At 65.6% G+C, this 55,574-nt stretch carries 53 protein-coding genes and 1 pseudogene; 16 read left to right on the forward strand and 38 right to left on the reverse strand.

Going from position 1 to position 55,574, the window contains the following annotated elements; all coding sequences use genetic code 11:
- The 7 genes from DNK59_RS18620 to DNK59_RS18650 form a co-directional block, all read right to left on the reverse strand.
- Window positions 1-601, reverse strand: a 601-nt coding sequence (locus tag DNK59_RS18620) for a branched-chain amino acid ABC transporter permease (RefSeq protein ID WP_110724115.1), incomplete at its 3' end; no start/stop codon positions are given.
- On the reverse strand, window positions 598-1,377 hold the full coding sequence (locus DNK59_RS18625; protein ID WP_092315303.1) for an ABC transporter ATP-binding protein: 780 nt from the start codon (window positions 1,375-1,377) through the stop codon (window positions 598-600). The genes DNK59_RS18625 and DNK59_RS18620, both read right to left, overlap by 4 nt.
- Window positions 1,374-2,363 (reverse strand): AMP-binding protein, encoded by a 990-nt coding sequence (locus DNK59_RS18630; RefSeq protein WP_110724116.1) that lies wholly within the window; start codon window positions 2,361-2,363, stop codon window positions 1,374-1,376. The genes DNK59_RS18625 and DNK59_RS18630 overlap by 4 nt, the downstream gene beginning before the upstream one ends.
- A gap of 173 nt (window positions 2,364-2,536) precedes the next feature.
- Complete coding sequence (locus DNK59_RS18635; RefSeq protein ID WP_110724117.1) at window positions 2,537-3,934, reverse strand: LLM class flavin-dependent oxidoreductase; 1,398 nt, start codon at window positions 3,932-3,934, stop codon at window positions 2,537-2,539.
- A complete protein-coding gene (locus DNK59_RS18640) occupies window positions 3,934-4,398 on the reverse strand; it encodes an acyl-CoA dehydrogenase (RefSeq protein ID WP_110724118.1) in 465 nt (154 codons plus the stop codon). Before DNK59_RS18640 ends, DNK59_RS18635 begins: the two co-directional genes overlap by 1 nt.
- Before the next feature lie 12 nt (window positions 4,399-4,410).
- On the reverse strand, window positions 4,411-5,613 hold the full coding sequence (locus tag DNK59_RS18645; RefSeq protein ID WP_110724119.1) for an SfnB family sulfur acquisition oxidoreductase: 1,203 nt from the start codon (window positions 5,611-5,613) through the stop codon (window positions 4,411-4,413).
- A gap of 201 nt (window positions 5,614-5,814) precedes the next feature.
- On the reverse strand, window positions 5,815-6,378 hold the full coding sequence (locus DNK59_RS18650) for a helix-turn-helix domain-containing protein (RefSeq protein WP_110724120.1): 564 nt from the start codon (window positions 6,376-6,378) through the stop codon (window positions 5,815-5,817).
- Between DNK59_RS18650 and DNK59_RS18655 the strand changes: the two are divergent.
- Window positions 6,373-7,399 (forward strand): annotated as a pseudogene (locus tag DNK59_RS18655) (DMT family transporter). The gene DNK59_RS18650 and the pseudogene DNK59_RS18655 sit on opposite strands and share 6 nt — an antisense overlap.
- A 56-nt stretch (window positions 7,400-7,455) precedes the next feature.
- Here DNK59_RS18655 and DNK59_RS18660 read toward each other — a convergent pair.
- Window positions 7,456-7,788, reverse strand: coding sequence for a hypothetical protein (locus DNK59_RS18660; RefSeq protein ID WP_177431268.1), 333 nt, complete (start codon window positions 7,786-7,788; stop codon window positions 7,456-7,458).
- A gap of 232 nt (window positions 7,789-8,020) precedes the next feature.
- On the opposite strand from DNK59_RS18660, the gene DNK59_RS18665 reads away from it, so the two are divergent.
- Genes DNK59_RS18665 through DNK59_RS18690 form a run of 6 tightly spaced genes read left to right on the forward strand, consistent with a single transcriptional unit; the run spans window position 8,021 to window position 14,093 of the window.
- The gene (locus DNK59_RS18665; RefSeq protein WP_110724122.1) at window positions 8,021-10,939 is read left to right on the forward strand and encodes a monovalent cation/H+ antiporter subunit A; all 2,919 of its coding nucleotides are present in this window, start codon (window positions 8,021-8,023) and stop codon (window positions 10,937-10,939) included.
- Entirely contained in the window at window positions 10,939-11,283 is a 345-nt protein-coding gene (locus DNK59_RS18670) for a Na+/H+ antiporter subunit C (protein WP_011060906.1), read from the forward strand. Before DNK59_RS18665 ends, DNK59_RS18670 begins: the two co-directional genes overlap by 1 nt.
- On the forward strand, window positions 11,280-12,968 hold the full coding sequence (locus DNK59_RS18675) for a monovalent cation/H+ antiporter subunit D (protein ID WP_110724123.1): 1,689 nt from the start codon (window positions 11,280-11,282) through the stop codon (window positions 12,966-12,968). The genes DNK59_RS18670 and DNK59_RS18675 overlap by 4 nt, the downstream gene beginning before the upstream one ends.
- Window positions 12,965-13,453, forward strand: a complete 489-nt coding sequence (locus DNK59_RS18680) for a Na+/H+ antiporter subunit E (protein ID WP_110724124.1) — start codon at window positions 12,965-12,967, stop codon at window positions 13,451-13,453. Before DNK59_RS18675 ends, DNK59_RS18680 begins: the two co-directional genes overlap by 4 nt.
- Window positions 13,450-13,728 carry a K+/H+ antiporter subunit F gene (locus DNK59_RS18685; RefSeq protein ID WP_038846025.1) on the forward strand — a complete coding sequence of 93 codons (279 nt, stop codon included), beginning with the start codon at window positions 13,450-13,452 and terminating at the stop codon, window positions 13,726-13,728. The genes DNK59_RS18680 and DNK59_RS18685 overlap by 4 nt, the downstream gene beginning before the upstream one ends.
- The gene (locus DNK59_RS18690) at window positions 13,725-14,093 is read left to right on the forward strand and encodes a Na+/H+ antiporter subunit G (protein WP_092315325.1); all 369 of its coding nucleotides are present in this window, start codon (window positions 13,725-13,727) and stop codon (window positions 14,091-14,093) included. Before DNK59_RS18685 ends, DNK59_RS18690 begins: the two co-directional genes overlap by 4 nt.
- A 175-nt stretch (window positions 14,094-14,268) precedes the next feature.
- Here the strand turns inward: DNK59_RS18690 and DNK59_RS18695 are convergent, their stop codons facing one another.
- Window positions 14,269-14,706 (reverse strand): DUF3995 domain-containing protein, encoded by a 438-nt coding sequence (locus DNK59_RS18695; protein WP_092315327.1) that lies wholly within the window; start codon window positions 14,704-14,706, stop codon window positions 14,269-14,271.
- Window positions 14,707-14,802: 96 nt separating this feature from the next.
- On the opposite strand from DNK59_RS18695, the gene DNK59_RS18700 reads away from it, so the two are divergent.
- Both DNK59_RS18700 and DNK59_RS18705 read left to right on the forward strand, forming a co-directional pair.
- A complete protein-coding gene (locus tag DNK59_RS18700; protein ID WP_177431269.1) occupies window positions 14,803-15,189 on the forward strand; it encodes a DUF2946 domain-containing protein in 387 nt (128 codons plus the stop codon).
- 87 nt (window positions 15,190-15,276) lie between these two features.
- A complete protein-coding gene (locus DNK59_RS18705) occupies window positions 15,277-17,412 on the forward strand; it encodes a TonB-dependent siderophore receptor (protein WP_110724126.1) in 2,136 nt (711 codons plus the stop codon).
- Between the two features lie 91 nt (window positions 17,413-17,503).
- On the opposite strand, the gene DNK59_RS18710 is transcribed toward DNK59_RS18705, so the two are convergent.
- The 3 genes from DNK59_RS18710 to DNK59_RS18720 form a co-directional block, all read right to left on the reverse strand.
- Window positions 17,504-18,517: an ABC transporter substrate-binding protein gene (locus tag DNK59_RS18710; RefSeq protein WP_110724127.1), complete on the reverse strand. Its 1,014-nt coding sequence runs from the start codon at window positions 18,515-18,517 to the stop codon at window positions 17,504-17,506.
- Between the two features lie 137 nt (window positions 18,518-18,654).
- Window positions 18,655-18,858 carry a hypothetical protein gene (locus DNK59_RS18715; protein WP_016962864.1) on the reverse strand — a complete coding sequence of 68 codons (204 nt, stop codon included), beginning with the start codon at window positions 18,856-18,858 and terminating at the stop codon, window positions 18,655-18,657.
- Window positions 18,858-19,328, reverse strand: coding sequence for a hypothetical protein (locus DNK59_RS18720; protein ID WP_082729236.1), 471 nt, complete (start codon window positions 19,326-19,328; stop codon window positions 18,858-18,860). Before DNK59_RS18720 ends, DNK59_RS18715 begins: the two co-directional genes overlap by 1 nt.
- Window positions 19,329-20,001: 673 nt before the next feature.
- Here DNK59_RS18720 and DNK59_RS18725 point away from each other — a divergent pair.
- A complete protein-coding gene (locus DNK59_RS18725) occupies window positions 20,002-20,232 on the forward strand; it encodes a hypothetical protein (protein WP_060838906.1) in 231 nt (76 codons plus the stop codon).
- Window positions 20,233-20,336: 104 nt separating this feature from the next.
- On the opposite strand, the gene DNK59_RS18730 is transcribed toward DNK59_RS18725, so the two are convergent.
- The 14 genes from DNK59_RS18730 to iolC all read right to left on the reverse strand — a co-directional run bounded on the left by DNK59_RS18730 (window position 20,337) and on the right by iolC (window position 37,012).
- Window positions 20,337-20,555: a hypothetical protein gene (locus DNK59_RS18730; RefSeq protein ID WP_110724128.1), complete on the reverse strand. Its 219-nt coding sequence runs from the start codon at window positions 20,553-20,555 to the stop codon at window positions 20,337-20,339.
- 118 nt (window positions 20,556-20,673) lie between these two features.
- Window positions 20,674-22,296 (reverse strand): methyl-accepting chemotaxis protein, encoded by a 1,623-nt coding sequence (locus DNK59_RS18735; protein ID WP_110724129.1) that lies wholly within the window; start codon window positions 22,294-22,296, stop codon window positions 20,674-20,676.
- A gap of 293 nt (window positions 22,297-22,589) precedes the next feature.
- The gene (locus DNK59_RS18740) at window positions 22,590-22,994 is read right to left on the reverse strand and encodes a TraR/DksA family transcriptional regulator (protein ID WP_016962869.1); all 405 of its coding nucleotides are present in this window, start codon (window positions 22,992-22,994) and stop codon (window positions 22,590-22,592) included.
- Between the two features lie 423 nt (window positions 22,995-23,417).
- The gene (locus tag DNK59_RS18745) at window positions 23,418-24,440 is read right to left on the reverse strand and encodes an ABC transporter permease (RefSeq protein WP_110724130.1); all 1,023 of its coding nucleotides are present in this window, start codon (window positions 24,438-24,440) and stop codon (window positions 23,418-23,420) included.
- Window positions 24,441-24,510: 70 nt separating this feature from the next.
- Complete coding sequence (locus DNK59_RS18750) at window positions 24,511-26,076, reverse strand: sugar ABC transporter ATP-binding protein (protein WP_110724131.1); 1,566 nt, start codon at window positions 26,074-26,076, stop codon at window positions 24,511-24,513.
- Between the two features lie 85 nt (window positions 26,077-26,161).
- Complete coding sequence (locus DNK59_RS18755; RefSeq protein WP_110724132.1) at window positions 26,162-27,088, reverse strand: sugar ABC transporter substrate-binding protein; 927 nt, start codon at window positions 27,086-27,088, stop codon at window positions 26,162-26,164.
- A gap of 53 nt (window positions 27,089-27,141) precedes the next feature.
- Window positions 27,142-27,333 (reverse strand): hypothetical protein, encoded by a 192-nt coding sequence (locus tag DNK59_RS18760; protein WP_110724133.1) that lies wholly within the window; start codon window positions 27,331-27,333, stop codon window positions 27,142-27,144.
- Window positions 27,334-27,648: 315 nt separating this feature from the next.
- A complete protein-coding gene (locus DNK59_RS18765; RefSeq protein ID WP_110724134.1) occupies window positions 27,649-28,659 on the reverse strand; it encodes a Gfo/Idh/MocA family protein in 1,011 nt (336 codons plus the stop codon).
- Between the two features lie 34 nt (window positions 28,660-28,693).
- Window positions 28,694-30,631: a 3D-(3,5/4)-trihydroxycyclohexane-1,2-dione acylhydrolase (decyclizing) gene (gene iolD / locus DNK59_RS18770; protein WP_110724135.1), complete on the reverse strand. Its 1,938-nt coding sequence runs from the start codon at window positions 30,629-30,631 to the stop codon at window positions 28,694-28,696.
- 144 nt (window positions 30,632-30,775) lie between these two features.
- The gene (locus DNK59_RS18775) at window positions 30,776-31,597 is read right to left on the reverse strand and encodes a TIM barrel protein (RefSeq protein WP_110724136.1); all 822 of its coding nucleotides are present in this window, start codon (window positions 31,595-31,597) and stop codon (window positions 30,776-30,778) included.
- Between the two features lie 36 nt (window positions 31,598-31,633).
- Entirely contained in the window at window positions 31,634-33,133 is a 1,500-nt protein-coding gene (locus tag DNK59_RS18780) for a CoA-acylating methylmalonate-semialdehyde dehydrogenase (RefSeq protein ID WP_110724137.1), read from the reverse strand.
- Window positions 33,134-33,176: 43 nt separating this feature from the next.
- On the reverse strand, window positions 33,177-33,983 hold the full coding sequence (gene iolB / locus DNK59_RS18785) for a 5-deoxy-glucuronate isomerase (protein ID WP_110724138.1): 807 nt from the start codon (window positions 33,981-33,983) through the stop codon (window positions 33,177-33,179).
- Window positions 33,980-34,888: a myo-inosose-2 dehydratase gene (gene iolE, locus DNK59_RS18790; RefSeq protein WP_110724139.1), complete on the reverse strand. Its 909-nt coding sequence runs from the start codon at window positions 34,886-34,888 to the stop codon at window positions 33,980-33,982. Before iolE ends, iolB begins: the two co-directional genes overlap by 4 nt.
- Before the next feature lie 186 nt (window positions 34,889-35,074).
- Window positions 35,075-37,012, reverse strand: a complete 1,938-nt coding sequence (iolC, locus tag DNK59_RS18795) for a 5-dehydro-2-deoxygluconokinase (protein ID WP_110724140.1) — start codon at window positions 37,010-37,012, stop codon at window positions 35,075-35,077.
- A 310-nt stretch (window positions 37,013-37,322) separates the two neighbouring features.
- Between iolC and DNK59_RS18800 the strand changes: the two genes are divergently transcribed.
- On the forward strand, window positions 37,323-38,243 hold the full coding sequence (locus tag DNK59_RS18800; RefSeq protein ID WP_110724141.1) for a MurR/RpiR family transcriptional regulator: 921 nt from the start codon (window positions 37,323-37,325) through the stop codon (window positions 38,241-38,243).
- Here the strand turns inward: DNK59_RS18800 and DNK59_RS18805 are convergent.
- The 3 genes from DNK59_RS18805 to DNK59_RS18815 all read right to left on the reverse strand — a co-directional run bounded on the left by DNK59_RS18805 (window position 38,240) and on the right by DNK59_RS18815 (window position 41,808).
- On the reverse strand, window positions 38,240-39,112 hold the full coding sequence (locus DNK59_RS18805; protein WP_110724142.1) for a patatin-like phospholipase family protein: 873 nt from the start codon (window positions 39,110-39,112) through the stop codon (window positions 38,240-38,242). The two genes, DNK59_RS18800 and DNK59_RS18805, sit on opposite strands and share 4 nt — an antisense overlap.
- A gap of 127 nt (window positions 39,113-39,239) precedes the next feature.
- Window positions 39,240-40,160, reverse strand: coding sequence for a bifunctional oligoribonuclease/PAP phosphatase NrnA (locus tag DNK59_RS18810; RefSeq protein ID WP_110724143.1), 921 nt, complete (start codon window positions 40,158-40,160; stop codon window positions 39,240-39,242).
- 82 nt (window positions 40,161-40,242) lie between these two features.
- Window positions 40,243-41,808, reverse strand: a complete 1,566-nt coding sequence (locus DNK59_RS18815) for a PLP-dependent aminotransferase family protein (RefSeq protein WP_110724144.1) — start codon at window positions 41,806-41,808, stop codon at window positions 40,243-40,245.
- Window positions 41,809-41,900: 92 nt separating this feature from the next.
- Between DNK59_RS18815 and DNK59_RS18825 the strand changes: the two genes are divergently transcribed.
- A complete protein-coding gene (locus DNK59_RS18825) occupies window positions 41,901-43,160 on the forward strand; it encodes a multidrug effflux MFS transporter (protein ID WP_110724145.1) in 1,260 nt (419 codons plus the stop codon).
- 47 nt (window positions 43,161-43,207) lie between these two features.
- Window positions 43,208-43,819, forward strand: a complete 612-nt coding sequence (locus DNK59_RS18830) for a glutathione S-transferase (protein WP_110724146.1) — start codon at window positions 43,208-43,210, stop codon at window positions 43,817-43,819.
- Window positions 43,820-43,950: 131 nt separating this feature from the next.
- Here DNK59_RS18830 and hcnC read toward each other — a convergent pair whose 3' ends face one another.
- The 6 genes from hcnC to DNK59_RS18860 form a co-directional block, all read right to left on the reverse strand.
- Window positions 43,951-45,204, reverse strand: coding sequence for a cyanide-forming glycine dehydrogenase subunit HcnC (hcnC, locus tag DNK59_RS18835; protein ID WP_110724147.1), 1,254 nt, complete (start codon window positions 45,202-45,204; stop codon window positions 43,951-43,953).
- Window positions 45,197-46,606, reverse strand: a complete 1,410-nt coding sequence (gene hcnB, locus DNK59_RS18840) for a cyanide-forming glycine dehydrogenase subunit HcnB (protein WP_092315373.1) — start codon at window positions 46,604-46,606, stop codon at window positions 45,197-45,199. Before hcnB ends, hcnC begins: the two co-directional genes overlap by 8 nt.
- Window positions 46,603-46,920, reverse strand: coding sequence for a cyanide-forming glycine dehydrogenase subunit HcnA (gene hcnA / locus DNK59_RS18845; protein WP_092315375.1), 318 nt, complete (start codon window positions 46,918-46,920; stop codon window positions 46,603-46,605). The genes hcnB and hcnA overlap by 4 nt, the downstream gene beginning before the upstream one ends.
- A gap of 397 nt (window positions 46,921-47,317) precedes the next feature.
- Window positions 47,318-48,259, reverse strand: a complete 942-nt coding sequence (locus tag DNK59_RS18850; RefSeq protein ID WP_110724148.1) for a hypothetical protein — start codon at window positions 48,257-48,259, stop codon at window positions 47,318-47,320.
- Between the two features lie 185 nt (window positions 48,260-48,444).
- Complete coding sequence (locus tag DNK59_RS18855; protein WP_110724149.1) at window positions 48,445-48,831, reverse strand: hypothetical protein; 387 nt, start codon at window positions 48,829-48,831, stop codon at window positions 48,445-48,447.
- Window positions 48,832-48,869: 38 nt separating this feature from the next.
- Complete coding sequence (locus DNK59_RS18860) at window positions 48,870-49,211, reverse strand: hypothetical protein (RefSeq protein ID WP_110724150.1); 342 nt, start codon at window positions 49,209-49,211, stop codon at window positions 48,870-48,872.
- 169 nt (window positions 49,212-49,380) lie between these two features.
- Between DNK59_RS18860 and DNK59_RS18865 the strand changes: the two genes are divergently transcribed.
- Both DNK59_RS18865 and DNK59_RS18870 read left to right on the forward strand, forming a co-directional pair.
- Window positions 49,381-50,064, forward strand: coding sequence for a response regulator transcription factor (locus DNK59_RS18865; protein WP_060838882.1), 684 nt, complete (start codon window positions 49,381-49,383; stop codon window positions 50,062-50,064).
- Window positions 50,042-51,436 carry a HAMP domain-containing sensor histidine kinase gene (locus DNK59_RS18870; protein WP_092315383.1) on the forward strand — a complete coding sequence of 465 codons (1,395 nt, stop codon included), beginning with the start codon at window positions 50,042-50,044 and terminating at the stop codon, window positions 51,434-51,436. Before DNK59_RS18865 ends, DNK59_RS18870 begins: the two co-directional genes overlap by 23 nt.
- Before the next feature lie 14 nt (window positions 51,437-51,450).
- Here the strand turns inward: DNK59_RS18870 and DNK59_RS18875 are convergent, their stop codons facing one another.
- Both DNK59_RS18875 and DNK59_RS18880 read right to left on the reverse strand, forming a co-directional pair.
- Complete coding sequence (locus tag DNK59_RS18875; RefSeq protein WP_110724151.1) at window positions 51,451-51,750, reverse strand: DUF1652 domain-containing protein; 300 nt, start codon at window positions 51,748-51,750, stop codon at window positions 51,451-51,453.
- A gap of 136 nt (window positions 51,751-51,886) precedes the next feature.
- Window positions 51,887-53,386, reverse strand: a complete 1,500-nt coding sequence (locus DNK59_RS18880) for a helix-turn-helix transcriptional regulator (protein ID WP_110724152.1) — start codon at window positions 53,384-53,386, stop codon at window positions 51,887-51,889.
- A 132-nt stretch (window positions 53,387-53,518) separates the two neighbouring features.
- Here DNK59_RS18880 and DNK59_RS18885 point away from each other — a divergent pair, with 132 nt between their 5' ends.
- Entirely contained in the window at window positions 53,519-54,061 is a 543-nt protein-coding gene (locus tag DNK59_RS18885) for a GNAT family N-acetyltransferase (RefSeq protein ID WP_110724153.1), read from the forward strand.
- A 27-nt stretch (window positions 54,062-54,088) separates the two neighbouring features.
- On the opposite strand, the gene DNK59_RS18890 is transcribed toward DNK59_RS18885, so the two are convergent.
- A complete protein-coding gene (locus DNK59_RS18890) occupies window positions 54,089-55,402 on the reverse strand; it encodes a sigma-54-dependent Fis family transcriptional regulator (protein WP_110724154.1) in 1,314 nt (437 codons plus the stop codon).
- Window positions 55,403-55,574 lie beyond the last annotated feature (172 nt).

A 55,574-nucleotide genomic window follows, 5' to 3' on the forward strand; every position in this document is an offset into this window, starting at 1 on the left:
CCAGCCCCACCACCCCGGCCACGGCCCAGACGATCTGCCAGATGCGGTTGAGGTTGATGCCGATGGACAGCGCCGCCGTGGTGTCGTCGGCCACCGCCCGCAGGGAGATGCCGATGCGGGTCTTGTTGAACAGCAGCGCCAGGACCACCACCAGCACCAGGGCGGTGGCCGCGGCGATCAGATCGAACTGACTGAGCATCAGCGGCCCGAGAAACAGCGGCACGTCGTCGATGCCCAGGTCCAGGGCCCGCACCTGGGAACCCATCAGCCCCTGGGCCAGGCCCTCGATGATGAACGACAGGCCCAGGGTGGCCATGAACAGGGTGATCTGCGAACGGTTGACCAACGGCCGCAGCACCAGGCGCTCGATCAGCCAGGCAGCGATGACCATCACCAGTACCGTCAGCAGCAGCGCCAAAGCGAAGGGCACGCCCTGCTCGTGCAGGCTGACGAAAGTCAGGGCGGCGAACAGCAGCATCGCGCCCTGGGCGAAATTGAACACGCCGCTGGCCTTGTAGATCAGCACGAAGCCGATGGCCACCAGGGAATACAGGGTGCCGGCCAGCAGGCCGCCGAGCAGGGTTTCGAAGAAGAACGTCATGCGTGCACGGCTCCCAGGTAAGCGGCGATCACCTCAGGATCGGCCTGGACCTCGGCTGGCGTGCCATCGCCCACCTTGCGCCCGTAGTCCAGGACCACCAGGTGGTCGCACAGCTCCATGACCACCCCCATGTCGTGCTCGATCAACACCACGGTGGTGCCCAGGTCACGATTGATGTCGGCGATGAAGCCGGCCATTTCCTGCTTTTCCTCGGCGTTCATTCCCGCCAGGGGTTCGTCCAGCAACAGCAGGCTGGGCCCGGCAATCAGCGCCCGGCCCAGCTCCACGCGTTTTTGCAGGCCGTAGGACAGGTTGCCCACCGGGACATCGCGCAGCGCCTGCAAATCGAGAAACTGCAGGATGCCCTGGGCCAGCTGGCGGAAGGTCGCGGCCTCGCGCCGGGCCCGGGGCAAGCCCAGGGCCTGCTCGATCAGGTAGGTGCGCGCATGCCGCGACAGGCCAGTGAGCAGGTTGTCGATCACGCTCATCTTCTTGAACAGCGCATTGTTCTGGAACGTCCGGCCAATGCCACGGCGAGCGGCGCTCAGCGGGTCGATGCGCGAATAGCTCTGGCGCTCGAAGACAATCGCCCCGCTGTCGAAGCGATAGACCCCGTTGAGCAGGTTGAGCAACGAGCTCTTGCCGGCGCCGTTGGGTCCGATCAGCCCGCAGATTTCGCCACGGCGCACGTCGAACGACAGCTGGTTGATGGCCTTGACTCCCTTGAACGACAGGGACACGGCGCGCACTTGCAGGATGGGTTCGCTGGGGCTCATGCAATGTTCCGTTTGAATTCGGCGATCCAGGCCGGGGTTGAGGGTTGGGTGGTGGACGGCGCCGGCTGCCAGATGAACTGCAGGCGGGCAAAGCCCAGCAACCGGCGCACCCGCTGCTTGAGCAGCCGGGGCAAGGCCCGGTGAGGATGGGCAATGGCCCACTCGCACAGGCGCCGGCGCCAACTGCCGGGAGGCGCCAGGCGGCTTTCGATTTCATCCGCCAGCTGTTGCAGGCGCGGCGGCGACAGCAGCAGGCCGCTGGGGGCCACGTCGCGGCGGTCGCGACTGGCGGATGCGCTGGTTTCGGGGAAGGCCAGGCTGTGGCCACTGTTCAGCCAGTACTCCAGCAGCACCTGCAAGCCCGCCGCCCATTGCGTGCCCTCTTCGCTCCACATCTGCTCGGCAGTGGCCGGATGACGCCAATGGAGCTGACGCTGGGGCGTTTCGCTGGGACCCAGCAGGTCGGCGAAGGCCAGCAGCGGCTGGCGCGCCCCGGCGGGCAAGCGCGGCAAGGCTTGCCCGGCGATCAGCAGACGCGGGGCCGGGCCCTGTTCCCCGGCGGCCACCCAGGCCAGGACCTGGCGCCGCGAGTGGACGAAGGCGTGGCTCGGCTGCAGGCGCCAAAGCGTCTGGCGCAGGGCCTCGGGCGCCAGCTCCGGGTCGAGGCTGAACACCTCGGCGCCCAGGCTCCGGGCAGCCAGGGCCAGCAGCAACAGGTCCGGCTCGAACGGCCCGCTCAGGGCCAGCCGGGACTGCCGGTCAAGGCCTTGCTGACGCAAGCCGTCGGCCAGGCGCTCGACACCGCGCAGGGCATCGATCCAGCGCCAGGCATACCAGTGCCCGTGGCGCTTGTGGCGCAGGGCATTGTCCAGCGGCCGGGCCTGGGCCCAGTGCCGCAGCTGTTCCAGGGCCGCGGAGCCTTGCAGGCGGGCTTCGGCAGGCAGCGCCTCGATGCTGGGCGCGGGTTTGAGTTCGTGCACGCTCATGGGGTGACCTCTATGGCTTGGCCATGCGTGCGGTGGTCCGCTGGCTGGACATTGACGGGCTTTAGTGGCCCTTTCGCTGGCAAGCCAGCTCCTACGGGCGGATCGGCTTCTGTGCAGGTGCCGATCTGCCGGACTCTTCGCTGGCGAGCCAGCGCCTACGCGAAGCGTGGGGGTCAGGCGCTGGCGCGTTGCGGCTGAGGCCGGGCACCGAGGTCGCGCCAGGCGCTGCCAGGGTGATTGGCCGGCAGGCGCGGGCCGGCGCCGAAGAGTTTTTCCCGCAGGGTGCCGGGGGCGTACTCGGTCTTGTACACCCCGCGTTTCTGCAGCTCAGGGACCAACAGCTCAACCGCGTCGATAAAGGTTTCGTGGGTCAGGGCGTAGGCCAGGTTGAAGCCGTCGACATCGGTTTCCTCGACCCACTCCTGGAGCAGGTCGGCCACGGTTTGCGGGCTGCCGACGAACAACGGGCCAAAGCCGCCGATGCCGACCCAGTCGGCCAGTTCGTGGGGGGTCCAGACCTTGTTCGGGTCCGCCGTGGAGAAGGCTTCCACCGCCGACTGGATGGCGTTGGTGTGCACGTGCTTGAGGGGCTCGTCGGGCTTGAAGCGGCTGAAGTCGATACCGGTCCAGCCGGAAATCAGCGCCATGGCGCCCTCGTAGCTGACCCAGGACTTGTATTCCTCGAACTTGGCCTTGGCCAGGGCATCGGTTTCGCCGAGGATCACCGTCTGCAGGTTGAAGATGAGGATCTTCGACGGGTCGCGCCCGGCTTCGGCGGCGCGGCGGCGGATGTCGGCCACGGTCTTTTTCAGCAGCACCTTGGACGGCGCGGCGACGAACACGCATTCGGCGTGCTCGGCGGCGAACTGCTTGCCGCGGCTCGACGCCCCGGCCTGGTAGAGCACCGGGGTGCGTTGCGGCGACGGCTCGCACAGGTGGATACCCGGCACCTGGAAGTGTTTGCCGACGTGGCGGATCTCGTGAATCTTGCTCGGGTCGCTGAAGATCCGCCGCTCGCGGTCGCGCAGGATCGCGCCGTCCTCCCAACTGCCCTCCCAGAGCTTGTAGCAGACCTCCAGGTACTCCTCGGCGTAGTCATAGCGGGCGTCGTGTTCGGTCTGCGCCTGCTGCCCGATGTTCTTCGCGCCACTCTCCAGATAGGAGGTGACGATGTTCCAGCCGGCGCGGCCCTTGGTCAGGTGATCGAGGGTGGACAGGCGCCGGGCGAAGGGATACGGATGCTCGAACGACAGCGAGGCGGTGAGGCCGAAGCCCAGGTGCTCGGTGACCAGGGCCATGGGCGGGATCAATTGCAGCGGATCATTGACCGGCACCTGGGCCGCCTGGCGGATCGCCGCCTCGCCATTGCCGTTGTAGACGTCGTAGATGCCCAGCACATCGGCGATGAACAGTCCGTCGAACTTGCCCTTTTCGAGGATCCTGGCCAGGTCGGTCCAGTACTCCAGGTCCTTGTATTGCCAGGAGCGGTCCCGGGGGTGGGCCCAGAGGCCCGGCGACTGGTGGCCGACGCAGTTCATGTCGAAGGCATTGAGGCGGATTTCACGGGACATCAGACAGCACTCCTGAAACCTTGGGGTGGCACGCCGTTGAGGCGGTAGTTGCCGATCAGCTGGTACTTCCAGCGCAGCGGGTCGTCCAGGTTCTGCGGCTGCGGGCTGCGCTGGCCAGTGAGTTCGAACTCGGCGTCACTGGCGGCCAGCAACGCCTGGCTGGCGGCAATCGCGGCCTCGGCCAGGGCCACGCTGATCTCCGCCGGTTCCTGGTGCTCGTGCAACTGACGCTGGGCGCGTTCCTGCAGGGCGGCGGCGACTTCGATGTGGATCTGCAGGTCGCCGAAACGGCTGATCACATAGGGATCGTCACTGGCCTTGCTCAGGCCGCTGCCGGACCAGGGCCGGGCCTGCTGACGGACGAAGTCCAGGGTCTGCTGCAACAGCGCGCGGGCTCGCTGCAGGGTATCGGCGCTGTGCTCCAGGGCCACTTGCGGGGTGTCGGGGCGGGTCAATGCATTCATGGCGCAGTCCTTTCAGTTCCAGGCGTGACGGGGCGGCTTGACGCCGTTGAGCAGGAAGTTGCCGATCAGGTGGTATTTCCAGCGCGCCGGATCGTGCAGGGTGTGGGTGCGGGCGTTGCGCCAGTGGCGGTCGAGGTTGTACTTGGCCGACACCGAGCGGGTGCCGGCCAGCTCGAACAGTTTGCTGGCGGCGAGCAAGGCGCTTTGCGCCGACAGCACCTTGGCCTGGGCCACCACCAACGAGGCCTGGGCGACGCTGTCTTCGCTGGGGCTGGCCAGGGCCTGATCGACCGCCTCGGCGGCCTTGGCAAGGATTGCCTCGGTGCCGTGCACCCGCCATTCCAGGTCGCCGATGGCGGCGATGGTGAACGGGTCCTGCCAGCCGTGATCCAGGCCACTGTCGATCCATGGTCGGGACTGCCGGGCATGGTGCTTGGCGTCTTCCAGGGCGGCGACGGCGATGCCGGTGTCCACCGCGGCCTGGATGATCTGCGAAATCGGACCGTCGGCGGTGGGTTGGTCGAAGGCCTGGTGGGCCGGGATCACCGCGCTGCGCGGCACCTGCACCGCCTTGAGACTGACCCCGCCGCTGGCGGTGGTGCGCTGGCCGAAGCCGTCCCAGCTGTCGATTACCGTCAGCCCGGGGCTGTCACGCTCGATAAAGGCAATGTGCGCCTGGTTGTGCTCATCCACCGCCACGGTCGGCACGATATGGGCGAACAAGGCGCCGGTGCAGTAGAACTTTTCGCCATCGATCTGCGCCTGCTCGCCGCTGAAGCGGATCCGCGTCTCAAAGGCTCCGACGTGCTTGCTGCCGGCTTCGGAAAACGCATTGCCGAAGCGGTAGCCCTGCAACACCTTGGCGAAGTAATAGCGCTTCTGCTCTTCGCTGGCGGTCTGCAACAGGATGTCCACCACGCCGAGGTGGTTCTGCGGCAACTGGCCCAGGGATGGGTCGGCGGCGGAGATGATCTTGATCACCTCGGTCAGGGTGACGTAGGACACTCCAGCACCGCCGTACTCCCTGGGGATGGTGATGCCCCACAGGCCACTGGCCGAAAACTCGTCAAGCTCTGCGCGCGGCAGACGCCGTTCGCGGTCGCGCACTGCGGCCTCGACGGCAAAGCGCTGGGCCAGGTCGCGGGCGACGCTGATGGCCTCGGCATCGCTGCGGATCAGGTGGGCATTGGGTGAGGGTTGGGCTGGGGCTGTCATGGGCCGACTCCACGTCCTGAAGATCAAGATGAACACCGCTCGGGGGCTCGTTATCAGGACAATTGCAGGAGTCGTGCCTAAAAATAAAAACGTTTTATTTCAATGACTTGATGGTTATTCCAGAGAAAGACCCTGAATTGAAAACAGGCAAAATGTCCAACCGCTGTTGACTGGCCAACAGTGGCTGGCAGGCCTGGGCAATCAGTACACCACGTTGCGCACGAAGCGCGTGGCCAGGGGGCCGTCGTTGCGATAGCCGTGGGGCACATGACTGGCGAACACGAAGAAATCACCGCTTTCCAGGCGCCGCTCGGCGTCGCCGAAGAACAGCGTCAGGCAGCCCTCGAAGACATAGATCTGCTCGCTCCAGCCGACGGTGTCGCACTCCGAGTGATAGACCTCGCCAGGCTCCAGCTGCCACTCCCAGAGCTCCACTTCACGACTGGCCTCGGCCTTGGCCAGGAGCAGCGCCTTGCTCCCGGGAATGGCCCCGGCCCAGGCCAGCTCGTTGATGCGGCTCGGGTCACGGGCGTCCGGGGACTGGATCAGGTCGCTGAATGCCACGTTCAAGGCTTCGGCCACCCGGTCCAGGGTGCCGAGACTGACGTTTTTCTCCCCGGCCTCGATGGCCACCAGCATCCGCCGACTGACGTCGGACTTTTCGGCCAGGGCGCTCTGGCTCAAGCCTGCCGCATGGCGCAGGCGTCGCACGTTAAGGCTGACATGTTGCAGGACCGAAGCCCGTTGGACGTTATCTTTGTGCACTATATTGCTCGCTCTCCGGGCCTGCGCAGTATACTGCCCAGCTTCCGGCGCATTGTGCGTCCCCCCTCAGGTAGCACGCAAGGCCATGACTTCAACGCCCTCCCGCGCAATACGCTTCCCACTCAGCAGGGCCGAAGCGGTGCTGGTGCTGATCACCCTGATCTGGGGCGGCACCTTCCTTCTGGTGCAGCAAGCCATGAGCGTCAGCGGACCGATGTTTTTCGTCGGCCTGCGCTTTGCCGCGGCGGCGTGCATCGTCGCCCTGTTTTCCCTGCGCCATTTGCGTGGCCTGACCTTGTTCGAACTGCGGGCCGGGACCTTCATCGGTACCGCCATCATGCTCGGCTACGGTTTGCAGACCATCGGCCTGCAAAGCATTCCCAGCAGCCAGTCGGCCTTCATCACCGCCCTCTACGTGCCCTTCGTGCCCCTGCTGCAATGGCTGTTCATGGGCAAGCGCCCGGGGTTGCTGCCGAGCATCGGCATCATGCTGGCCTTTACCGGCCTGATGCTGCTGTCCGGCCCCAATGGCGCCTCACTGGACTTCAGCCCCGGCGAAATCGCCACCCTGATCAGCACCGTGGCGATTGCCGCGGAAATCATCCTCATCAGCAGCTTCGCCGGGCGGGTGGATGTGCGCCGGGTGACGGTGGTGCAACTGGCGATCACCGCGCTGCTGGCCTTTGCCATGGTGCTACCGACCGGCGAGACGCTACCGGAGTTTTCCTGGCTGCTGCTGGCCAGCGCCCTGGGACTGGGGGCGGCCAGTGCGGCGATCCAGGTGGCGATGAACTGGGCGCAGAAAAGCGTCTCGCCAACCCGTGCCACCCTGATCTATGCCGGTGAACCGGTATGGGCCGGAATTTTCGGGCGGATCGCCGGGGAACGCCTGCCCGGGCTGGCGCTGCTGGGTGGCGCCTTGATCGTGGCGGCGGTGATTATCAGTGAATGGAAGCCCAAGGGTCGGGCCACGAAAGCCGATCGACCGGCCTTGGCCGACCAGGCAGCGGACGGCCTGTAGGAGCCGGCTTGCCGGCGAAAGCGATCCGGCGGGTGCCCTCGCTGGCAAGCCAGCGCCTAGAGCGCGGGGTCGCCGGGGGCATAGAGCCAGGTCGGGGCGATCAGCGAGCCCTGGTGCTTGGGCTCAAGCCGCACCGGGTCATGCTCGGGCGTGCCGTGGAAATAGAAATAGGCGTGGTAGAGCGCATGCCCTTCGGCCAGGGAGCGGTCGTAGTAAAGCACCGTGCCCGCTGGCAACTGGTAGCGCTGGGCATCGCCCAGCGGGCCTTCGATGGTCAGCGCCTGGCGGGTCTTGAGCATCGCGGGCCGCTCCAGGTAATGCTCCAGGCCAATGCCCAGCACCGCGCCGAAAGCGCTAAATAGTAAAGCGAAACCTGTGCGTCGAATCATCCGACCCAGGGTCGATCCTTGTATGAGGTGCACCGTTATCCATCCTTGCAGCAGATTGACCTGGGCAGGGCATTGGCCTTGCAGCGCCCGGTGAACGGGCGCATCCGGCATTTGTCTCCTACCTTTGAAAGCGCATGTAACATTTCTTAGGGGGGCCGAGCCGTCCGTGGCGGTTGGTGATCGGAGGCCTGGCACGTATTATGCGTCACACTTTTCTGCAGATTAGAAACCTATGTCCCTGATAGTTCTACTGCTTCTGCCATTTATTGGCAGCTGTCTGGCGGCCCTGCTGCCGCACAACGCGCGTAACACCGAATCTCTGCTGGCTGGCCTGGTGGCACTCATTGGCACCATCCAGGTGGCTTTGCTGTATCCGCAGATCGCCGACGGCGGGATTATCCGCGAGGAATATACCTGGCTGCCAAGCCTGGGCCTGAACTTCGTGCTGCGCCTGGACGGCTTCGCCTGGCTGTTCTCGTTGCTGGTGCTGGGCATCGGCAGTCTGGTGGCGCTGTATGCGCGCTACTACATGTCGCCGGAAGATCCGGTGCCGCGCTTCTTCGCCTTCTTCCTGGCGTTCATGGGGGCCATGCTGGGCCTGGTGATCTCCGGCAACCTGATCCAGATGGTGTTCTTCTGGGAGCTCACCAGCCTGTTCTCGTTCCTTCTGATCGGCTACTGGCACCACCGCTCCGACGCCCGCCGCGGCGCCTACATGGCCCTGATGGTCACCGGCGCAGGCGGGTTATGCCTGCTGGCGGGGGTCATGCTGCTCGGCCATGTGGTCGGCAGCTACGACCTGGATCAGGTGCTAGCTGCCGGAGACAAGATCCGCGCCCATGCGCTCTACCCGATCCTGTTGCCATTGATCCTGCTGGGCGCCCTGAGCAAGAGCGCACAGTTCCCCTTCCACTTCTGGCTGCCCCACGCCATGGCCGCGCCAACGCCGGTCTCGGCCTACCTGCACTCGGCGACCATGGTCAAGGCCGGGGTGTTTCTCCTGGCCCGCCTGTGGCCGTCGTTGTCCGGCACCCAAGAATGGTTCTACATCGTCAGCGGCGCCGGGGCCTGCACCCTGGTGCTGGGCGCCTACTGCGCGATGTTCCAGAACGACCTGAAGGGCCTGCTGGCCTACTCCACCATCAGCCACCTGGGGCTGATCACCCTGCTGCTGGGCCTGAACAGCCCGCTGGCGGCGGTGGCGGCGGTGTTCCACATCCTCAACCACGCCACCTTCAAGGCCTCGCTGTTCATGGCCGCCGGGATCATCGACCACGAGAGCGGCAGCCGCGACATCCGCAAACTCAATGGCCTGATCAAGCTGATGCCCTACACCGCGACCCTGGCCATGGTGGCCAGCGCCTCCATGGCCGGGGTGCCGCTGCTCAACGGTTTCCTGTCCAAGGAGATGTTCTTCGCCGAGACGGTGTTCATCAATTCCAGCGCCTGGGTGGAAATCGCCCTGCCGGTGATCGCCACCATCGCCGGGACCTTCAGCGTCGCCTACGCCCTGCGCTTTACCGTCGATGTGTTCTTCGGCGAGCCGGCCACCGACCTGCCGCACACGCCCCACGAGCCACCGCGCTGGATGCGCGCACCGGTGGAGTTGCTGGTGTTCACCTGCCTGCTGGTGGGCATGTTCCCGGCGCAGATCATCGGTCCGCCGCTGGCCGCCGCCGCGCGGCCAGTGGTGGGCGGCACCCTGCCCGAGTACAGCCTGGCGATCTGGCACGGCCTCAATGCGCCGATGATCATGAGCCTGATCGCCATGTCCTGCGGCATTGTGCTCTACCTGCTGCTGCACAAACCGCTGGTGGCCGGGCGTTTCGCCTACCCGCCGGTGGTGGGCCGTCTCAACGGCAAGCTGTTGTTCGAACGCAGCCTGGTGGGCATGACCCGCCTGGCCCGGCGCCTGGAGCGCCGGCTGAGCACCAAGCGCCTGCAGAGCCAGCTGTTCTTGCTGATTCTGGCGGCGGTGATCACCGGCCTGATTCCCATGCTCTACAGCCAGCTGACCTGGGGCGACCGGCCGAAGATCCCCGGTTCCATCGTCTTCGTGACCTTCTGGCTGCTGGCCATCGCCTGTGCCCTGGGCGCTGCCTGGCAGGCCAAGTATCACCGTCTGGCGGCCCTGACCATGGTCAGCGTCTGCGGGCTGATGACCTGCGTGACCTTCGTCTGGTTCTCCGCGCCGGACCTGGCCCTGACCCAGCTGGTGGTGGAAGTGGTGACCACGGTGCTGATCCTCCTTGGCCTGCGCTGGCTGCCACGGCGGATCGAAGAAGTCTCGCCACTGCCCAGCAGCCTGCCCAAGGCGCGCATCCGCCGCCTGCGCGACCTCTGCCTGTCGGTGGCCGTGGGCCTGGGCATGGCGGTGCTGTCCTACGCCATGCTGACCCGCCCTACCCCCAACGACATCTCCTCGTTCTACCTCAGCCGTGCCCTGCCTGAAGGCGGCGGCACCAACGTGGTCAACGTGACCCTGGTGGACTTTCGCAGCTTCGACACCCTGGGCGAGATCACCGTGTTGGCGGCCGTGGCGCTGACTGTGTTCGCCCTGCTGCGGCGCTTCCGCCCGCCCAAGGAAAGCATGCAGTTGCCGGCGCAGCAGCGCCTGCTGGCCCCGGACGTGGTCACCGACCTGGTCAACCCGCGCCAGGCCAGCGATACCGCCCTGGGCTTCATGATGGTGCCGGCGGTGCTGGTGCGCCTGTTGCTGCCGATCGCCCTGGTGGTGTCCTTCTACCTGTTCATGCGCGGGCACAACCTGCCGGGCGGCGGTTTCGTCGCCGGGCTGGTGATGTCGGTGGCCTTCATCCTCCAGTACATGGTGGCGGGCACCCAATGGGTCGAGGCGCAGATGAGCCTGCGGCCGCTGCGCTGGATGGGCACCGGTCTGCTGTTCGCCCTGGCCACCGGCCTTGGCGCCCTGGCCTGGGGTTATCCGTTCCTCACCACCCACACGGTGCATGTGGACCTGCCGCTGTTCGGTGACATCCATATCGCCAGCGCGCTGTTCTTCGACATTGGCGTGTACGCGGTGGTGCTGGGCGCGACCCTGCTGATCCTCACCGCCCTGGCGCACCAATCGGTGCGAGCCCACAAGCCGGCCAGCCAGTCCAAATCCCTGATCAAGAGCGGAGCCGCCTGATGGAAGAAGTCATCGCAATCGCCATTGGCGTCCTCGCCGCATCCGGCGTCTGGCTGGTCCTGCGCCCACGGACCTTCCAGGTGGTGATGGGCCTATGCCTGCTGTCCTATGCGGTCAACCTGTTCATCTTCAGCATGGGCAGCCTGTTCATTGGCAAGGAGCCGATCGTCAAGGACGGCGTGCCTCAGGACCTGCTGCACTACACCGACCCGCTGCCCCAGGCCCTGGTGCTGACCGCCATCGTCATCAGCTTCGCCATGACCGCGCTGTTCCTGGTGGTGCTCCTGGCGTCCCGAGGGCTGACCGGCACCGACCACGTCGATGGCCGGGAGCCCAAGGAATGAGTTCGTTGTCGCACCTGATCGTCGCCCCCATCCTTCTGCCGCTGTTGACCGCGGCCATCATGTTGCTGCTGGGGGAAAAACACCGTCCGCTCAAGGCGCGGATCAACCTGTTCTCCAGCCTGCTGGGCCTGGGCCTGGCCTGCTACCTGCTGTACTGGACCCAGGCCCAGGGCGCCACCGGCTCCTTCGGCGTGTACCTGCCGAGCAACTGGCAGGTGCCATTCGGCATCGCCCTGGTGGTGGATCGCCTGTCGGCGCTGATGATGGTGCTCACCGGGATCATCGGGGTCAGCGCGCTGTTGTTCGCCATGGCTCGCTGGGATGGCGCCGGGGCCAGCTTTCACGCCTTGTTCCAGATCCAGCTGATGGGCCTGTACGGCGCCTTCCTCACCGCCGACCTGTTCAACCTGTTCGTGTTCTTCGAGGTGCTGCTGGCGGCTTCCTACGGCCTGATGCTGCACGGCTCGGGTCGCGCGCGGGTGTCCTCGGGGCTGCACTACATCACCATCAACCTGCTGGCTTCGTCGCTGTTCCTGATCGGCACGGCGATGATCTACGGGGTCACCGGGACCCTGAACATGGCCGACCTGGCGATGAAGATTCCCCTGGTGCCGGAAGCCGACCGCGGCCTGCTGCATGCGGGCACGGCGATCCTGGCCATCGCCTTCCTGGCCAAGGCCGGGATGTGGCCGCTGAACTTCTGGCTGGTGCCGGCCTACTCCTCGGCCAGCGCCCCGGTGGCGGCGCTGTTCGCGATCATGACCAAGGTCGGGATCTACACCGTGCTGCGCCTGTGGACCCTGCTGTTTTCCGGGCAGGCCGGGGCCTCGGCCTACTTCGGCAACCAGTGGCTGATCTATGGCGGCCTGGCGACGATCTTCTGCGCGGCCCTGGCGATTCTTCCGGCCCAGCGCCTGGAGCGCATGGCCAGCCTGAGCATCCTGGTGTCGGCGGGCATCCTGATCGCGGTGATCGGCTTCGCCCAGCCGGCCCTCACCGGCGCGGCGCTGTTCTACCTGTTCAGCTCGACCCTGGCGCTGTGCGCGCTGTTCCTGTTGGCGGAGCTGATCGAGCGTTCGCGCACGGCGGTTGAAGTGCCCCTGGAAGACGAAGGCGAAATCCTTCCGCGGCCATTGGAAACCCTTCCCCCGCCCCGGGGCAGCAACCTCGACGACGAACAGCAAGTGGTGGTCGGCCAGGTGATTCCCTGGACCATGGCCTTCCTCGGCCTGAGCTTCATTGCCTGCGCCCTGCTGATCATCGGCATGCCGCCGCTGTCGGGCTTTATCGGCAAGCTCAACCTGATCGCCGCGCTGCTCAACCCGACGGGCCTGGGCACCAGCGGCGACACGTCGGTTGCGCTGGCGGGCTGGAGTTTCCTGGCGCTGCTGATCCTCTCCGGCCTGGCCTCGCTGATCGCCTTTGCGCGCCTGGGCATCCAGCGCTTCTGGAGCCCGGAGGAGCGACCTTCGCCGGTATTGCGGCGGCTGGAATGCGTGCCGATCGTGGCGTTGCTGGGACTCTGCGTGCTGCTCAGCTTCAAGGCCGAGCCGCTGCTGCGCTTCACCCAGGCCACCGCCGACAGCCTCAATCATCCGGAGCACTATGTGATGGCGGTACTGGGCACCCGCACCGTGCTCAGCCCTGAGTCCAAGGCCGCAGCGGCGCTGGAGGTGCAACCATGAAGCGCCTGTTCCCCGCGCCCTTCCTGTCCCTGGCGCTGTGGCTGCTGTGGCTGGTGCTGAACCTGTCCATCAGCCCCGGCAATCTGCTGCTGGGGGCCATCCTGGGCTTTCTTGCGCCTTTGCTGATGCGCCCGTTGCGGCCACTGCCGATCCGCATCCGCCGCCCCGGCACCATCCTGCGCCTGCTGCTGCGGGTTGGCTGCGACGTGCTGGTGTCGAACCTGATCGTGGCCTGGGGCGTGCTCAACGACGGGCGCCACCCGGTGCGCTCGGCCTTCGTCAAGATTCCCCTGGACCTGCGAGACGCCAACGGCCTGGCGGCGCTGTCCACCATCACCACGGTGGTGCCGGGCACGGTCTGGTCCGAGCTGTCACTGGACCGCAGCATTCTCTTGCTGCACGTCTTCGATCTGCAGGACGAAGCGCAATTCATCCAGCACTTCAAGACGACCTACGAGCGCCCGCTGATGGAGATTTTCGAATGAGCGCGCTGTTGAGCAACGCGATCCTGCTGAGCCTGTTTCTGTTTTCCCTGGCCATGGTCCTGACCCTGGTGCGCCTGTTCAAGGGCCCCTCGGCCCAGGACCGGGTTCTGGCCCTGGATTACCTGTACATCCTGGCGATGCTGATGATGCTGGTGCTGGGCATTCGCTACGCCAGCGACACCTACTTCGAGGCGGCGCTGCTGATCGCCCTGTTCGGCTTTGTCGGCTCCTTCGCCCTGGCCAAATTCCTTCTGCGTGGCGAGGTGATCGAATGAACAGCCTGGAACAACTGCCCCTCTGGGTGGAAGTGCTGGTGGCCCTGCTGCTGGTGATCAGCAGTCTGTTCGCCTTGATCGGCGCCCTGGGCATCCTGCGCATGAAAAGCTACTTCCAGCGCATGCACCCGCCGGCGCTGGCCTCGACCATGGGCTCCTGGACCGTGGCCCTGGCCTCGATCCTGTACTTTTCGGCGCTCAAGTCCGGGCCGGTGCTGCACGCCTGGCTGATCCCGATCCTGCTGGCGATCACGGTGCCGGTGACCACCCTGTTGCTGGCCCGGGCGGCGCTGTTCCGCAAACGCATGGCCGGCGACGATGTACCGGCGGAAGTCAGCAGCAAACGCAGCGAAGCCGGCAACTGAGTCCAGCGCCCATGCAGGAGCCGGCTTGCCGGCGAAGAGGCCCGTGAGCCTTGCGGCGACTTCGAAAACGCTTTCGCTGGCAAGCCAGCTCCTACACGAGCCAGCTCCTACACGGGCCGGCTCCTACACAAGCCAGTTGCGACACAAGCCCGCGCCAGCAGTGGGTTGGCGGCCCTCAGGCCCAGGCCAGCACCAGCAATCCGGCTCCCAGCACCACGCACAGCGGGGAGTAGAACAGGGTGTCGAGGCGGGCGAACTTCGAGTCGCGCACTTGCTTGAAGAACCCCACCAGTTCGGAGTCGCCAATGGCCCGGGCGAACATCAGCAGGGCAATGGCGCTGATCACCCATTGCAGGGACGGATGGGCGACGGTGGGCAGATAGAGCCCGACCCGCAGGCACACCAGCATCGCCACCAGCAGCAGTCCCACCGCCACCAGCATGGTCGCCAAGGCCGGCGGGCGAAACGCCGGCTGGCTCATTCCGGGGCCCGGCCCCGGCACTTCGGGAATCACCGCGTCGCTACCACGCTTGCCACCGGCGGCCCAGTACAGATGGATCAAACTGATCAACAGGAAGCTACCCGCCACCCCCTGTGCAAGCAGAAGATTCATGTTCAGACGTCCTTGTAAAAAAGTCGTAAAGAGAATGGACCCAAATCGGCACTTTTGTCAGTACGTTCGTCGCCTTCGATGGTAAAGTGCCACCCCATGAAATTTGCCCGTTCCGATCGATCGCTCGTTGCCTGGATGCTCTATTGCTGCGTCCTGTTCAACGTATTTGCCTGCAGCATCGGCCACGGGCAGATGCTCGGCCTGCAGCTCAACGGTATCGGTGGGCAGTTCTGTAGCATCGACCCGGCCACCCGGACGCCGTTGTCGCAGCCAGCCGATCCGGACTCACTGCCAACCCTGTCCAAGGCCTTCGGCTGCCCGCTGTGCTCCACCGGCGGCATGGGCCCGCCACTCAACTCCAGCCTGACCCTGGCCCTGCTGCCGCCACCCCAGGCACCGCCTGCGCGCGCCCTGGCCAAGACCGACCTCCCCGCCCGCTCCACCTGGCCCGCGGCCCATCCCCGGGCACCGCCTCTCGCCTGATTCTTGCTCGTGCTCAACCTGCCCACTGCGCTGTCGCGCGGCGCGCGTTCGTGGGCCTTTTCCTAGTCAAGAATTCAGGATGCACCGATGAAACACCTCCCTTTGCTGGCGAGCCTGCTGGGCTGCCTGTCCATCCACGCCTGGGGCCAGCCAAACCTGGAACTGGCACCCACCACCATTGGCGCCGATGAAGCCGATGCCGAGCCGGGCCTGAACCTGGAGCAGTCCAGTGGCATGGCCTCGCGCCTGGGCCTGAGCTTGCGGGAAACCCCGGCTTCGGTGGCCGTGGCCAGCCGTCAGGACCTTGAGCGCCGCGGCGCCCGGACCTTCCAGGACGCCGCCAATGCCCTGCCCGGGGTCAACGCCAGCGCGCCGCCGGGGTTCGGCGGCTTTGTCTCCTACCGCGGCTTCACCAGCAGCCAGATCACCCAGATGTTCAACGGCATCAACGTCGCCACCGGCCTGGCGCGGCCGGTGGATGCCTGGATCTATGACCGGGTGGAACTGGTGGGCGGGCCCTCGTCGCTGATCAATGGCGCCGGCTCCGTGGGTGGCTCGCTGAACTACGTGACCAAACTGGCCGACCGGCGCGAACAGGCCGCCGAAGCCCTGCTCGGCTACGGCAGCTACGACACCACGCAAACCGCCTTCGGAGTCAATCACGCCCTCAGCCCGGCCGGCGCCGAGGTGCAGCACTACGCGCGCTTCGACGTCAGCCACAACACCAGCAACGGCTATATCGACCGCCAGGAAAGGGACGCCTGGAGCCTGGCCTTCTCGCTGCTCAGCGACCTGACCCCGGACCTCTCCCACACCCTGGCCGTGGAGTACCAGGACGAGCACGAGGACAGCCCCTACTGGGGCACCCCGGTACTCAACCCCAAGGTCGGCGAGCTGAAGATCGACAAGCACAACCGCTTCAACAACTACAACGTCGCCGACGGCCTGTATGAGCAGCGCACGGTGTGGCTGCGCTCGATCATCGATTACCGGATCAACCCCAGCACCTCAGTGCGCAACACCCTCTACCACCTGGACAGCCAGCGCGACTACCGCAACCTGGAAACCTACCAGTACAACGCCGACAACAGCCGGGTGAACCGCTCCACCGCCTACCTGGTGCGGCACCAGGGCCAGCAGGACGGCAACCAGTTCGAGCTGCGCCATGACGATCAGCTGTTCGGCCTCGACACCACCTGGTCCGGGGGCTTCGAATACAAGGTCAACAGCACCACCAACTCGCCGTGGAACGTGCCGGCCAACAACAGCGTCGACCCTGACAACTTCCAGCCGGGGTACTTCTATGACCTCAAGGACACCCGCCAGCGCTGGGTCAAGGACAAGACCAACCAGGTCACCACCCGTGCCCTGTTCATCGAGAACCACCTGGCCCTGACCGATGAACTGTCCCTGCTCAGCGGCCTGCGCTACGACGCCATCGACCTGGACGTGACCAACCACCGGGCCATCACCGCCAGCAACCCGCGCCACCTCGAACGCCGCTGGGAACCGGTCACCGGACGCCTGGGGCTGACCTGGCAGTTCCTGCCCAGCGCCAACGTCTACGTGCAATACAGCACCGCCGCCGAGCAGCCCAGCGGCACTCAGAACTTCGAGGTGTCCACCGGCAAGCAATGGGAAGTGGGCAGCAAGTTCGACTACCTCGAAGGACGAGGCTCGGCGACCGTCGCCGCCTATCGCATCCAGCGCCAGGACTTTGCCGTCACCGATCCCCTGGACCCGGCCAACAGCATCCCGGTGGGCCAACAGACCTCCAGGGGCATCGAACTGGCCAGTTCCCTGCGCATCACTTCCAAGCTGTTGGCCGAGGCCAACTTCGCCTGGGTGGACGCCGAATACGACGAGTTCAACGAGAAGATTGCCAGCGGCGCCGTGGTTTCGCGCAAGGGCAACACCCCGACCAACGTTCCCGAGCGGCTGGCCAACCTGTGGCTGACCTATGACCTGACTCCCAGCTGGCAGGCCGGCGTCGACGCGCGCTACGTGGCCTCGGTGTACGCCGACAACGCCAACACCATGCAGATGCCCGCCTACACCCTCTACGGGAGCTTCCTGCGCTACAAGCTCGACAACCACACCAACGTCACCGGCCGAGTGCGCAACCTGACCAACGAGGTCTATGGCCAGTTTGCCCATGTGTCGCCAGCGTATTACCTGGGCACACCGCGGACCTTCGAACTGGCGCTGCAGACCCGCTTCTGATCCGGCTTGACCCCGTGGCAACTGGCTTGCCAGCGAAGGCGATCCAAGGGCGACGCATGCCTTGCGGGCCTCCTCGCCGGCAAGCCGGCTCCTACATCAGGGCGGCAGTGACTTTGGCGGCGATGTCCTGGGGCACCCAGGCGCGCCAGAGCTCAGGGTGTTGCTTGAGGAAGGCCCGAGCCGCGTCACGGGGAGCACTGTGGCTTTCGCTCATCTGCGCCAGGGCCTGGTTGAGGGGATCGATGGGCAGGTCGACCCTGGCGAAGAATTCAACCAGTTGCGGGTACTGCTTCTGGAATGGCGCGGACACGCCAATCGACAACCTGGAGGCCAGGGAACGGCTCGGCCGCGGGTTGGGGTTGTCGGCGTCGGTCAGGGTCTTCCAGGCTTCGGCGTCAAACGGCGGCTCTTGCAGCTGCACCAGCTTGAAGCGCCCGAGCAAGGGCGTGGGCGACCAGTAATAGAACAGAATCGGCTTGCCGCGACGAATCGCCGAGCTGATCTCCGCATCCAGCGCCGCCCCGGAACCGCTGCGAAAATTCACGTAGCTGTCTTGCAGGCCATAGGCCTTGAGCTTCTGCTGGTTGACGATTTCCGAAGTCCAGCCGATCGGGCTGTTGAGGAAGCGCCCCTTGCCCGGAGTCTCCGGGTCCCTGAACACCTCCTTGTAGCGGGCCAGGTCCGCGACGCTGCGCAACTCCGGCGCCAGCGGCTTGAGGCCCCTGGCCGGATCGCCCTTGATCACGTACTCCGGCACCCACCAGCCTTCGGTGGCGCCCTTGACCGTATCCCCCAGGGCCATCACCTTGCCCTCGGCCTCGGCCTTGACCCACACCGGGCTGCGCCCGGCCCACTCTTCGCCGATCACCTGGATATCGTTGCTGGCCAGGGCGGTTTCCAGGGTGATGGTGGTGCCCGGCAGGGTATCGGTGGGCAAGCCGTAACCGCTCTCCACCACGATGCGCAGGATCTCGGTGATCAGGCTGCCGCTTTCCCAGTTCAGGTCGGCGAAGTGGATCGGCTCGGCGGCCATGGCCGACGGCAACGGGTTCAAGCCGGCCAGGGTCAGCAGGCCACTGGCCAGCAGCGCTCGGAAGCCTTTCATGGGGTACACCTCGCGGAATCGGGACCAGGGCCAAGAGGGACACGCTGCACTAATGCGTGCGACCCCTGAAGCATTGAGTCAACTGACTGTAGTAGAGGTTGCGTATTTTCCACCGGGAACGATGCCGGGATCGGCCATCAAGGGTCTGCTGGCTCCTGCAAGCGCTGCAACTCGCGGCGCACCATGCTGGCATAGGCCGCCGGACGCAGGTGATACAACTCGCCGGCCACCCAGTTCAACCAGGCACCCTGCAAGCGGGGCTTTTCGGCGAACAGGCGCCGGGCCTCTTCGGCGGCGGCCTGCTGATGCTGGCGATGAAATTCGGCGCGGCCCTGGCTCATCACTCGCTGGCCTTGAAACTCACCAGCTCGCCCTTGCGGAATTTGGCGGCCTTGGCGGTGACGGCCTTGAGGGTCTTGGTCAGGCCTTCCTGCAATTGCTCGTTGGCAGCGAAGAGCGTCACCACCGAATGCCCTTCCTTGAAGACGATCCCCTGCCCCAGGGGGCTGCTGACAAAGGCATAGTCGCCCAGGCCATAGACGGTGAGCTTGATCTCGCGAAAGCGGATCTCCAGCTTGCCGCCTTCCCGGCTGGGCAGCACGGCGGCGCGAAAATGATCGCCGACCTTGAGTTCCAGGCGTGGCTTGTCGTCCACCACCAGCGCCGTCTCGGTATCGATCTCGGCGACGTAGAAGCCTTCAGCGGATTGTTCGGTGATGTAGACAAAACGAGACTGGAACTGCTTGACCAACTTTGCGCGCAAATCACCCAACACGAACAACGCATGCATTTCAAGATTACTTACTGCCAAGGAACACTCCCCGATACTCAAAAGGGTGCCGCCCGTAAAAAAAGGACAGCACAAAAAACCGCCATGACGGCGTGATCACCCCAATCAGTTACCCTAAAAAAACACTCAAATGCAGCGAGCACTCCAGGCCACGGCGTTGACGCCGGCGCTGAGCAACGGGCATTTCGCCGAAGCATCAGGCACAGGTCGAAGTCTGTAGGAGTAGGCTCTGACACCCCGAAAAGTGTGGCGGCGAATTATCTGGGACGGGTACTAAAAACAGGCCGGAAAGGCGGATATACCCCAAGATTGAATCCCCGGATCGGCAGCCACTTCGGGTTGCACAGGCAATTCTAGAGCAACTTTGTGCATTTCGACCATTTAAAGCGAGCAATCCATGGTTGCCCGGACTTTCATTAGTACAAAGACTAATGTTGCACACCAGTCGGTAATCTTGCCCTGAGCCGTCCACGCAGGCCCGGCATTCTAGCCAGTAATACTCTGGAGCAGTGATCTGGATCGGCGGATTCAAGCGTCAGAAAGTTCACTTTAGTGCCTCGGAACATTCGCTACCTAAAACCGCAATGACATAACTCAGCCCGTCGCCAGCCAACAGCTGCCATACTCCGCCGCTGGTTGAACAGCCGCGGTACGGGCGTTCAAGCACTCACTCATCTCCAAGGGAAGGCTAGACGTGACCGAACTAGATATTGGCGAGTTTTTCATTCGTGGCGAGTGCAGAGAAGTCGAAGGCGAATTCCAGGCCGTGATTGCCATGCGCGCCAAACCTCCACTGACTCAGATCACCTTCCACCAAGTGGAACGGGACCGCTGGTTCAAGACCTCGGAAGAAGCCCTGGCCGCAGCCAAGGCCTCGGCCAAGGCTCTCAAGCTGGCCATTGACCAGGGCGCCCTGAACGCCTGATACCCCCTCTTCGCTCGAACCCACCCGCCGCCCTCGCCCCACCGGCTCAGGGCGGCGACGGGAGCCCAACGACCCAGTCTCCAATCCAGGCGCCCGGCCAGGCTTCAAGCCGAGTACCTGAGCCCCTGGCGCACGCCCTGGACCGTCGCCAGTTGTGCCTGCCACGCCTGCCGACACTCCTCGGCCTCGACCCGACTGGCAAACGCGGTGCCACGCTGCTCGCCATTGACCAGCACCACCCAGCACGCCTTGCGCCCCAGGGCCCGCAGCGAAGCGGGAACGCCACTGCCAATCATCACTGCCACATCGACTTTGCTGTGCATGGTGTACCTCGCGGAATTAGCTAGCTCCCTAACGATATCGAGATACTAATCGCTTCCCGGCCTCTGTAACAGCCCGAATCTGCACAGCAGCGTTACCCCGCGAGTAACAATCGGCGCCTCAAGACTTGTGCCGGGGAGCGCTCTGCTCGGGTTTGTAGCCCAGGCGCAGGCCGCCCCAATGCCGCCCCTGAACCATGATCGGCACCGACAGGTCATGCATCAGCTCGCCGGTATCGCGGGTGTAGGTCTGCAGCAACAACGGCTGCTGGTGACTGCCGCAACGGATGCCGGTGCGATCGGCGAACTTGCGCTTGCTGCGGTTGTGCAGGTTGTCCACCTGGGGATCACCAGTCAGCGGCTGGGAGAAGATCTTGTTGTGGGTCGGTACGTAGCCTTCCTGGGTGCAGGCGATGGCGAACACCAGGCCGTCGTGGCGCGGCAGCAGGGACTCCTGGATCGCTGGCAGCACCTGGTCGGTGTAGCGGTCGAAGCGGGTCTGGTACTTGGGCGGCTGGGTATTGGCGATCAACTGATAGTGGCGGTCGAACAAGTCATCGAGGCTGATGCGGTTCTGCGCCAGGTCGTTCTCGAACTGCTCGGCGATGCGCCGCGCACCCTCGCGGGCCAGGTCATAGATGCGCTGGTGATAGTCGTCCAGGCCCACCGCCGCCAGACGCTCGCTGATGGTTTCCGCCTGCCCTTCCATCTGCACCGCGGCCTCGGCCAGGCTGCGGGTCTGCTGGTCGCTGACGGCCAGGTCGCTGCGCATCTGCTCCACGGCGTGGAACAGGCTGTCGAGCTGTTCGCGGTTGGTATCGGCGCCCCGGGCGATCTCGCTGACCTGCCCCTCCACCCCGGCCGCCAGGCTCGCAATGTTCTCCAGGTGACGGCCGGTGAGCTCGACCTGCTCGACCCCCAGGTTGAGGTCATCGGACAGCTGGCGGATCTGTTCCACCACGTCGCTGGTGCGCTGCTGGATATCGGCCACCATCACCCCGACCTCGTCGGTGGCCGCGGCGGTGCGCCCGGCCAGCCCGCGCACTTCGTCGGCGACCACGGCGAAACCACGCCCGTGTTCCCCGGCCCGGGCCGCCTCGATGGCCGCATTCAGCGCCAGCAGATTGGTCTGGCTGGCGATGGACTGGATCACCAGGGTTACCCGCTGGATCTCTTCGCTGCGCTGGCTCAAGGCTTCGATCAGCTCGCGACTGCCATTGGCCCGCTGGCTCAGGGAGTGCATGCGGCTGATGGACTCGCCCAGCACCGTGCGCCCTTCGGCGCTGCTGGCATGGGCTTGGCTGGCGGCGCCCAGGGCCTGCTGGCTGAGCTGTGAGGTGACCTGTTCGGTCTTGATCATCACCTCGGCGTTGCCGACGATGCGCGCCGCCGCGTCGAGCTGGGACTGCAAGCGGTCTGCCAGCTGGGTCACCGAATAGGCCACGCCGGCAGCGGACAGCGCATTGTGGGTGGTGCTGTAGGACAGGTCGCGGGTCAGCGCCGACAGCTCATTGTCGGTCGCCACCGGCACCTCGCAGGCCTTGCGCGAGCGCAGCCGGGGTATCCAGATCACCAGTACCGCCAGCGGCAGGCACAGGTACAGCGGCCAGCCGCCCAGGGCCTGACCGGCGAACAGCCCCATCAGCGCCGCGCTCTGCAACGACGGCGACCACCAGCGGGCGGCGGTTTCGGGTGTTGCCAGCGGCTGCGCGGCCGACGCCGCTAGAGATCCATTCCTTGACATCTTTGTCACCCCACATCGTTGTCATTGTTTGCGGCATTAGACGCCACTAAAAGGCCATTAACCATGGTCCCTTAGTAGGAAGAGGAGCAGCGGCAAGCTACAAGCAGCAAGCGGCATGTGCGAGGCATTATTCAGGGTCTGAAGAGGGGGATGTTGCAGTAGATCAAGGGAAGTGAAGACTGGCGTAGAAGCGCCGGGGACTTGCTCTCGCCCCAGTGCGCAGCGCTGGCAAGGCTACGCACTCGGAGGCAAGGATGCACTTGCAGCTTGAAGCTACAAGCTTGCAGCTGCTTTCAAGCCTGACGCTGATGCTTGTCGATCTGCTCGTGGCGTTCTTGGGCTTCGATGCAGTACTTGGTGGTCGGGCTGATCAGCAGGCGCTTGAGGCCGATCGGCTCGCCGCTGTCGTCGCACCAGCCGAAGGTGTCGTCACTGATCCGGCCCAGGGCCTGCTCCAGTTGCGGCAGCATGCGCTGATCGCGATCAATGGCGTTGACCAGCCAGGTGCGCTCTTCTTCGACGGAAGCGGCGTCGGCCGGGTCAGCCGGGGTGTCCAGGCTTTCAATGGCGATCCGGTTCTGTTCGATGCGCTCGTGGGTTTCCACCTTCATGGCTTGCAACAGGTCGCTGAAAAAAGCGTGCTGCTCGGCATTCATGTAGTCATCCGCCGGCATGGCCAGCAACTTTTCCTTGGTCATTGATTTCTCTATAAAAAATACGTGCATTAAGGCGAATTCAAACTGTTTCCGGTTGACCCGTCAGGTCATCAGAAAGGCGCCATACCTTCCAAGCGCCACCCGGCACTCAATTTACGAGGGGCGGCAGTCTAAGGCCGGTTTGAGGGCGCAGCAACTGAAATGACAGCGAATCTGTCCGACAAAGCGCACAAAGCCCGTAATCACGGGCTTTGCTGGCGCTTATCGGAGTGCGTTTATAACAAAAAATTCCATAGAGGCGTGCCTGTTAGAAGACAAACGGCAGTACCGGACAGCCAATTCGAGCCTTTTACCCCTTGTTTCACCTCTTGTAAGAGCCGGCTTGCCGGCGAACCGGCCAGCCAGCGTTGCATTCCCTTATGGGCTCCTTTGCGGCCAAGCCAGCGCCGCCGCCAGGCCGCTGCCTCAGCGCTTGAGCTTGCGCTTGTTGCGGTACTGGTCGATGACCACCGCCACCACGATGATCAGGCCCTTGATGATGTCCTGGATGTAGGCGTCGACGCCGACAAAGGTGAAGCCGCTGGCCATGACCCCGAGGATCAGCGCGCCGATCACCGTGCCGGTAATGCGCCCCACCCCACCGGCCAGGCTGGTGCCACCGATCACCGCGGCGGCGATCGCGTCCAGCTCGTAGGACATGCCCATCCCCGCCTGCCCGGTGGCGGCCCGCGCCGAGGCCACCACCCCGGCCAGCCCCGCCAGCAGCCCGGCGATGCTGTAGACGATCACCAGATGGCGCTTGACGTTGATCCCCGAGGTGCGCGCCGCCTGCATGTTGCCGCCGATGGCGTAGGTGTACTTGCCGTACTTGGTGTAGCGCAGGGCGATGTGGAAGATCACCGCCACCACCAGAAAGATGATCACCGGCATGGCGCCGTGGCCGATGGCGGTGTAGGAATCCGAGAGCATGCTCACCGGCTGGCCTTCGGTGTAGTAGCGGGCCAGGCCACGGGCCGACACCATCATGCCCAGGGTGGCGATAAAGGGCGGAATGCCGGTGATGGCGATGATGCTGCCGTTGATCGCCCCCGCCAGCAGGCCCACCCCCAGCCCGGCCACCACCGGTATCCACACCGGCAGGTCGGTCAGGGACGGAAACACTGCCCGGGCAAAGTCCGAGGTCTGGGCCAGGCTGGCGGCGATCATCGCCGACAGGGCCAGCACCGAGCCCGAGGACAGATCGATACCGGTGGTGATGATCACCTGGGTCACGCCAATGGCCAGCAGACCGATGATCGACACCTGCAGGATCATCAGCACCAGGCGCTGGGAGTTCAGCAGGAAGCTCTGGTCACGAACGATCCAGCCGAACAGCTCGAACACCAGGCCGATGCCGATCAGCACCAAAAAAATACTCAGTTCGGTGGGAAAGCGCCGGCGGGTTCTGGCGGGCACCACGGCCGGTTTGTTTTCAGACATCACGTTCATAACCACTCACCTTTGTTATCGCCTGACCGGGGCGCCTGAACGCGCCGCCGGTCGCCATCGATTGAAGAATTCAGTGCGCCAGCGACATTCCGGACGCCAGTTGCATCACCCGTTCCTGGGTCGCTTCACTGCGGTCGAGAATGCCCATCAGCTCCCCCTCGTGCATGACCATGACCCGGTCGCTCATGCCCAGGACCTCCGGCAGTTCCGAAGAAATCATGATCACCGCCATGCCCTCGCTGGCGAGGAAGGCGATCAGCCGATAGATCTCGGCCTTGGCTCCAACGTCGATACCCCGGGTCGGCTCGTCGAGAATCAGGATCCGCGGGTTGGTCATCAACCAGCGCGCCAGCAGGGCCTTCTGCTGATTGCCCCCGGACAGCGTGTCGATGCATTGCTCCAGGGACGGGGTCTTGACCCGCAGCTTCTTGCACATGTCCTCGCACAAGGCGCGCAGGGCCTTCTGCTGGACAAAACCGCCGCCGGCGTAGTGCGGCAGCACCGCCACTTCCATGTTTTCCAGGACCGACAGGCAGGGGAACAGGCCGCTGAGCTTGCGATCCTCGGTCAGCAGCGCAAAGCCCTTCTCGATCGCCCGGTGCGGGTCGCCGATGCGCAGGGGCTGGCCGTCGAGGATGATCTCCCCGGCGTCGCAGGGGGTGATGCCGAACAGGGTTTCGGCGACATTGGTCCGGCCCGAGCCCATCAGCCCGGCGATGCCGAGGATCTCCCCGGCATGCAGGTCGAAGGACACGCCGTCGAACACCCCGTCCAGGCGCAGGTCGCGAACCTTTAGCAGCAGCTCGCCGACGGGTTTCTCGCGCTGGGGAAACAGCTGGCTCAGCTCGCGCCCGACCATCATCGAGATCAGGCTGTCGCCGTCCAGGCTGTCGGCCCGTTGCAGGCCGATGTAGGCGCCATCGCGGAACACCGCCACTTCATCGGCGATGGCGAACACTTCGTTCATCTTGTGGGTGATGTAGATGATGCCCTTACCCTGGGCCTTGAGGTCGGCAATGATCGAGAACAGGTGCGCCACCTCCTTGTCGGTGATGGCTGAAGTCGGCTCATCCATGATCAGCACGTCGGAGTCGTAGGACACCGCCTTGGCGATCTCCACCATCTGCCGCTCGGCGATGCTCAGGTTGCCCACCCGCTCCTCGGGATCGAGGTCGATGCGCAAGCGCTCCAGCAACTGCGCGGTGCAACGGTGCATGGCGCGGTGATCGATCAGGCGCAGGCCGTTGAGCTGTTCGCGGCCGATCCAGATGTTCTCGGCGATGCTCATGTGCGGCATCAGGTTGAGTTCCTGATGGATCATGGCGATGCCCGATTGCAGGGCCGCCAGGGGTGTGTCGAAGACCACCGGCCGGCCCTTGAGGCGCAGCTCACCGGCATCCGGCTGATAGATGCCGGCGATGATTTTCATCAGGGTCGACTTGCCGGCGCCGTTCTCGCCCATCAGCGCCAGCACCGTTCCCGGGCGTACCCGCAGCTGGACATCGGACAGGGCCACCACACCGGGAAAGCCCTTGCTGACGTTGATCACCTCCAGCAGATAAGGCTCTTCGGTCGCCGGAGCGGCAGGCTGGACGGCGGCCAGCGGGGTGCTTGAGGCAGTCGCGCAAGAGAACATGATCAGCTACTCCATCGGCAGGGCCGCCTGGGGCCGCCCCGCCACTTATTGTTGTTATGCAACCGCCCTGGCCCGAGGCGCGGCGTTACTTGAACTGGTCGACGTTTTGCGGGGTGATCAGGCGATAGGGAATCCACACGGCCGGCTCCACCGGCTCGCGCTTGATCATCTTCACCGCCGTATCGATGGAGCCGTCCGCCTGGCCCTTGGCATCCTGGAACACCGAGATCGCCAGGTCGCCCTTCTGCACCGCGCGCAGGCCATCGGGGGTGCCGTCGACACCGGCGATCAGCACACTGCCCTTCTCGACCCCGGCCTGCTTCAGCGCCATGGCGGCACCAATGGCCATCTCATCGTTGTTGGCCACCACCGCATCGAACTTGCGGCCCTGGGTCAGCCAGTCGTTGACCAAGGTCATGCCCTTGTCCCGCAGCCAGACCCCGGTCTGTTCCTGCTCGACCTTGATCCCCGGGTACTGCTTGAGCACCTCCTTGACGCCCTTGGTGCGGTTGGCGGTGGAGTTGTTCGCCAGATCGCCCAGCAGGATCACGATGTCGCCCTTGCCGGCCATTTTTTCCGCCAGGTACTGCATCTGCATCTTCCCGGCCTCCAGGTCGTCGGAGGCCACGGTGACCACGCCCTTGGGCAGGTTCAGGTCATCCGGACGCCGGTTGACATACACCAGGGGGATGCCGGCCTTGACCGCGGCCTCGGTGATTTTCCGGGTGGCCGCGGTGTCCACCGGGTTGACCACGATGGCGTCGACTTTCTGGCTGATGAAGTTCTCGACCTGGCTCAATTGCTTGACCACGTCGCTGCGCGCGTCCTCGAACTGCAGCTTGACGCCATCGGGCAGGGACTTGGCTTTCTGGTCCATCGACTCGCGCAGGTAGGTCAGCCAAGTGTCATCGAACTGCGACATGCTCACGCCGATCTTGACGTCGGCCAGCGCCGCCCCGCTGGTCAGCAGCAGCGACAGCGCGAGCGAGGCAAAACGGATCTTGGTGTTCATAACAGGTCTTTCTCCACGTTCTTGTAGGTTTTATGGATAAAGCGCAGAACGACTCAGAGCGGCAGATGCACCACCGGCGCGCCAGGAACGCAGCACAGCAGCGCACCGTTGCGCTCTACAGAGAGAAAGCCGAGGCAGGTCAGGAGGATGGCGGAGCGGCGGGCCCGGGGAGTCACAGCGGCCGGCGCCGAAGCTGGGCGCAACAGTGAAACGACAGCGAGGACAGCGGATTTGAAGGTTTTCATCGACGGGACCTGTTTTGTTTTTGGGGGTCGGTGCACACCGCGCTCAAAACCTGCCTGAGGGGTATGCAACCTAGCTAGTCGGCAACCTGGAAATGACTTTATTGGAAAATAATTTCTATATCAACTCATTTTAGAATTTTATTCTAAATCGATTTTCCTCCTTGAAAACCGCTGCCGCGCGACGGCTGCAGGCCCAAGACCTGCGCTCAACGCAAGGCCCCCTTCGCCGGCAAGCCGGCTCCTACCACGGCAATCATCAAACCTCCCCCGTAGGAGCTGGCTTGCCAGCGAAAGCGCTCTGCAAGAGTTCCTGGATCAGGCGTAGAAGCCGGGCCGCTGGGGCAGCTCGATCCTGACGATCTGGCCGCTGTTCTGCGCTTCGATACAGGCGTCGGCCGCCACGGCGGCGGCAAAGCCGTCCCAGGCCGAAGGCCCGCCCACCTGGCCGGCGCGCACACCGTCGATAAAGGCCTGCAGCTCGACGTCATAGGCGGCGATAAAACGCTCTTTCCAGTCCATTAGGATGGCGTTGGACAGCTTGGCCTCGCTACGCAACTGCACCTGGGACGGCTCCGGCAATCTGGCGATGCCGCTCTCCCCCACCACTTCGCACTGAATGTCGTAGCCGTACTGGCAGTTGACGAACACTTCGACGTCGATCCGCGTGCCCCTGGCGGTTTCCAGCAGCACGATCTGCGGGTCGCGCAAATGGGCCAGGGCCTTGCTGGTCTTGCGCGGGAACAGCACCTGCACCGACACATAGTCGTCGGCCAGCAGCCAGCGCAGCACGTCCAGTTCATGGATCAGGGTGTCGGTGATGGCCATGTCGGTCTTGTAGTTCTCCCCCACCCGCGGGTTGCGGTGGGCGCAGTGCAGCATCAGCGGCTCGCCGATCCGGCCACTGTCGATCACCGCCTTCAGGGCCTGGTAGCCGGCATCGTAGGGGCGCATGAAGCCCACTTGCACCAGGCGCTTGCCGTGGGCGATTTCCGCTTCGACGATGCGCCGGCAGCCGGCGGCGGTCACCGCCAGGGGCTTTTCACAGAACACCGGCTTGCCCGCGGCAATTGCCGCCAGCACGAACTCCTCGTGGCTCGGGCCCCAGGAGGTGACCAGCACGGCCTCGACCTCCGCCGCCTGGATCAGCGCGTGGCCGTCCGGGTAGACCTCGGCGCCGAGCCCGAGGTCGCCAACCACCTTGGCCGCCGACTCAAGGTTGATGTCGGTGACCGCCACCACCTGGCTGCCCAGCAGGGTCTGGCTGCAACGACGGATATGATCCTGGCCGATGGCCCCGGTCCCGATAACGCCAAGTTTCAAAGACATGCAGATACTCCTGTGGTTGTTCGTTGCACAGCGATCAGTACTGCCGGGCCTGGGCCAGGCGTTCATTCAGGGTCTTGGCCGCCGCATCGGTGCGCGCGCTGGTGGACACCTGGGCCACGCCCACCCGCCACCAGGACAGGTAGCCGTGGATCATGGTCTTGGGCAGGACCTTGATGTCGATCAGGGTCGAGACCGTCTGGGTCCGGGCATCGGCCAGGGCCGCCAGCAACTGCTCCTCGGTGCTGACCTTGTAGGTCTTGCAGCCGTAGGCCGCGGCGCTCATGGCGAAGTCCACCGGCACAAAGCCGCCGTCGAGCTTGCCGCTCTCGGGGTTGCGGTAGCGGAACTCGGTGCCGAAGCTGTCCATGCCGTGACCCATCTGCAGGTTGTTGATGCAACCGAAGGTCATGTTGTCCAGCAGCACCACGTTGATCTTGCGCCGCTCCTGGATCGAGGTGACCAGCTCCGAATGCAGCATCAGGTAGGAACCGTCGCCCACCAGGGCGTACACCTCGCGATCCGGCTCGGCGAGCTTGACCCCCAGGGCCGCGTTGACCTCGTAGCCCATGCACGAATAGCCGTATTCCACGTGGTAGCTGTTGACCTCCCTGCTGCGCCAGCTGCGCTGCAGGTCGCCGGGCAGGCTGCCGGCGGCGGCGACGATGATGCCGTCCGCGGGCAGCGCCTGGTTAAGCAGCCCCAGCACCCGGCTCTGGGTCAGGCAGGAGCCGGTCAGCTCGATGAATTCGCGCAGCACCGCCGGGTCCAGGTGGTCGTTGATTTCCGGCACGAAGTCGTGATCCTGGTATTGCAACTGATAGAGCCGGTCGACCTCGGCGTCCAACTGCGCCTTGGCCGCGCTGATCTGTCCGCCCCAAGCCGCCCGGTAACCGCTGCGGCCCAGGGTTTCGCCCAGGGCCTGCAAGCCGGCCCGGGCATCGGCCAGTAGCTGCACGCCGTCCATTTTCAGGGCGTCGCCGGGGCAGACATTGAGGTTGAGGAACTCCACCTCCGGGTGCTGGAACAGCCACTTCGACGAGGTGGTGAAATCGCTGTAGCGGGTGCCGACGCCGATGATCAGGTCGGCTTCCCGGGCCAGCAGGTTGGCCGCCAGGCAGCCAGTTTCGCCGATCCCGCCGACGTTCAATGGGTGCTCGGAGATCACCGCGCTCTTGCCCGCCTGGGTTTCCGCAAAGGGAATGCCGAAGCGTTCGGCAAAGGCCTGCAAAGCCCGGTTGGCCCCGGAGTACTTGACCCCGCCGCCACAGATGATCAGCGGCTTGCGCTTGCCCTCGAACAGCGCCAGGGCATCGCCGAGCATGGCCTCGGTGGCCGGGCGGCGGTCGATGCGGTGCACCCGCCGGGCGAGAAAGGCGTCCGGGTAATCGTAGGCTTCACCCTGCACGTCCTGGGGCAGGGCCAGGGTCACGGCGCCGGTCTGCGCCGGGTCGGTGAGCACGCGCATGGCATGGATCGCCGCGCTCATCAGTTGTTCGGGCCGGTTGATCCGGTCCCAGTATTGGCTCACGGCCTTGAAGGCATCGTTGGTGCTGATGCTCAGGTCATGGAACTGCTCGATCTGCTGCAGCACCGGGTCCGGCTGGCGGCTGGCGTAGACGTCCCCCGGCAGCAGCAGCAACGGTATGCGGTTGGCGCTGGCGGTGGCCGCCGCGGTCAGCATGTTGGCCGCGCCGGGCCCCACCGACGAGGTGCAGGCGTAGATCTTGCGCCGCAGGTGCTGCTTGGCGAAACCGATGGCGGCGTGGGCCATGCCCTGCTCGTTGCGGCCCTGGTGCACCAGCAGCTCGCCGCTGTCCTGCTCCAGGGCCTGGCCCAGGCCGAGCACATTGCCGTGGCCGAAAATGGTGAAGACCCCGGCGATGAACTTGCTCTGCACCCCATCCACCTCGACGTATTGGTTATCGAGGAATTTCACCAGGGCCTGGGCCATGGTCAGTCGTGTCGTACTCATGGTTTGCACCTTAATGTTGTTGTGTCGCCAACCGCCCTGCCAACACGCCCGTAGGAGCTGGCTTGCCAGCGAAAGCACCTTGGAGACTTGCGCTCCGCTGCGGGGCCTCTTCGCCGGCAAGTCGGCTCCTAAGCAAGGGCTGCGTCAGGCCAGGGATTGTTGCAGGTGGGTCATGCTCGCCCCCAGCGCCTGCCGAATGTCCGCCAGCCCGTGCACGCTCTCGGCAAAGGGTTCGAACGACAGGTAGCCGCGGTAGCCACCGCTGCGCAAGGTATCGATCTGCGCCGCATTGCCGAGGATGTCCGCCTCGCCCACCAGTACCCGGTGGCCGTCACGAATGCTGTCGAGCGGCGCCTGGCGATCCTCGACACCGGAGATGTGCACCAGCCCGGTCAGCTCGGGGAAGAACTCATCCTCCCCGGCCAAGTGGTGGTGGAAGGTGTCGTGCACCAGGCGCAACACATCCAGGCCGCCAATGGCACGAATCGCCGCCACCGCCGTGCGCTTGTAGCGCAGCGCGCACTGCACAAAGCCCAGGGGCTCGATCAACCCCAGCAGGCCGTGCTCGCGAAGGATCGGCGCCAGTTCGCCCAGGGCCGTGCGCAAACCACTGCTGCGCTGGGCCTCGCTGCGCCGGTCGGCAGGGTCATGGAGCGGGCACAGCACCAGCCCCTCGGCGCCGCAGGCACGGGCATAGGCGGCCAGCTTCAGGGCCTGCCGGCGTCGCTCGTCGTTCCACACATCGAAGGGGTACAGGGCGTTGATCGACAACACCTTGAGCCCTTCGGCCGCGCACAACTGGCGGACCCGCTCGGGCGGCGTGCCGTCCTCGATCTCCACGCCCGCAAGATCATTGCGCAGCTCAATGGCATCGACCTTCAGCGCGTGCGCCAGGTCGATGAACTCCGGCAATGACAAACCCGGTGCAACCATACGATTCAAGGCGAAGCGCAGGGGTTGGCTCATGTTTGTGGTTCTCCAAAATCCATCCCGTCGAGACCGTTACTTGGCGGTCGGCATGCTGAATTCCGGCCCCTTGGCGATGCTCTCGGGCCAGCGCTGCATCACGCTCTTGTAGCGGCTGTAGAAACGCAGGCCCTCCTCGCCGTAGGCATGGTGGTCGCCGAACAGCGAACGTTTCCAGCCACCGAAGGAATGCCAGGCCATGGGCACCGGAATCGGCACGTTGATGCCCACCATGCCGACCTTGATGCTGCGGGCAAAGGCCCGGGCCACGCCGCCGTCGCGGGTGAAACAGGACACACCGTTGCCAAACTCATGGGCGTTGATCAGCGCCACCGCGCTGGCAAAGTCGGGCACCCGCACGATACCCAGCACCGGCCCGAAGATTTCCTCCCGGTAGATGCTCATCTCGGGGGTGACCTGATCGAACAGAGTGGCGCCGACAAAAAAGCCCTGCTCCGCCCCCGGCACCTTGAAGCCGCGTCCGTCCACCAGCAACTGCGCGCCCTGGGCCACGCCCTGGCCGATAAAGCCTTCAACCCGGGCCTGGTGCTCGGCGGTCACCAGCGGGCCCATGTCGCTGTCGCCGTGCAGGCCGTTGCCGACCTTGAGCCGGTCGATGCGCGGCAGCAGTTGGGCGATCAATTCATCGGCCACCTCGCCCACGGCCACGGCGATGGAAATCGCCATGCAGCGTTCGCCGGCCGAGCCGTAGGCCGCGCCGATCAGCGCATCGGCGGCCTGCTCGAGGTCGGCGTCGGGCATCACGATCATGTGGTTCTTGGCCCCGCCCAGGGCCTGCACGCGCTTGCCCCGGGCACTGGCCTGCTGGTGGATGTACTGGGCGATCGGCGTCGAACCGACAAAGGAAATCGCCTCGATGTGCGGGTGCTGGAGCAAGCCGTCGACCGCGCTCTTGTCGCCCTGGACCACGTTGAACACGCCCTCGGGCAAGCCGGCTTCAGTCAGCAGGCGCGCCAGCAGCAGGCTGGCGGACGGGTCGCGCTCGGACGGTTTGAGGATGAAGCAGTTACCGGCGATCAGGGCGATGGGGATCATCCACAACGGCACCATCACCGGGAAGTTGAACGGCGTGACCCCGGCGCACACCCCCAGGGGCTGGCGCAGGTTCCAGTTATCGATGCCGCCGCCGATGTTGTCGCTGAAATCGGTTTTCAGCAGGCTCGGCGCGCCGCAGGCGTACTCGACGATCTCGATGCCTCGGGTCACCTCGCCCATGGCGTCGGCCAGCACCTTGCCATGCTCGCGGGTGATGATCTGCGCCAGCTCCGCGTGGTGCCGGTCCAGCAGTTCCTTGAATTTGAACATCACCCGCGCGCGGCGCAGGGCGGACTGTTCGGACCAGCCCGGGAAAGCCTTCAGCGCCGAGGCCACGGCCTCGTCCACGGTTTTTTGGCCGGCCAGCGCCACACGAGCCTGGACCGCACCCGTGGCCGGGTTGAACACCGGGCTGAAACGCTCGCCGGCGTCCTGCGCCTGGCCGCCGATGTAATGACCTATTACCGGGGTGTCGCTCATTGTTCTTGTTCTCCGTAAAGGGTTGCCACCTGGGTTCGGCGCTTCAGAGATCCAGCAGCCAGCTGTGCTGCGGGTCGTTATGGAACTGCCAGACCCGCTTGGGCCCGGCCATGACGTTCAAGTAATAGGACTCATAGCCGTAAGGCACGCTGACCGGGTGATAGCCCTTGGGCACCACCACCAGGTCGCTGTTTTCCACGGCCATGGCCTGGTCGATGCTGCGGTCGTCGGTGTAGACCCGCTGGAAGACGAAGCCCTGGGGCGGATGGACCTGGTGGAAATAGGTTTCCTCCAGAAAGCTCTGGTGCGGCAGGTCATCGGTGTCGTGCTTGTGTGGCGGGTAGCTGGAGGAATGCCCGGACGGCGTGCGCACCTCCACCACCAGCAGCGAATGGGCCGGCTCGCTGTCGGGCAGGATGTCGCAGACATAACGGGTATTGGCGCCCTTGCCGCGCACGCTGCGCTTGCACTGTTCCGGGCGGATCAGGCGCGGGCCGGGACCGCCCTCAAGGGCGCCCGGGGCGGCGCAGACCGCGATCTGCACGTCGCTCAAGGCGCTGACCCGGGCCTGGCTGCCCGGCGGCAGATAGACGGCAAAGGGTGCTTTGTCCTCGAACACCGATTGCCGGTCCCCCAGGTTGTTCCACTGCAAGGCACCCTGGGGTGCTTGGCCTTGCACATCGATGCGGCCGCTGAGCAGCACCAGGCACAACTCCTGGTCGCCGGCGCTGACAGGCAGGCTGTCCCCCAGGCTCAGGCGGTAGGCACTGAAGCCCACGTATTCCAGGACGCCCTCTGGCAATTGGACCAGGGTCCGGCCCTGAGCAGCGCTTTTGATCAACAGGCTCATTGGGCAGTGCTCCGGCGTTGCACAGCGGCGTCCAGCAGTGCCCGCAAGGTGTCGTAGCCTTTTTTCGCGTAGACGTAGCTCGGCGCCACGGCTGGGTCCTGCTCGGCTTCCACCACCAGCCAGCCCTGGTAGCCCGCGTCCAGCAGCACGTCGAGCAAGGCGGCAAAGTCGAGGTCGCCATCGCCGGGCACGGTGAAGGTGCCGTTGACGATGCAGTCCGGAAAGCTCCACAAGTTGTTGCGCGCCAGTTGCACCACCGGCTTGCGCACGTCCTTGAAATGCACGTGGCAGACCCGGTGCACATGCTTGCGCAGTACCTCCAGGGGTTCGCCACCGCCCATGTAGCAGTGGCCCGAATCGAACAGCAGGCCGACTTCCTCGCCGCTCAGGCCCATCAGTTGGTCGATGTCCGCCGGGGATTCGACGTAGGCGCCCATGTGATGGTGGTAGGCCAGGCGCACGCCCTGGGACAGGGTGAAGCGCGCCAGCTCAGTGAGCTTGTCGGCATAGTCCTGCCAGGCCTGGGCACGGTGGAACCGCGGCCGCTCGACCAGCCGCACCGGCGAACCCTGGATCGAGTCGGCCACTTCGCCGTACACCAGCACCGAGGCGCCGTTGTGCTTGAGCAGCTCGACATGGCTGGCGATGGCGTCGATTTCCTCGGCCGCCGAACGCTGGGCCAGGCGCCCGGAATACCAGCCCGACACCAGCGCCAGGTCATAGGGGCGCAACACCGCCGCCACACCCTGGGCGTCCTTGGGGAATTTGCCATTGAGTTCAAAACCTTCATAACCGATGTCCCGGCCTTCACTGAGGGCGGTGTCCAGGGGCGTTTCACCACCCAGGGCCGGCAGGTCGTCGTTGCTCCAGGAGATCGGGTTGATGCCAATTCGGATCGCGGGCATGGCTGCACCTTTTGTTGTTATTCGAATCAATGTTGAACCTCCCGTGGCGAGGGAGCTTGCTCCCGTTCGGGGGCGCAGCCCACGCCAAACGGCTGGCGCGGTGTACCTGTTGCAGCAGGTTGGCCGGGTTAGGGCCGCTGTGCGCCCCAGCGCGAGCAAGCTCCCTCGCCACACAGTCGGCGGCGATTAGCCACGGGCGCTGCGCCAGGCGTTGATCAGTTGTTCGAAGGTGCCCTGCACCTGCCGGATCAGGGTTTGGTCGTCGATCTCCCGCGCCAGCCACGCTCGGCTGGGTTCCTGGAAAATCGTGCGGCCCACGGCAAACCCCCGACAGGTGCGGCTGGCGGCCGCTTGGCGGAAGCCCTCGGCGAGGGCCTCGGCCGAGGCATTCAGGCCCAGCAGCACCACGCCACGGCAATACGGATCGCGCTCCTGGATCAGCTCATCGAGCTTTTTCCATTCTTCGGCCGATTGCGCCTCGATCTTCCACCACGCGGGGTAGATGCCCAGGTTGTACAGGCGCTTGAGGCTGCGATAGAGCACCTCGGGATGGGCCCCGGGCAGGTCCTTGGGCGGGATGATTTCCAGCAGCAGTTCATGTCCGCTGGCCTGGGACGCCTGGTACAGGCCACGGATCTGCGCTTCCTGCTCCAGGCGCAGCAGGGGTTCGTCGTCCGGGTGGAATTGCACCAGGCATTTGATGATCTGCTCCTGGGGCCAGGCGATCAGGTTGCTGCCCACCGAGCGCCCGTGCTCGAAGGCCAGGGGCCGCGAGCCCTGGACTTCCACCGGCCGCGCCACCCACCAGCCGCGCCCGGTGGCGGCATTCAGCGCATCCTGGCCGAAGCGCTGGTCGGCCAGCAGGCCGACATCGGCCTCGATGCCCCGGCGCCGCAGGTCGGCTTCGACCCGCTCCACCGCTTCGATGAAGAGTTGCTTGAGCTGACCGATGGCCTTGAGCTCGCGACCGCTGTGCTGCGCCAGTTCCACCAGTTGCCCACGGTGGTCAAAAGCGAAGACGAACAGTGGCTTCCAGGCCTTGCGCGGCACGCTGACCTGATGCAGGCGCTGCAGGACCGGGTCCTGATCGGGACGGGTGATGGGCACCGGGCTGCTGAACAGGTAGTCCAGTTCGGCCCGGGTCGGCATCGCCGGGGCGCAGGCATGGCGCGACACCACCAGCCCGCCGCAAGCGTTGGCCAGCTGGCAGCAGCGCTCGTCGCTGGCCTCTTCCAGCCAGCCACTGAGGAAGCCGGACATGAAGGCATCGCCGGCGCCCAGCACGTTGAGCACTTCCACGCGCACCCCGGGGTGGATCGCCGCGTCTTCCAGGCGCGGGGGAATCGCCCCGTGAATCACCATGCAGCCCTGCGGGCCGAGCTTGACCACCAGGGTCGCGGCGCTCAGGGCGCGCACGGTGCGCAGGGCCGTCAGCAGGTCGGTGCTGCCACCGGCGATGAGGAATTCTTCTTCGGTGCCGACGATCAGGTCAAAGCGCCCCAGGATACCCTGCACATGCTGACTGACCTGCTGGTCGGCAACGAACCGCGTCTCGCCGTCGGCCTTGCCCGCCAGGCCCCAGAGCACTGGCCGGTAGTCAATGTCCAGGACCCGCTTGACCCCGTGCTTTTCCGCGTAGTCCAGGGCCTGGAGGCTGGCCCGGTAGACGCCGTCGGTGGAGAAATGGGTGCCGGTGATCAATAGCGCCTTGCTGGAGGCAATGAAGGCTTCGTCGATGTCGGCGGCGCACAGCGCCATGTCCGCGCAGTTCTCGCGGTAGAACACCAGGGGGAAGGTTTCGCGGTCCTTGAGGCCCAGCAGGACCAGGGCGGTGAGGCGCTGCGGATCGACCTTCACGGCGCTGACGTCGCAGCCTTCGCGCTCCAGCGATTCCAGCAGGAAGCGCCCCATGTGATCGTCGCCGACCCGGCTCAGCATCGCCGACTTGAGGCCCAGGCGCGCGGTGCCGAAGGCGATGTTCGCCGACGAGCCGCCCAGGTACTTGGCAAAGCTGGCGACGTCTTCCAGCCGCGCCCCGACCTGCTGCGCATAGAGGTCGACGCCCAGGCGTCCGAGGCAAATCAGATCCAATTGACGCCCACTGGCAAAACGAGTCTGGCCCATGCTGGCTCCTGTTATTTTTATCAGCCTGCGCTCGTCGCCGTTACCGGCCGCCGAGCACTCTTGGTGGATGCAGACTAAAACGTCTCCGGGCCTCAATCAATATTTTTTCTATATATTTTTTACATGGAATATATTTTCCATTAAACTTTTTCAAGCCTGAGCCAGACGCCCTGCATCGTTTCAGCAAAGCCCCGGCCGGCACCGGCCCGAAGATTTTATCGGGCCCCACCCTGTAGACTGCCGGCAGCCCACCTATTGTCAGGGGACGGCTCCCCAGCCAGCCCATCAGTACACGCCAGAAGGATTTTCTATGTCCCGCACCGATCAGCCGGCCCTGGCCGAGAGCACGCCCGAGAGCGACCTCGTCAGCCCCCCGATCACTGCCGAGCGCCTGCTGCAACTGATCACCGAGGAATACGAGAGCCTGCCCCGCCAGCTCAAGCGCATTGCCAGCTACATGAGCCAGCAGAGCGACCGGATCATGGTCGACCGCATCAGCGACATCGCCCGGGAATGCGAGGTCCATCCTTCGGCCATCGTGCGCTTTTCCCAGCGCTTCGGCTTCAGCGGCTTCAGTGAAATGCAGGCGCTGTTTCGCGAGGCCTACACCCACAAGGCCACGCCGGTGCAGAACTACCAGCAGCGCATCCGCAGCATGATCGCCAACAAGTCGCAGAAGGCCAGCGGCGGCGATCTGGCCCGGGAATGCATCAACGCCACGCTCTCGGGAATCGAGCGCCTGGGCCTGGAGCTGGACGACGCGGCCTTCGAGCAGGCCGTGGAGCTGGTGGTCAATGCCGACAACATCTACGTGGTGGGGGTGCGCCGCTCCTTCGCCGTGGCCGACTACCTGGTGTACAACCTGCAGCACACCAACAAGCGCATTCACCTGGTGTCGGGCCTGGGCGGCAGCTACCGCGAGCAGATGCGCAGCATCCGCCCCAACGACCTGGTGATCGCCATCAGCTTCACCCCCTACGCCAAGGAAACCCAGCACTGCCTGCGCATTGCCCAGCACAACCAGGCCCAGACCCTGATCATCACCGACAGCACCCTGTCGCCCCTGGCCAAGCGCGCCAACAGCGTGCTGCTGGTCAACGAAGGCAGCTCGTTCGCCTTCCGCTCACTGAGCGCCACCCTGTGCCTGTGCCAGGCGCTGTTCATCGCCGTGGCCTATCGCCTGGAACTGAAGATGGACGAGATTCACGAACAGGCCGGCTTCGACGACTAACCCGAAGCCGGCCCATGGCTGTGGGCCTGCAGGGCATCGGGCACGCCCCGGCGTTGCAGGCCGCCCTGCTCGACCCAGTCCAGGGTCTGGCGGTACGCCCGCTGCAGCAGCGCCTCGGTCTGGTTGAAGTCGAACACCGATACCCCCAGCGGGCACAGCGGGTCGACCACATGGATCGCCACCCGCGACGCATAGAGTTCGATGTCGCGCACCAGCTGGCGCATGCTCAACAGGTTCAAGGTGTGCAGGGCCAGGGCCAGCATCCCCGACGGCGGCGCCGGGCAGGCGCAGCCGAAACCGGTGGGCAGGACAATCACCCGAGTGGCCCCCAGGCCCACCGCGGCGGCAATCGGCGTATTGCTCGCGACCCCGCCATCCACCAGCAGCTTGTCGCCGATGCGCACCCAGGGAAACACCAGGGGAATCGCCGCACTGGCCAGCAGCGCCTGCTCGGTGTCGCCACTGGACAGCACTTCCTGGGCCCCCGTCAGCAGGTTGGTGGTGACGATATGCAGGGGCAATCGACTGTCTTCGATAAGCGCCACCGGCAACGCCCGACGCACCAGCCGCGACAGGGCCGTTGACGGCAGCAGGCAGCCGCGATGGCGCAACAGGCCCATCAGGCTGTCGAGCCAGGAAAACGGAAACACATCGCCCTTGCGCAAGCCGCGCCAAAAGTCCGCCAGCTCGGCCACGCCCCGGGCATCGGGCCGCGCGGCGAAATAGGCGCCATTGATGGCGCCCACCGAGGCCCCCACCACCAGATCGAACTCCAGCCCCCGCTCCACCAGGGCTTGCAGCATGCCGACCTGGACTGCCCCGAGGCTGCCGCCTCCGGAAAGCACCAGCGCGGTTTTTTCCTGACTCATGGCCGACCTCCCGCGCCGTTGTCGGCGCTCCAGAAGCTCAGCATAGTCGCCCGTCAACCAGCAGCAGCAACCGCACCAGCGGCTCTACTCGTAGATCTTGCCAAGGTCCATGGCCTTCTCCGTTGATTCAGGGCACCGCCTGCAAAGCCAGGCCCTTGCGCAGCAGCTCCTTGCGCAGGATCGGCCGAGCCAGGCAATGCACGCCGTCCCGGGCGCTGCACTCTAGCAGCCGCTCAAGCTTGCGGGCACTGCCCGGGCTACCGGTCAGCAGGTAGCTTTTGCCCTCGCTGAGGCTGATCAGGTTCAGCAGCCAGTCATCGCCCCACTGCCCCAACACCTGCTCGATCAGGTGGCGCTGGCGCGCCAGCAGGCCCTCGCCCTGCCACAGCGTCAGCTGGGCAAAGCGCCGCGGCAGGTTGCTGGACGCTTCGAGCACCTTCAAATCCTTGAGCAGGGCCTGGGGCAACTGCGCTTCGATCTGCTGCTGGCATTGCTGGAAATACGCCTCGGGCCACTGCGGCCCCAGGCCGGCATGGGTGGCCAGGGCGGCATAGGCCTGGCGGTCGGCCGTGGTCCAGCTGCGGCCGCTGAAGTTAAGGGTGTTGTCGAGGATGCCCGCCGCCAGCAATTGCGCGCTGTCGTGGCTGATCCGCGGCAGCAGGCCGGAATCGCGCCAGCGCTCATAGACCTGGGTGCAGGCGGCGCCGATCGGGCGGATATCCGCGTATTTGCCCAGGCGCTCGTCCCAGAACGCCTCGAACCCCGGGTGATGGTCGATGACTTCGATCACCCGCGCGAGATCCACCAACGGGTCCAGGTGCAGGTGATTGGAAATGTCCACCAGGACGAACTGATCGGCGCCCTCGGGGACGTGGCGGTCCAGGCCCTTGAGGCTGTCCCTGAAGCCTTGGGGAATGCTCTCGTTGAGCGGCGCGCTGCTCAGGGCCCGGGCCGGGCGGCCGCTGAGGTTGAGCAATTCGGCGTAGGCGATGCAGCCGGCGTAGGCGTCGATATCCAGATAGGCCGCGCCGGCGGTGACAATGATCATGACGTCCGTGTAGTCCACAAAGGCCCGAGGCCGGGGCGTCGAGGGTGCCCGAGCCACATGACAGGCACATGACAGCCCCGGCTCAGTGCTCTTGCTCTTGCTCTTGCTCTTGCTCTTGCTCTTGCTCTTGCTCTTGCTCTTGCTCTTGCTCTTGCTCTTGCTCTTGCTCTTGCTCTTGCTCTTGCTCTTGCTCTTGCCGCGCCTCGGCCACCAGCAGCGCCGCCAGCCGCGATCCGCTGAAACGGATCTGCGCCAGGCTCAGGGCCGCGTAGCCGATGATCACCGCCGCCGGCCGGCGCGCCCTCTGGCAGTGCTCGGCCAACCCCTGCAGCAGCAGACCCTGCTCTGCGGCGCGCTGGCGAAAACCTGCCTCGTCGCTACCCGCTGGCAACTCCAGCAGCAGATGCAGCCCGGCCTGCTGGCCGCTGATGCGGTAGCAGCCCGGTGCCTCCCGAGCGAGAATCGCCAGCAGCAGGTCGCGGCGCTCCTGATAGGCCTGACGCGCCGCCCGCAGGTTGCGCAGGAAGGCGCCGCTGGCGATGTAGTCGGCCAGGGCCAGTTGCTCGATCACCCCGACTGAGCGTCCGGTGCTCTGCAAGGTCGCCAGCAAGCGCGGGCGCAGGGCCTCCGGCAGCAGCATGAAGCCCACCCGCAAGCCGGCGAACAGGGTCTTGTTGAAGCTGCCGCAGTAGATCACCCGGTCGTCCCGGTCCAGGGACTTGAGAGCCGCCAGGGGCGCACCCTGGTAGTTGAATTCGCTGTCGTAGTCGTCCTCCACCACCCAGGCCTGGCTGTGCCGCGCCCAGTCCAGCAGGGCCAGGCGCAGCGACACCGGCAGGGTCATGCCCAGGGGCGCCTGGTGGGCCGGGGTCACGTAGACCATGCGCGCATCGCGGTGCTCTTGCAGGCGCTCGGTGTCGATGCCCTCGTCCTCCAGCGGGATCGGCACCAGGCGCGCCCCGGCCAGGGCGAACAGGTCCCTGGCCGAAAGGTAGCCGGGGTCTTCCAGGCACACCTTGTCACCCGGGCGCAGCAGGCTGCGGGCCAGCAGGTCGAGGCCATGGCGGATGCCGGTGGTGATCATCACTTGCCCGGCATGGCAGGCGATGCCCCGGTGCTGCCCCAGGTACTCGGCGATCTGCTGACGCAGCACCGGCAGGCCGGCGGGGTCGGCATCACACAGCGACTGCGCCGAGGCACTGCCCAGGGCCCGGGTCAACGAGCGGCTCCAGCGCTGCAGGGGAAACAGCGCCGGGTCGGCCAGCCGTGCCACGAACGGCTGGCCAGCGCGCACGCCGAGCGGCGCGCATGACGGTTCAAGGTCAGCGGCGGCGCAAGGCGCCGCAGCCGCTGCCGGGGCGCTCAGGTACAGGTCCGGCACCACCGCGCAGACCCGGGTCCCGGAACCACTGGCGCGGCTCACGTAGCCTTCGCTGCGCAGGCGGTCGAAGACCACTTCCAGGGTGCCCCGGGACAGGCCCCAGCGCTGGGCCAGGGTGCGCGTGGAGGGCAAGCGGCAGCCGGCCGGCAGGCGTTTTTCCAGGATTGCCTGGCGCAAGGCAACGTAGGCGCTGTCCTGCTTGCCCAGGGTTTCATCCAGGGACGGCAAGGGCAGGTCGAGGGGCACAGGGTGCTTTCCACGGCTCATAGTGGTCCAGTCGAATAGGCTCTAAACGGTGCTCGGCATTAAACCATAAAGACCTTAATTTCAGCGCCGTACCCACTTGCCCAGAGCCCGCCATGCCGCCGGTTACCGACACCCCGCCCCACTCCCTCGCTGTTGCACGCCCCCTCGCCCCCTGGCTCTGGACCCTGTTGCTGCTGGTGGTGGTCTGCCTGCCGCGGATCAGCATCGACCTGTACCTGCCGGCGCTGCCGGCCATGGCCGACCAGTTGCGGGCCAGCGACGTGCAGTTGCAACTGACCCTGAGCCTGTACATGCTCGGCTACGCCCTGTCGATGCTGCTGGGCGGGCCGCTGTGCGACCGCTATGGCCGGCGCCCGGTGCTGCTGGCGGGCACCGCGCTGTTCCTCCTGGCCAGCCTGGCCTGCATGCTCGCCGCCAGCGTCGAGGTGCTGATGGTCGCGCGCCTGCTGCAGGCGTTGGGCGGTTGCTGCGGCACCCTGATCGGCCGGGTCATGGTCCGCGACCGTTACGCACCCGAGGAGCAGCCGCGCCTGCTCGGACTGCTGTCCATGGGCATTGCCCTGTCACCGATGCTGGCGCCGCCGCTGGGCAGCCTGATCGACCACCTGCTGGGCTGGCGCGGGCTGTTCCTGTGCCTGAGCCTGGTGGCCGCGGCGGCCTGGCTGCTGATGTACAAACGGCTTGCCGAAACCCGCCCGGCGCAACTCGCCCCGATGCCTGGCAAACACCTGCCGGGCTTGTACCTGCGCCTGCTGAGCGAGCGCTATTTCATGCGCTATTCCCTGGCCATCGGCTGCCTGTACTGCACCTATTTCCCTTTCATCCTGCAATCCCCGGCGCTGTTGCAGCGCCATCTGGGGCTGTCGCCCACGGCCTACGCCCTGGTCTTCGCCGCCACCGTGGCCGGCTACCTGCTGGGGTCGCGGCTGTTCCAGCGCCTGGGGGCCCGCCACGGCGCCGACCGCCTGATCACCCGGGCCTGCCTGCTGAATCTGGCGGGCGCCGGCCTGTTGCTGCTGACTCGCAGCCTGTGGCCCGACAGTCTGTGGGCGATCGTTGTGCCGATGCTGGCGCTGATGTTCTCGGTGGGCCTGGCGATACCCGCCTGCCAGTTGGCGATCCTGCAACCCTATGCGGCAGTGGCGGGCACCGCCTCGGGGCTGTTCTTCTTCATCCAGATGGCCCTGACCGCCGGCTGCGGCTTGCTCGCCAGCCTGCTGGCGGACCACCCGGCCGGCTCGCTGCAGGCCCTGACCGGCTTGTCCAGTCTCGCCCTGGGCCTGGTCTGGTGGTGCCTGCGACCACGGCGCCAGCAGGGGCTGGGCAAGGCCGATTCAATGCCGCTACATTAGCCGCGCCGTTCCCATCCGTTGTGCCGTTCAAGACAAGGAAATACGTGATGAAGCTTATTGGAATGCTCGATTCACCCTATGTGCGCCGCGTTGCCATCAGCCTCAAGAGCCTGGGCCTGCCCTTCGAGCATCACTCGGTCTCGGTGTTCAGCACCTTTGAGCAGTTCAAGGCCATCAACCCGGTGGTCAAGGCACCAAGCCTGGTCTGCGACGGGGGTGAAGTGCTGATGGATTCGAGCCTGATCCTCGACTACCTGGAAACCCTCGCCGGCCCGCAACGAAGCCTGATGCCCGCGGCCCTGCCGGAGCGTTTACATGAGTTGCGGCTGATCGGCCTGGCCCTGGCGGCCTGTGAGAAATCGGTACAGATCGTCTACGAAAGAAAACTGCGTCCGGCGGAAAAACAGCACGGCCCCTGGCTGGAGCGGATCGGCGGCCAATTGCAGGCCGCCTATGCCGAGTTGGAGCGTGAGTTGCAGAAACAGCCGCTGCCCCGGGATGGCACCCTGAGCCAGGCCGGCATCAGCCTGGCGGTGGCCTGGAGTTTCAGTCAGATGATGGTGGCCGATCAGTTCAGCCCCGAGCAGTTCACCGCGGTGCGCGGTTTTGCCGAGTACGCCGAACAGCTGCCGGTGTTCCTCGACACCCCCGCCACCTGACCTCCACACCGCCCTCACCGTAGGAGCCGGCTTGCCGGCGAACAGGCCCGTGAGCCTGGCGGCGCCCTTGAGGACGCGTTCGCTGGCAAGCCAGCTCCTACGCCAGCCCAACCGATCCTCGTGGGGATCTGTCAGGCCGGTTCGGGTTGTTTTTTCACCGCGGCGGTGGCGAAACGCCGGGCCAGGAACGGGGTGATGTCCAGCGGCAGGGCTTCCTCGTTCACCAGTTTGTCCAGCAGCACGCCGGTGATCGCCGAGGTCAGGATGCCGGTACGGAAGTGGCCGCAGGCGTTGAGGTAGCCCTCGACCCCATCCATCGGCCCAAGAATCGGCAGTTCATCCGGCGAGCCCGGGCGCAGGCCGGCCCAGCAGCGCTTGAGGTTGACCTGGGCCAGCTCGGGAATGCAGCGCACCGCCCCCTGCACCAGACCGTTGATTTCCGGGTAGGTGGTGCTGACGTCGAAACCCTTGTCCTCGGTGGTGCTGCCAATCAGGATCTCGCCGTTGTCCTTCTGCGCCATGTAGCAATCGCTGGTGGTCAGGCAGCCATTGAGCAGCTTGGGCATGCGCTCGGTGAGGAGGATCTGGCCCTTCACCGGCTTGACCGGAATCTCCACCCCGGTGGCCTGCAGGCTCAGTTCCGCCGCCCAGGCACCGGCGGCGTTGATCAGGGTTGCGCAATGGAACAGCCCGGCCTCGGCGGTCTGCACCCCGCTGACCCGGTTGCCGTGGTGCAGGACACCGGTGACGTTGGTGTTGAAGTACACATCCACGCCGTTCTGCCGTGCACCTTCGGTGTAGGCATCGGTCAGGCGGAACGGGTTGACCTGGTGATCGCAGAGGAACTCCAGGGCGCCCTGGGCTTCATGGCTGACATTGGGTTCCGCGGCGCGCAGGGCCGCCTGGTCGAGCCAGCGCACCTGGTCGGACAGGTGCGGGATGCAGCCGACAATGTGTTCGGCGTACAGCCGGTCTTCATCGTCATAGATGACGAACTTGAGCCCGGTCTGTTCGAACTTGAAGTCCATGCCGTGCAGGCCGATCAGTTCGCGGTGCAGGCGCGGGTAGATCTCGTTGGACTGCAGGGCGAAGTCGAAGAACGACTGCGGCAGGATATGCGGGGTGCTGGAGTCCACCACCACCGCCGAGCCCTGGGCTTCGCGCTTGCGGTTGGCCGACATCATGCGAAAGAAGATCACCCCGCAGCCCAGGCCCACCGATTCGCCGATGGCCCACAGGCCGCCGGCCGAGGCACGACTGGCGTTGCCCGGACGCTTGGCGTCGATCAGCGCCACCTTGAGGTTCTTGCGCTTGGACAGCTGGTAGGCGCAGGACGCCCCGATCACGCCGCCACCGGCGATCACCACGTCGTAGTACTTACTCATGTTCGGGGACCTCCTGGTCGGGTGCGGCAAAGGCGGAAAACGGAATCGGGTCCAGCGGGAAGCGCGGGCGAATCCAGCCCACATCCTTGCGTCCGGTGGCCTGGCGCAGGCGGTCGCTGCAATAGCCGACGCACATCCGCCCCTGGCAGTCGCCCATGCTCACGCGAGTGCGCATTTTCAGGCTGGCCATGTCCTGCACCCCCTGGGCCAGGGCGCGCTCGATATCGTTGCGGGTGGTGTGTTCGCAACGGCAGATCACCGTGTCGCCCTTGGGCAGTTCTATCTGCCCGGTGCCACGCGCGGTATAGCGGTCCACCGCGCCGCGAAAGCGCAGGATCGAGGCCAGCTTGCGCTCGTAGCCCTGGCGCCGCTGCAGGGCCGCCTCGTTGCTCAGGACATTGCGCTGCATGAGGATCGACAGCGCGGCGATGCGGCCGGTGAGCATCGCTGCTTCTCCGCCGCGGATCCCGCCCATGTCGCCCGCCAGATGGATGTGCGGCTCGCTGCTCTGCTGCCAGACATTGGCGGTGGCCCGCAGGTAGCCGTCGTCGCTGAAGCCGTGGTCCAGGCCCATCTGCTGGCTCAGCTGGGTGCGCGGAATGAAGCCGTAGCCCACTGCCAGGGTCTGGGCCGCGACGCGCTGGGCCTTGGACATGTCCGGCTGCCAGTCGCTGGAGTACGGCGCCACGGTGACGACGCTCAGGGCGCCCTGGCCCTGGGCCTCCACCACGCCCCAGCCATAACGCAGGCTGATGCTGTGGAGCTTGAGGTAGGCCAGCATGCTCAGGCCGTCGAGGAACAGTTGCGGCTTGTTCAGCAGGGCCAGGCTCTGCTTGGCGATCTTGCTCAGGGCGCTGGCTTCAAAGACCCCGGCCACCCGCACGCCCGAGGCATGCAGCTGGCAGGCCACCAGTGGCAGCAGCGGCCCGGTGCCGGCAATCACTACCGGCCCCTGGGGCTTGACCACCCCGCTCTTGATCTGCAATTGCAGGCCGCCCAGCAACTTGACCCCCGGCAGGGTCCAACCGGGAAACGGCACGCTGCGCTCATGGCAACCGGCGGCCAGGAGCAGTTGCGAGTAGTCCACCTGCTGCACCTGCTCGTCGGCGTCCAGCAGCATCAGGCTGTGATGGCCTTCGGCGCCGATCACCCGGCTGTTGAGGCGCACGTCGATCATTTGTTCGTGGTCGGAAAAATCACCGTGCAGCCTGGCCAGCATTTCGCAGTAGCGCGGCCCCAGGTAATCCAGTTGCACGCCATCGCGCAGCGGCCCGCGATAGACCACGCCGCCCAGGCGTGAGGCTTCTTCGATCAGGGTGCTGCGCACCCCGTGCTCGGCCAGTTCGATGGCCGCTGCCATGCCGGCCGGGCCGCCGCCGACAATCAGGGGATTGAGGCTCATAGGCTGGGCTCCGCTTCAGTGATGCGGTTGCTCAGGGTCTGCACCTGCATCCCCGGCTTGACCAGGGTCTGGCAGGCGCGGCGCTTGTGACGGCCGTCGATCTGCACCAGGCAGCAATGGCACACGCCCATGCCGCAGTAGGCACCGACCAGTTGCCCGTGATCATTGCGCGCCACTTGGCGCAGGCCGGTGGCCTGGATCACGCTGAGGACCGTTTCACCCAGGGCGGCAGTGACCGGCTGGCCATTGAGGCTGATGGTCATGTCCGCATGCTGCAGCGGCTGAATATCAAAATTGCGGTCTATCTGACGCATTGCGGTTCATCCGTGAGAAGTGAGTGGAGTTGCCGGCATCCTGCCGCGCAGAGTCCTGGCGCGAGGACGTGGCAACACCGCGGTTCCGATAACGCTGTCAGAACCGAGCGCGGGCCAATCTAGTGCTTTTGTCCGACAGGAATATTGATCTGGGCCAAGCAAAGGGCCGGCGCGCCCGCAAACCGTGCATGCCCCTTCTCAATCAGGCGACCCGGAGCACAAAAAAGCCGCTGCCGGCACAAGCCGGCAGCGGCGCATGGACAACGGGCAAGCCGTGTCGCCAGGGTGCTTAGTGGATCAAGAGTGCTTAGTGCACGAAAAGGGCAATCAGGATAATCACCGGGATCGGTACACCAAGGAACCACAACAGTAATGAGCGCATGGGAAATCTCCTGGATCAGTGAACGGGGGTCGGGGCCACGGTGCGCGGCTGCAGGTCGGTTTCAAGGCTGATCACGGCGTCCCGGCGACGGCCACCGAAGGTCGCCGCCAGGCTGGCGAAGAACGCCCCGCACAGCAGCGCGATGAACATCCACAAGGATGACCAGGCGGCCAGCTTGGCGGCGCTGTCGGCGGCCTCCCTGGCGGCTTGCTTGGCTTCATTCACGGCTTGCTGGGTCTTGGCGAACACCTCGTCCACCCGCTGCTCGGCTTGCGCCTGGCTGAGGTTGGTGCGCTGGGCCACCACTTGCGCCAGGTAACGGCGGTCCTCAGGCAGGAGCTGACCGCCGTTGCTCAAGCTGCGCACGAAGATCCGCGACACCGTGCCCCGCGCCGCATCCTCACTGACCGCCACCGGGCGATCGTCACGCAACAGGCTATCGACGAAATAGCCGTAGTCGTCCGGGGCGCCCTGGGCAGCGGCGGGGCCGGCCCCCCGGGGGGCGGCGCCGGCGGCCGCGGAAGCAACCTGGGCCCCGGCCTGCACACCACCGCCAATGACGCTGCTGACCGAGCCCACCACCAGGGTCGCGGTGACCAGGGTCGCCACCGCCCAGGCCAGGAAACCGTGGGCGGTGTCGCGGAAATACACTTCATCGCCGTGCAGGTTGGCCCACTTCACCCGCAGGCGTCCGGCGATGTAGCCACCCAGGCCGGCGGCCAGAATCTGCGTCAGGGCCAGCCAGAGGATGCTGGAAATTCCCAGGCCCTTGGCGCTGATGCCGTTGCCGGCCCAGGGCGACACCGCGGAAAAGCCCAGGCCGAAGCCCAGCAGCAAGAGGATCAGGGACAAGGCAGCGGCGGCCGCGGCGCCGGCGAAGATCGCCGCCCAGGACACGCCCGTGGGATGACTCGAAGCGTCCGCGGTGGCCGGCAGGTGTTCAGAGGGTCTGTTCATTGTTGTTCTGCTCCAGGCATGAAAAAGGCTGTTGCACGTCTCCAGGGGACAAGTGCAGTCAGCGTGCCAGTTGCACGAACTTTATAACTCCATGTATTTCAATGACTTGCGATCAGCTCATAGGCCCGGGTCGTGCAATTTGCCGACCTGGGGGTTTTATGGCGGGCGTTCTGCACGGGGTCCCTTCAGGCACGCCTGCTCAGGTAAAGCTCCCGGCCCAGGGTGTAGCACCAGCGCAGCAGCAGCCCAAGGCCCCACAGCGCCAGCAGCAGGTGGCCCGCCAGGGTCAATGGCGCGATGCCCTGCCCCCACAAGATAAAGATCGGCAACGCCAGCCAGGCCGAACGGCGAAAATCCAGCAGGCGCATGATGCCCGGCACGATCACCGCGATCAGCGCGATGACCAGCACGTCCAGCCCGCGATACCCCAGCATCCAACGCGCATAGCGGGGATCGGCGGCATAGGCCTCCAGATAGCCCGGCAGGCGCAACGCCAGATCCATGGCCAGACTCAACAGCAGGCTGCCCACCAGCAGCCACAGCAGCCCCTTGAAACGTGATGCGTATTTCATTGCATGACACCTTGATCCAGAGAAGCTCAATCGGGGCTTCAATGCCGCTTGTAGCTTTTATTGCCACTGGGGGTCAGGCAATACACCCCGCCCCGGGGCCCGGTGCAGAAACTGCCGCTGCCGCAGGTGCAGCCCTGGGCATCGCGCAGCAACGGCTCGGCGCGGGGGGTGGAAGAACGCTGGCCGAACATCAGCGCGCAGTTTTTCTTCGAGGCGCTGATGGAGCCGTCATTGCACAGGAACAACTCGCCATCGCAGCGGGCGATGCCGCCTTTCTTTCCGGAACAGGGTTGATTGGCCGCCTGGGCCGCCGCGCTGCATAGCAGCATCAGGCAGACCGCGACAAAGGGCTTCCAGCCGACCCGAGTCAGGGCACTCATGGTGACGCCTCCTGGCAAAAAAGTGGCCGGATGATATCAATCTTCAGCGCCCCTGACTCGGGCGGCGTCGGCATCACGACAAGCCAGATGAAAGTTTATTTAGAATCTCGCCCACGGTTTCTTGGCAAAATGCCCGCCTGTGTCACGAACCGCCAAGCAGGTAACGCCTATGACCCGCATTCTGACCATCGAAGACGACGCCGTGACGGCCCGGGAGATCGTCGCCGAACTGAGCAGCCACGGCCTCGACGTGGACTGGGTGGACAACGGCCGCGAAGGCCTGGTGCGCGCCGTGAGCGGCGACTACGACCTGATCACCCTGGACCGCATGCTGCCGGAGCTGGACGGCCTGGCGATCGTCACCACCCTGCGCACCATTGGCGTGTCGACGCCGATCCTGATGATCAGCGCCCTCTCGGATGTCGATGAACGGGTGCGCGGCCTGCGCGCCGGCGGCGACGACTACCTGACCAAGCCCTTCGCCTCCGACGAGATGGCGGCCCGGGTCGAGGTGCTGCTGCGGCGCAAGAACACGGTCAAGGATTTCGCCACCAGCCTGCGGGTGGCCGACCTGGAACTGAACCTGATCAGCCGCGAGGCGACCCGCGCCGACCAGTTGCTGAGCCTGTTGCCCACCGAATACAAGCTGCTGGAATTCCTCATGCGCAACACCGGGCAGATCCTCTCGCGGATGATGATCTTCGAAGAGGTCTGGGGCTATCACTTCGACCCGGGGACCAACCTGATCGACGTGCACATCGGCCGCCTGCGCAAGAAGATCGACCCGCCTGGCATGACCCCGTTGATCCGCACCGTGCGAGGCTCGGGTTATGTCATTGCCGAACCCCTCTAAGGGCTGGCGCTCCTCCAGCAGCCGCCTGCTGGCGCTGTACAGCACGCTGTTCGTGGCCTGGAGCTGCATCCTCATGGGAGTGCTGTACTACGAGGTGTCCACCTACCTGGACAGCCTGGCCAAGCACTCGCTGATGCAGCGCCAGCACCTGTTCGCGCGCTTCGAGGGCGAGCAGCTGGTGGAGGCCCTGGCCACCAGCATGACCTTCGACATGCGCGCCATCGACGCCTACGGCCTGTTCGACGAACAGCGCCGGCCCTTGAGCGGGCCGATCCGGCAGATCCCCGACGACCTGCCCCTGGACGGCCAGATCCACGAGCTGAAGAACTGCATCGACTCCGACGACCCGAGCCTGCCCCGGGACAGCTGCGACGCGGTGGCCACCCATACCCGCGACGGCCGCTGGCTGGTGCTGGTGCGCGACAACGGCTCGCTGTTCGCAGTGACCCGGATCATCCTCCACGCGCTGCTCTGGGGCATCTCCCTGACCATCATTCCCGGCGTCGCCGGCTGGCACCTGCTGCGCCGCCGGCCATTGCGGCGCATCCGCCAGATCCAGGCCAGCGCCGACGCCATAGTCGCCGGCGACCTGACCCGGCGCCTGCCGCTGTCGAACCGGCGCGACGAACTGGACATGCTGGCGGCCATCGTCAACGCCATGCTCGAACGCATCGAGCGGCTGATGCATGAGGTCAAGGGCGTGTGCGACAACATCGCCCACGACCTGCGTACCCCGCTGACCCGCCTGCGGGCCCAGCTCTACCGCCTGCAGCAACAGGCCGAGGAAGGTTCGCCCCAGGCCCTGCAGATGGACCAGTTGCTGGCCGAGGCCGATACCCTAATGGCGCGCTTTCGCGGCTTGCTGCGCATCTCCGAACTGGAGGACCGGCAACGGCGTTCGGGCTTCCTCGAACTCGATCCACTGCCGCTGCTTCAGGAGCTGTACGACTTCTACCTGCCCCTGGCCGAAGAAGGCCGCCTGACCCTGCTGCTCGACGTGCCGCCAAGCCTGCCCCGGCTGACCGGCGACCGCGCCCTGCTGTTCGAGGCCCTGGCCAACCTGTTGAGCAACTCGATCAAGTTCACTCCGCCCGGCGGCGAAGTGATACTGCGCGGCCTCGACGACGGCGGCAGCCCGCGCCTGGAGGTGCTGGACTCAGGCCCCGGCATTCCCCCGGCGGAACGGGCGGCGGTGTTCCGGCGCTTCTACCGGGTCGACGAAAGCAACGCCCAGGGTGGTTTCGGCCTGGGCCTGTCGATCGTTGCGGCGATTGTCAGCCTGCACGGCTTCAAGCTCGAAGTGGGCAGCAGTGAACGGGGCGGAGCGCGCCTGAGCCTGGATTGCCGGCCGAGCCTGATCAGCGAAGGCTGAAGGCCGGGGCCGGCTCAGGAGGAAAGGTCGGGTTGCCTGAGGGAGTTGCTGCCGAGCTCGTAGAGCAGTTCGTCGATCAGCCGCACTACCTCGGCCTCGCTTTGCAGGGACTTGATGCGCAGCCCGCTGACCACCAGATCGACCCGGCCGCTGTCGGGCTCGAACACCCGCAGGGTCAGGGTGCCGTCGCCGGCATGGCTGAAACTGCAGGCCATTGGCGCCAGGCGTTGTTCGATACAGGCGCGCCATTGCGCCTGGGTCAGCACCGCCGGCGCCTGGCCGGTCACGCTGCCCTTGTTCTGTTCATCACCCATGCGGGCTGTCCTTGTACTGTGATTGAGCGGTGCCACGGACTCTCGGAGCGGAGCCGTGGCAGATCACAGGGTAAAAAACCGCCGCCATACCCAGAAGGCGCATTTGCACGGGTTGCCCTGGTGCATTTGCACCGGCTCAACGTCTCCGGCTACCGGCCGTACCGACAAACAACCCGCGCTCCCGGGCCCAGACGATGGCCTCGCCGCGGCTGTGCACGCCGAGCTTGGAATACAGGGTGGCGACATGGTTGCGCACAGTGTTGGGGGCCAATTGCAGGCGCGCGGCAATCTCCTTGTCCGCCAACCCCTGGTAGATCAGCCCGAGCACGTCGCGCTCGCGGGCGGTCAGGTCGGCCGAGGACACCCCGGGGCCGTCCGGGGCCTTGGGCTGCCTGACGTTGGCCAGCCTCTCGATCAGGGTCTGGCTGAACCAGGAGGCGTCGCGCATCACCTCCTCAATGGCGCTCACCAGTTCCAATTCCGACCGCTTGCGCTCAGTGATGTCCATCAGCACCAGCAGGTAACAGGGGCTGTCCTGGATGAGCACGGTGTCGGCGTAGGCCACGCAATCGATCAGCCCGGCGTTCTTCTGGCGCACCTTGAGATCCAGGCCATCGACGTTGCCGGCCTTCTCCAGTTGACTGAACAGTTGGCTGGCCGCCGCGGCTTCGGCGATGAACCCAATGGCGCCGACCTTCTTGCCCAGCAGTTCTTCGCTGCTGTAGCCGCAGGTATTGAGAAAGGCCTCGTTGACGTCGACGATCTGCTGCTCGGCGCTGCACACCAGGGTCGGCACCGGGCTCAGGCGAAACGACTTGGCAAAGCGCTCCTCGCTCTGGCGCAGGGCAATCTCGATCTTGCGCCGTGGCTCCAGGTCCATGAAGGAAAACAGCATGCAGTCTTCATCATTGATGTCCAGGGGCTGGCCGGCGACGATCACCAGCTTGCTGCCGCCGTCCGGCAGGCGCAGCTCGGCCTGCATCTGCGGGATGGTCGCGCCCTGGCCCAGGCGCTCGATGGCCAGGTCCTTGCGCTCGGCGTCTTCCAGCACATCCAGCTCGTACACCGAACGGCCGATCACCTGGTCGCGGGCATAGCCGGTCATTTCCAAAAAGCCCTGGTTGACCTTGATGTAGCGCAGGTCGCTGAGGCGGCAGATCACCGCCGGCGCCGGGTTGGCATTGAAGGTCTTCTCGAAGCGCTGCTCGGCGCTGGCCCAGTCGGTGGCATCGCTGAGGATCAGCACCAGGGATTCCGCGGCGCCGCTGCGATCGGTGAGGATCATGCTGCGCACCCGGTGCACCCAGTGCCGGGGTTCGCCATCGATCTCGGCCTGGACGTCCACCACCACATCGCTGAAGGTTTCGCCGGCGGCCACCCGATTGATCGGATAAGCGTCCAGGGCCAGGGGGTGATTGTTGCGGTAGCGCAAGGCATAGCGCCTGGCATACTCGCGGACATTGGCCCCCAGCTCGCCGACCTCGCTCACCCCATGCATGGCCAGCGCCGCCTCGTTGGCCCAGAGCAGGCTGCGGGCCTGGTCGGTTTCGATCAGGATCACCCCGTCGGACAGACCGGCGATGATCTGCTGCAACTGGCGGCGATTGGTTTCGGTGGCAAGTACGGCCTGGCTCATGGCATCTCCGGAAAAAGGACGATGAAGCTACGACCACGCTCGGTGGCCATCGTGCCCTGGGCGCGCTGGAGCGCTCAGGCAGCAGGCGTTAAGCTGCTGCGCCCGGTTCAGCCCATTCATCAGGAGTGAAGCATGATCACCATCCGTGAAGCCGACAGCCGCGATATCCAGGCGCTCAAGGCCATAGGTTGCGCCACCTACCGCGAGCACTTCGCTTCGATCTGGAGCGCGGCCGGCATGCAGCAGTTTCTCGATCAGGATTTCTCCAGCGCCCACCTGCAAGCGTCCCTGGCCGCCCGCGACCGGCACCTGTGGCTGCTGGCCCTGGACCCGCAGCAGCAGCCCATCGGCTTCGCCAAGCTCAACTGGGCGCGGCCGGTTCCGGGCAGCGAGCGCTGCGGGGCCGAGCTGCAGAAGATCTACCTGCTCAAGTCCCAGGCCGGCCAGGGCCACGGCCGGCGCCTGCTCGAAGAGGTGTTGCAGCGGGCCAGCGCCGCCGGGGAGTCCTGCCTGTGGCTGGACGTACTCAAGAGCAACGGCGGCGCCCGGCGTTTTTATGAAAGCGCCGGGCTGCGGCAGATCGGTGAAGTACCGTTCAGCACCGACCTGGAACAGATCGGCATGTGGGTGATGGCCTGCGACCTGCCGCTTGCCCAGCCACCGGCCCGGGCTTGAACCCGGCTGCGGCCACCCGCCTTGCGACTACAGGCCCAGGGCCTTGAGGCGCCGGTACAGCGTGCGCTCGCTCAGGCCCAGGGCCTTGGCCAGTTCGCTGCGCGAGCCGTCGAAGACTTCCAGGGCATGGGCCAGTTGTTCCAGGTCCTTGCCGGCCCGGCGCCGGGTCACCGGGGCCGGAGCCTGTGGACTGCGCAATTCCGCTGGCAGGTCCTGCAGGCGGATCACCCCGTCATCGCTGAACAAGCGGGCCCGTTCGAGGATGTTGCGCAACTCGCGGATATTGCCCGGGGAGGTGTACAGCCGCAGCTGTTCCAGGGCCTGGGGATCGACCCGCGGCACCACCCCGGGATCGAGGCGGCGCAGCAGGCTGTCGATCAGCAGCGGCAGGTCGTCGCTGCGTTCGCGCAGGGCCGGCAGGCGGATCGGAAAGGCGCTGATACGGTAGTACAGGTCCTGGCGAAAGCTGCCGGCGGCGACCATCTCCTTGAGCGGCTTGTGGGTCGCCGCCACCAGGCGAAAATCCGAGTGCACGGTGCGCAGGCTGCCCACCGGGCGAAAGCTGCCGGACTCGATCAGCCGCAGCAGCTTGACCTGCATGGCCAGGGGCACTTCACCGATCTCGTCGAGAAACAGGGTGCCGCCATGGGCCGCTTCCGCCAGGCCGATCTTGCGTTGCAGGGCGCCGGTAAAGGCGCCCTTCTCGTAGCCGAACAATTCGCTTTCCAGCAGGCTTTCGGTGAGCCCGGTGCAGTCCACCACCACCAGCGGGCCGCTGGCCCGGGGGCTGCCATCGTGCAGGGCGCGGGCGAACAATTCCTTGCCAGTGCCGGACTCACCCTGCAGCAGCACCGGGATCGGCGCCGGAGCCGCCCGCTGCAGGGCGCTCAAGGCCTCGTTGACCGCTGGCGAGCGCCCTCCCAGGCCCTTCTGCTGGGGCTGTACCGAAGCCACCGCCCCCGACCTCAGGCGCTCGACATAGGCCCCCACGGTTCCCGCCTCGCCGATGATCGGCCGCAGTTCCACATCCACGTGTTCCGGGCCGCGAGGCGTGTGATGGATGTGCAGCATGCGCTCCGGCACCCGGCTGTCGTGGGCCTTGCGCATCGGGCAATGCTCGCCGGCCTGATCACAGGGCACGGCGAACTGGTGGGACACGCGATAGCACTTGGCGCCCACATGGGGCTTGCCGGCCACGCCGAACTGACGCTGGTAGGCGGTGTTGGCGGCGATGATGTTGTAGTCGGTGTCGAGCACGATGGTCGGTTGCGGGTCGTGTTCGAGGTAGGACACCAGGGCCGCCATCGGCGGCTGGGCAAGGTCGGTGGCGATCAGGGACATGGGCAACTCCGGGACAGTGACGGCAGCTTAAAGCACGCCGCGGCTTTCTGCCATTTTCTGCCACAAGCTGCCATATCACTGCCAACTGGCGTTGGCAGTCGCAGCGAAAAACCCCTGATGGCAGCCTCCGCGGCCTTCTACTTCAATGAACAGGTGACCAATCCCGGTGTTC

This window comes from Pseudomonas sp. TKO26, assembly GCF_003225665.1.
GTDB lineage: Bacteria > Pseudomonadota > Gammaproteobacteria > Pseudomonadales > Pseudomonadaceae > Aquipseudomonas > Aquipseudomonas saponiphila.

Bases quoted from the DNA above. Each gene is read 5' to 3' on its own strand.
- DNK59_RS18775 (WP_110724136.1), bottom strand. From the start codon at position 31,597: ATGAGCCAACCCCTGCGCTTCGCCTTGAATCGTATGGTTGCACCGGGT.
- hcnC (WP_110724147.1), bottom strand. From the start codon at position 45,204: ATGAGTAAGTACTACGACGTGGTGATCGCCGGTGGCGGCGTGATCGGG.
- DNK59_RS18830 (WP_110724146.1), top strand. From the start codon at position 43,208: ATGAAGCTTATTGGAATGCTCGATTCACCCTATGTGCGCCGCGTTGCC.
- DNK59_RS18675 (WP_110724123.1), top strand. From the start codon at position 11,280: ATGAGTTCGTTGTCGCACCTGATCGTCGCCCCCATCCTTCTGCCGCTG.
- DNK59_RS18710 (WP_110724127.1), bottom strand. From the start codon at position 18,517: ATGAAAGGCTTCCGAGCGCTGCTGGCCAGTGGCCTGCTGACCCTGGCC.
- DNK59_RS18730 (WP_110724128.1), bottom strand. From the start codon at position 20,555: ATGCACAGCAAAGTCGATGTGGCAGTGATGATTGGCAGTGGCGTTCCC.
- DNK59_RS18740 (WP_016962869.1), bottom strand. From the start codon at position 22,994: ATGACCAAGGAAAAGTTGCTGGCCATGCCGGCGGATGACTACATGAAT.
- DNK59_RS18700 (WP_177431269.1), top strand. From the start codon at position 14,803: ATGAAATTTGCCCGTTCCGATCGATCGCTCGTTGCCTGGATGCTCTAT.
- DNK59_RS18680 (WP_110724124.1), top strand. From the start codon at position 12,965: ATGAAGCGCCTGTTCCCCGCGCCCTTCCTGTCCCTGGCGCTGTGGCTG.
- iolC (WP_110724140.1), bottom strand. From the start codon at position 37,012: ATGGGCCAGACTCGTTTTGCCAGTGGGCGTCAATTGGATCTGATTTGC.
- DNK59_RS18665 (WP_110724122.1), top strand. From the start codon at position 8,021: ATGTCCCTGATAGTTCTACTGCTTCTGCCATTTATTGGCAGCTGTCTG.
- DNK59_RS18695 (WP_092315327.1), bottom strand. From the start codon at position 14,706: ATGAATCTTCTGCTTGCACAGGGGGTGGCGGGTAGCTTCCTGTTGATC.
- DNK59_RS18815 (WP_110724144.1), bottom strand. From the start codon at position 41,808: ATGAGCCGTGGAAAGCACCCTGTGCCCCTCGACCTGCCCTTGCCGTCC.
- DNK59_RS18890 (WP_110724154.1), bottom strand. From the start codon at position 55,402: ATGTCCCTGATCGCCACCGACCTTGCCCAGCCGCCGATGGCGGCCCTG.
- DNK59_RS18635 (WP_110724117.1), bottom strand. From the start codon at position 3,934: ATGTCCCGTGAAATCCGCCTCAATGCCTTCGACATGAACTGCGTCGGC.
- DNK59_RS18685 (WP_038846025.1), top strand. From the start codon at position 13,450: ATGAGCGCGCTGTTGAGCAACGCGATCCTGCTGAGCCTGTTTCTGTTT.
- DNK59_RS18765 (WP_110724134.1), bottom strand. From the start codon at position 28,659: ATGTCTTTGAAACTTGGCGTTATCGGGACCGGGGCCATCGGCCAGGAT.
- DNK59_RS18870 (WP_092315383.1), top strand. From the start codon at position 50,042: ATGTCATTGCCGAACCCCTCTAAGGGCTGGCGCTCCTCCAGCAGCCGC.
- DNK59_RS18625 (WP_092315303.1), bottom strand. From the start codon at position 1,377: ATGAGCCCCAGCGAACCCATCCTGCAAGTGCGCGCCGTGTCCCTGTCG.
- DNK59_RS18880 (WP_110724152.1), bottom strand. From the start codon at position 53,386: ATGAGCCAGGCCGTACTTGCCACCGAAACCAATCGCCGCCAGTTGCAG.
- iolD (WP_110724135.1), bottom strand. From the start codon at position 30,631: ATGAGTACGACACGACTGACCATGGCCCAGGCCCTGGTGAAATTCCTC.
- DNK59_RS18760 (WP_110724133.1), bottom strand. From the start codon at position 27,333: ATGAAAACCTTCAAATCCGCTGTCCTCGCTGTCGTTTCACTGTTGCGC.
- DNK59_RS18690 (WP_092315325.1), top strand. From the start codon at position 13,725: ATGAACAGCCTGGAACAACTGCCCCTCTGGGTGGAAGTGCTGGTGGCC.
- DNK59_RS18755 (WP_110724132.1), bottom strand. From the start codon at position 27,088: ATGAACACCAAGATCCGTTTTGCCTCGCTCGCGCTGTCGCTGCTGCTG.
- DNK59_RS18850 (WP_110724148.1), bottom strand. From the start codon at position 48,259: ATGAACAGACCCTCTGAACACCTGCCGGCCACCGCGGACGCTTCGAGT.
- DNK59_RS18780 (WP_110724137.1), bottom strand. From the start codon at position 33,133: ATGAGCGACACCCCGGTAATAGGTCATTACATCGGCGGCCAGGCGCAG.
- DNK59_RS18860 (WP_110724150.1), bottom strand. From the start codon at position 49,211: ATGAGTGCCCTGACTCGGGTCGGCTGGAAGCCCTTTGTCGCGGTCTGC.
- DNK59_RS18660 (WP_177431268.1), bottom strand. From the start codon at position 7,788: ATGATTCGACGCACAGGTTTCGCTTTACTATTTAGCGCTTTCGGCGCG.
- DNK59_RS18800 (WP_110724141.1), top strand. From the start codon at position 37,323: ATGTCCCGCACCGATCAGCCGGCCCTGGCCGAGAGCACGCCCGAGAGC.
- DNK59_RS18640 (WP_110724118.1), bottom strand. From the start codon at position 4,398: ATGAATGCATTGACCCGCCCCGACACCCCGCAAGTGGCCCTGGAGCAC.
- iolE (WP_110724139.1), bottom strand. From the start codon at position 34,888: ATGCCCGCGATCCGAATTGGCATCAACCCGATCTCCTGGAGCAACGAC.
- hcnB (WP_092315373.1), bottom strand. From the start codon at position 46,606: ATGAGCCTCAATCCCCTGATTGTCGGCGGCGGCCCGGCCGGCATGGCA.
- DNK59_RS18855 (WP_110724149.1), bottom strand. From the start codon at position 48,831: ATGAAATACGCATCACGTTTCAAGGGGCTGCTGTGGCTGCTGGTGGGC.
- iolB (WP_110724138.1), bottom strand. From the start codon at position 33,983: ATGAGCCTGTTGATCAAAAGCGCTGCTCAGGGCCGGACCCTGGTCCAA.
- DNK59_RS18750 (WP_110724131.1), bottom strand. From the start codon at position 26,076: ATGTTCTCTTGCGCGACTGCCTCAAGCACCCCGCTGGCCGCCGTCCAG.
- DNK59_RS18810 (WP_110724143.1), bottom strand. From the start codon at position 40,160: ATGATCATTGTCACCGCCGGCGCGGCCTATCTGGATATCGACGCCTAC.
- hcnA (WP_092315375.1), bottom strand. From the start codon at position 46,920: ATGCGTCAGATAGACCGCAATTTTGATATTCAGCCGCTGCAGCATGCG.
- DNK59_RS18865 (WP_060838882.1), top strand. From the start codon at position 49,381: ATGACCCGCATTCTGACCATCGAAGACGACGCCGTGACGGCCCGGGAG.
- DNK59_RS18745 (WP_110724130.1), bottom strand. From the start codon at position 24,440: ATGAACGTGATGTCTGAAAACAAACCGGCCGTGGTGCCCGCCAGAACC.
- DNK59_RS18670 (WP_011060906.1), top strand. From the start codon at position 10,939: ATGGAAGAAGTCATCGCAATCGCCATTGGCGTCCTCGCCGCATCCGGC.
- DNK59_RS18715 (WP_016962864.1), bottom strand. From the start codon at position 18,858: ATGAGCCAGGGCCGCGCCGAATTTCATCGCCAGCATCAGCAGGCCGCC.
- DNK59_RS18875 (WP_110724151.1), bottom strand. From the start codon at position 51,750: ATGGGTGATGAACAGAACAAGGGCAGCGTGACCGGCCAGGCGCCGGCG.
- DNK59_RS18825 (WP_110724145.1), top strand. From the start codon at position 41,901: ATGCCGCCGGTTACCGACACCCCGCCCCACTCCCTCGCTGTTGCACGC.
- DNK59_RS18645 (WP_110724119.1), bottom strand. From the start codon at position 5,613: ATGACAGCCCCAGCCCAACCCTCACCCAATGCCCACCTGATCCGCAGC.
- DNK59_RS18735 (WP_110724129.1), bottom strand. From the start codon at position 22,296: ATGTCAAGGAATGGATCTCTAGCGGCGTCGGCCGCGCAGCCGCTGGCA.
- DNK59_RS18630 (WP_110724116.1), bottom strand. From the start codon at position 2,363: ATGAGCGTGCACGAACTCAAACCCGCGCCCAGCATCGAGGCGCTGCCT.
- DNK59_RS18805 (WP_110724142.1), bottom strand. From the start codon at position 39,112: ATGAGTCAGGAAAAAACCGCGCTGGTGCTTTCCGGAGGCGGCAGCCTC.
- DNK59_RS18705 (WP_110724126.1), top strand. From the start codon at position 15,277: ATGAAACACCTCCCTTTGCTGGCGAGCCTGCTGGGCTGCCTGTCCATC.
- DNK59_RS18885 (WP_110724153.1), top strand. From the start codon at position 53,519: ATGATCACCATCCGTGAAGCCGACAGCCGCGATATCCAGGCGCTCAAG.